Annotated in this window: 40 protein-coding genes and 1 pseudogene (1 of these 41 only partly in view); 23 read left to right on the top strand and 18 right to left on the bottom strand. The window is 59.4% G+C overall.

Annotated elements, in window-relative coordinates; genetic code table 11:
• Positions 1-333: 333 nt before the first annotated feature.
• The 4 genes from tauA to tauD all read left to right on the top strand — a co-directional run bounded on the left by tauA (position 334) and on the right by tauD (position 3,996).
• On the top strand, positions 334-1,311 hold the full coding sequence (gene tauA / locus FHW68_RS23645) for a taurine ABC transporter substrate-binding protein (protein WP_095633530.1): 978 nt from the start codon (positions 334-336) through the stop codon (positions 1,309-1,311).
• A 15-nt stretch (positions 1,312-1,326) separates the two neighbouring features.
• Positions 1,327-2,121, top strand: coding sequence for a taurine ABC transporter ATP-binding subunit (tauB, locus tag FHW68_RS23640; RefSeq protein WP_095633531.1), 795 nt, complete (start codon positions 1,327-1,329; stop codon positions 2,119-2,121).
• Complete coding sequence (tauC, locus tag FHW68_RS23635; RefSeq protein WP_095633532.1) at positions 2,118-2,951, top strand: taurine ABC transporter permease TauC; 834 nt, start codon at positions 2,118-2,120, stop codon at positions 2,949-2,951. Before tauB ends, tauC begins: the two co-directional genes overlap by 4 nt.
• A gap of 202 nt (positions 2,952-3,153) precedes the next feature.
• A complete protein-coding gene (gene tauD, locus FHW68_RS23630; protein ID WP_183683363.1) occupies positions 3,154-3,996 on the top strand; it encodes a taurine dioxygenase in 843 nt (280 codons plus the stop codon).
• Between the two features lie 134 nt (positions 3,997-4,130).
• On the opposite strand, the gene mgrA is transcribed toward tauD, so the two are convergent.
• Positions 4,131-5,168: an L-glyceraldehyde 3-phosphate reductase gene (mgrA, locus tag FHW68_RS23625; protein ID WP_183683361.1), complete on the bottom strand. Its 1,038-nt coding sequence runs from the start codon at positions 5,166-5,168 to the stop codon at positions 4,131-4,133.
• A gap of 402 nt (positions 5,169-5,570) precedes the next feature.
• Here mgrA and FHW68_RS23620 point away from each other — a divergent pair, with 402 nt between their 5' ends.
• Positions 5,571-5,831, top strand: coding sequence for a hypothetical protein (locus tag FHW68_RS23620; protein WP_095633535.1), 261 nt, complete (start codon positions 5,571-5,573; stop codon positions 5,829-5,831).
• A gap of 26 nt (positions 5,832-5,857) precedes the next feature.
• On the opposite strand, the gene betT is transcribed toward FHW68_RS23620, so the two are convergent.
• Positions 5,858-7,813 carry a choline transporter BetT gene (betT, locus tag FHW68_RS23615; protein ID WP_183683367.1) on the bottom strand — a complete coding sequence of 652 codons (1,956 nt, stop codon included), beginning with the start codon at positions 7,811-7,813 and terminating at the stop codon, positions 5,858-5,860.
• 370 nt (positions 7,814-8,183) lie between these two features.
• The gene (gene epsC / locus FHW68_RS23610) at positions 8,184-9,110 is read right to left on the bottom strand and encodes a serine O-acetyltransferase EpsC (protein ID WP_183683359.1); all 927 of its coding nucleotides are present in this window, start codon (positions 9,108-9,110) and stop codon (positions 8,184-8,186) included.
• Between the two features lie 190 nt (positions 9,111-9,300).
• Between epsC and FHW68_RS23605 the strand changes: the two genes are divergently transcribed.
• The 12 genes from FHW68_RS23605 (at position 9,301) to FHW68_RS23550 (ending at position 21,628) form a co-directional block, all read left to right on the top strand.
• A complete protein-coding gene (locus FHW68_RS23605) occupies positions 9,301-10,293 on the top strand; it encodes a D-cysteine desulfhydrase (protein WP_183683357.1) in 993 nt (330 codons plus the stop codon).
• A gap of 279 nt (positions 10,294-10,572) precedes the next feature.
• On the top strand, positions 10,573-11,367 hold the full coding sequence (gene tcyJ, locus FHW68_RS23600; RefSeq protein ID WP_095633539.1) for a cystine ABC transporter substrate-binding protein: 795 nt from the start codon (positions 10,573-10,575) through the stop codon (positions 11,365-11,367).
• Positions 11,367-12,032 (top strand): cystine ABC transporter permease, encoded by a 666-nt coding sequence (gene tcyL, locus FHW68_RS23595; RefSeq protein WP_168185107.1) that lies wholly within the window; start codon positions 11,367-11,369, stop codon positions 12,030-12,032. The genes tcyJ and tcyL overlap by 1 nt, the downstream gene beginning before the upstream one ends.
• A 4-nt stretch (positions 12,033-12,036) precedes the next feature.
• The gene (gene tcyN / locus FHW68_RS23590) at positions 12,037-12,786 is read left to right on the top strand and encodes an L-cystine ABC transporter ATP-binding protein TcyN (protein WP_095633541.1); all 750 of its coding nucleotides are present in this window, start codon (positions 12,037-12,039) and stop codon (positions 12,784-12,786) included.
• A gap of 487 nt (positions 12,787-13,273) precedes the next feature.
• Positions 13,274-14,032 (top strand): hypothetical protein, encoded by a 759-nt coding sequence (locus FHW68_RS27080; RefSeq protein ID WP_221217254.1) that lies wholly within the window; start codon positions 13,274-13,276, stop codon positions 14,030-14,032.
• Positions 14,033-14,411: 379 nt separating this feature from the next.
• Positions 14,412-15,653, top strand: a complete 1,242-nt coding sequence (locus tag FHW68_RS23580) for an SfnB family sulfur acquisition oxidoreductase (RefSeq protein WP_183683353.1) — start codon at positions 14,412-14,414, stop codon at positions 15,651-15,653.
• Positions 15,654-15,691: 38 nt separating this feature from the next.
• The gene (locus tag FHW68_RS23575; RefSeq protein WP_183683351.1) at positions 15,692-16,885 is read left to right on the top strand and encodes an SfnB family sulfur acquisition oxidoreductase; all 1,194 of its coding nucleotides are present in this window, start codon (positions 15,692-15,694) and stop codon (positions 16,883-16,885) included.
• Complete coding sequence (locus FHW68_RS23570) at positions 16,885-18,243, top strand: LLM class flavin-dependent oxidoreductase (protein WP_183683349.1); 1,359 nt, start codon at positions 16,885-16,887, stop codon at positions 18,241-18,243. The genes FHW68_RS23575 and FHW68_RS23570 overlap by 1 nt, the downstream gene beginning before the upstream one ends.
• Before the next feature lie 69 nt (positions 18,244-18,312).
• Positions 18,313-19,122 (top strand): MetQ/NlpA family ABC transporter substrate-binding protein, encoded by an 810-nt coding sequence (locus FHW68_RS23565; protein ID WP_183683346.1) that lies wholly within the window; start codon positions 18,313-18,315, stop codon positions 19,120-19,122.
• 2 nt (positions 19,123-19,124) lie between these two features.
• Positions 19,125-20,246: a methionine ABC transporter ATP-binding protein gene (locus FHW68_RS23560; RefSeq protein ID WP_183683344.1), complete on the top strand. Its 1,122-nt coding sequence runs from the start codon at positions 19,125-19,127 to the stop codon at positions 20,244-20,246.
• Positions 20,236-20,880: a methionine ABC transporter permease gene (locus FHW68_RS23555; protein ID WP_095633548.1), complete on the top strand. Its 645-nt coding sequence runs from the start codon at positions 20,236-20,238 to the stop codon at positions 20,878-20,880. Before FHW68_RS23560 ends, FHW68_RS23555 begins: the two co-directional genes overlap by 11 nt.
• 118 nt (positions 20,881-20,998) lie before the next feature.
• The gene (locus tag FHW68_RS23550; RefSeq protein ID WP_095633549.1) at positions 20,999-21,628 is read left to right on the top strand and encodes a bifunctional 2-polyprenyl-6-hydroxyphenol methylase/3-demethylubiquinol 3-O-methyltransferase UbiG; all 630 of its coding nucleotides are present in this window, start codon (positions 20,999-21,001) and stop codon (positions 21,626-21,628) included.
• A 121-nt stretch (positions 21,629-21,749) separates the two neighbouring features.
• On the opposite strand, the gene FHW68_RS23545 is transcribed toward FHW68_RS23550, so the two are convergent.
• The 3 genes from FHW68_RS23545 to FHW68_RS23535 are packed head-to-tail and all read right to left on the bottom strand — an operon-like array spanning position 21,750 to position 26,964.
• Positions 21,750-24,800 (bottom strand): efflux RND transporter permease subunit, encoded by a 3,051-nt coding sequence (locus FHW68_RS23545; RefSeq protein ID WP_095633550.1) that lies wholly within the window; start codon positions 24,798-24,800, stop codon positions 21,750-21,752.
• Entirely contained in the window at positions 24,797-25,864 is a 1,068-nt protein-coding gene (locus FHW68_RS23540; RefSeq protein WP_095633551.1) for an efflux RND transporter periplasmic adaptor subunit, read from the bottom strand. The genes FHW68_RS23545 and FHW68_RS23540 overlap by 4 nt, the downstream gene beginning before the upstream one ends.
• Complete coding sequence (locus FHW68_RS23535) at positions 25,861-26,964, bottom strand: efflux RND transporter periplasmic adaptor subunit (protein WP_095633552.1); 1,104 nt, start codon at positions 26,962-26,964, stop codon at positions 25,861-25,863. The genes FHW68_RS23540 and FHW68_RS23535 overlap by 4 nt, the downstream gene beginning before the upstream one ends.
• Before the next feature lie 213 nt (positions 26,965-27,177).
• Between FHW68_RS23535 and FHW68_RS23530 the strand changes: the two genes are divergently transcribed.
• Positions 27,178-27,330 carry an AAA family ATPase gene (locus FHW68_RS23530; protein ID WP_143517874.1) on the top strand — a complete coding sequence of 51 codons (153 nt, stop codon included), beginning with the start codon at positions 27,178-27,180 and terminating at the stop codon, positions 27,328-27,330.
• Positions 27,288-27,506, top strand: a pseudogene (locus tag FHW68_RS23525) (AAA family ATPase); the annotation flags it as partial. The gene FHW68_RS23530 and the pseudogene FHW68_RS23525, both read left to right, overlap by 43 nt.
• Positions 27,507-27,931: 425 nt before the next feature.
• Here the strand turns inward: FHW68_RS23525 and FHW68_RS23520 are convergent.
• The 4 genes from FHW68_RS23520 to FHW68_RS23505 all read right to left on the bottom strand — a co-directional run bounded on the left by FHW68_RS23520 (position 27,932) and on the right by FHW68_RS23505 (position 32,107).
• Positions 27,932-28,714, bottom strand: coding sequence for a MetQ/NlpA family ABC transporter substrate-binding protein (locus FHW68_RS23520; RefSeq protein ID WP_095633553.1), 783 nt, complete (start codon positions 28,712-28,714; stop codon positions 27,932-27,934).
• 268 nt (positions 28,715-28,982) lie between these two features.
• The gene (locus FHW68_RS23515; RefSeq protein ID WP_095633554.1) at positions 28,983-29,915 is read right to left on the bottom strand and encodes a sigma 54-interacting transcriptional regulator; all 933 of its coding nucleotides are present in this window, start codon (positions 29,913-29,915) and stop codon (positions 28,983-28,985) included.
• Between the two features lie 60 nt (positions 29,916-29,975).
• Positions 29,976-30,557, bottom strand: a complete 582-nt coding sequence (locus FHW68_RS23510; RefSeq protein WP_095633555.1) for an alpha/beta hydrolase — start codon at positions 30,555-30,557, stop codon at positions 29,976-29,978.
• A 476-nt stretch (positions 30,558-31,033) separates the two neighbouring features.
• Complete coding sequence (locus tag FHW68_RS23505) at positions 31,034-32,107, bottom strand: fatty acid desaturase (RefSeq protein WP_095633556.1); 1,074 nt, start codon at positions 32,105-32,107, stop codon at positions 31,034-31,036.
• Between the two features lie 100 nt (positions 32,108-32,207).
• On the opposite strand from FHW68_RS23505, the gene FHW68_RS23500 reads away from it, so the two are divergent.
• A complete protein-coding gene (locus tag FHW68_RS23500) occupies positions 32,208-33,212 on the top strand; it encodes an AraC family transcriptional regulator (protein ID WP_095633557.1) in 1,005 nt (334 codons plus the stop codon).
• A gap of 137 nt (positions 33,213-33,349) precedes the next feature.
• On the opposite strand, the gene FHW68_RS23495 is transcribed toward FHW68_RS23500, so the two are convergent.
• Both FHW68_RS23495 and FHW68_RS23490 read right to left on the bottom strand, forming a co-directional pair.
• The gene (locus FHW68_RS23495) at positions 33,350-33,709 is read right to left on the bottom strand and encodes a response regulator (protein ID WP_095633558.1); all 360 of its coding nucleotides are present in this window, start codon (positions 33,707-33,709) and stop codon (positions 33,350-33,352) included.
• Positions 33,710-33,784: 75 nt separating this feature from the next.
• On the bottom strand, positions 33,785-34,471 hold the full coding sequence (locus FHW68_RS23490) for a Crp/Fnr family transcriptional regulator (RefSeq protein WP_183683342.1): 687 nt from the start codon (positions 34,469-34,471) through the stop codon (positions 33,785-33,787).
• An 86-nt stretch (positions 34,472-34,557) separates the two neighbouring features.
• On the opposite strand from FHW68_RS23490, the gene FHW68_RS23485 reads away from it, so the two are divergent.
• Positions 34,558-35,076, top strand: a complete 519-nt coding sequence (locus FHW68_RS23485) for a DUF962 domain-containing protein (RefSeq protein ID WP_095633560.1) — start codon at positions 34,558-34,560, stop codon at positions 35,074-35,076.
• A 90-nt stretch (positions 35,077-35,166) separates the two neighbouring features.
• Here FHW68_RS23485 and FHW68_RS23480 read toward each other — a convergent pair whose 3' ends face one another.
• From FHW68_RS23480 to dibA, 6 genes are all read right to left on the bottom strand, one after another.
• Positions 35,167-36,156 carry a sulfate/molybdate ABC transporter ATP-binding protein gene (locus tag FHW68_RS23480; RefSeq protein ID WP_095633561.1) on the bottom strand — a complete coding sequence of 330 codons (990 nt, stop codon included), beginning with the start codon at positions 36,154-36,156 and terminating at the stop codon, positions 35,167-35,169.
• Positions 36,157-36,159: 3 nt separating this feature from the next.
• Positions 36,160-37,029, bottom strand: a complete 870-nt coding sequence (cysW, locus tag FHW68_RS23475) for a sulfate ABC transporter permease subunit CysW (RefSeq protein WP_095633562.1) — start codon at positions 37,027-37,029, stop codon at positions 36,160-36,162.
• 12 nt (positions 37,030-37,041) lie between these two features.
• Complete coding sequence (gene cysT, locus FHW68_RS23470; protein ID WP_095633563.1) at positions 37,042-37,860, bottom strand: sulfate ABC transporter permease subunit CysT; 819 nt, start codon at positions 37,858-37,860, stop codon at positions 37,042-37,044.
• A gap of 219 nt (positions 37,861-38,079) precedes the next feature.
• Positions 38,080-39,093: a sulfate ABC transporter substrate-binding protein gene (locus FHW68_RS23465; protein ID WP_095633564.1), complete on the bottom strand. Its 1,014-nt coding sequence runs from the start codon at positions 39,091-39,093 to the stop codon at positions 38,080-38,082.
• Between the two features lie 142 nt (positions 39,094-39,235).
• Positions 39,236-39,418, bottom strand: a complete 183-nt coding sequence (oscA, locus tag FHW68_RS23460; RefSeq protein WP_007941032.1) for a sulfur starvation response protein OscA — start codon at positions 39,416-39,418, stop codon at positions 39,236-39,238.
• 277 nt (positions 39,419-39,695) lie between these two features.
• On the bottom strand, positions 39,696-41,615 hold the full coding sequence (gene dibA / locus FHW68_RS23455) for a phosphodiesterase DibA (RefSeq protein ID WP_095633565.1): 1,920 nt from the start codon (positions 41,613-41,615) through the stop codon (positions 39,696-39,698).
• 147 nt (positions 41,616-41,762) lie between these two features.
• Here dibA and desA point away from each other — a divergent pair, with 147 nt between their 5' ends.
• Both desA and FHW68_RS23445 read left to right on the top strand, forming a co-directional pair.
• The gene (gene desA / locus FHW68_RS23450) at positions 41,763-42,947 is read left to right on the top strand and encodes a delta-9 fatty acid desaturase DesA (protein ID WP_095633566.1); all 1,185 of its coding nucleotides are present in this window, start codon (positions 41,763-41,765) and stop codon (positions 42,945-42,947) included.
• Between the two features lie 288 nt (positions 42,948-43,235).
• Positions 43,236-44,048, top strand: the 5' portion of a protein-coding gene (locus FHW68_RS23445) for a sensor domain-containing diguanylate cyclase (RefSeq protein WP_095633567.1). It continues 177 nt past the right edge of the window; only the first 813 of its 990 coding nucleotides appear in the window; it begins with the start codon at positions 43,236-43,238; its stop codon lies beyond the right edge, outside the window.

The raw sequence follows: 44,048 nt of genomic DNA, 5'->3' as shown, positions 1-44,048 counted from the left end.
TACGTTGTTCATGGCAATGATCTCCGATGAGCCCCCGGTGAAAGCTTAGTGGGCGATCACAGGGGGGGAGGCGGGGGTAGCCATTTCATTAGGTTTTATGATCGTTCCCACGCTCTGCGGGGTAATGCCTCAAGGGACGCTCCGCGTCCAGGTGACGCGGAGCGTCACCGGCTGCATTCCCACGCAGAGCGTGGGAACGATCGATAAACAACTAGGCTCTCTTAGAATTTTCCGCTCATAAGATAATTCTAAAAAGTTATTTATTTTCGGATTCTTATATCATTTAGTCTCCTTTTCACGCCGACTCTCAGTCGCCTGACAAGGAGCTTCCCGATGAAACTGACTTCCCCTCTTCGCCTTCTGGCCGCCGCGTTTCTGGCTTCGGCAAGTTTCCTGGCTCAGGCGGCAGATGTAACCGTCGCCTACCAGACCACCGTTGACCCCGCCAAAGTCGCCCAAGCCGACGGCGCCTACGAAAAAGCCACCAAAGCCACCATCGACTGGCGCAAATTCGACAGCGGCGCCGACATCATCGCCGCCATCGCTTCTGGTGATGTGCAAATCGGTTACCTCGGCTCCAGCCCCCTGACGGCGGCAATCACCCGTAAAGTCCCGGTGGAAACCTTCCTCATCGCCACTCAGATCGGCGCCGCCGAAGCGCTGGTTGCGCGTGACGGTTCCGGGATCAAGACCCCGCAAGACCTGGTCGGCAAGAAAATCGCCGTGCCCTTCGTTTCCACCGGCCACTACAGCCTGCTGGCTGCGCTGAAACACTGGAACATCGACCCATCGAAAGTCACCGTGCTCAACCTCGCGCCGCCAGCGATCATCGCTGCGTGGAAACGCGGAGATATCGACGCTACCTACGTCTGGGACCCGGCGCTCGGCGTGGCCAAGGAAAACGGCAACGTGCTGATCACCTCAGGCGAGTTGGCCAAGTTCGGTGCGCCAACTTTCGATGCCTGGATCGTGCGCAAGGATTTCGCCGAGAAGCACCCGGAAATCGTCACTGCGTTTGCCAAAGTGACCCTCGATGCCTACGCCGACTACCGCAAAGACCCAAAAGCCTGGCTCGCCAACCAAAGCAACGTCGACAAGCTGGTGAAGCTCTCCGGTGCCAAGGCCAGCGACATTCCGCTGCTGCTGCAAGGCAACGTCTTCCCCCTCGCGGCTGATCAGGTAATCACCCTCGGCGCGCCAACCACCAAGGCCATCACCGACACCGCCGTGTTTCTCAAGGAACAAGGCAAGGTCGAGGCCGTGCTGCCGGACTACGCGCCGTACGTCAGCGCCAAATACATCACCCACTGATCGGAGTTGACCGCGATGGCTTTGCTACAGCTGGAGCGCGTCTGCGCACAGTACCCGGGCGCAGCGGAGCCGGTGCTGGCGGATATTTCCCTTAGCCTTGGGCCTCGACAGTTGCTGGTTGCCCTTGGCCCGTCCGGCAGTGGCAAGACCTCGCTGTTGAACCTGATTGCCGGTTTCGTCGAGCCCAGCGCCGGGCGCATCACCCTTGATGGGGTGCCAGTCAAAGGCCCGAGCGCCGAGCGCGGTGTGGTGTTCCAGGACGACGCCCTGCTGCCTTGGCAGGACGTGCTGGCCAACGTCGGTTTCGGTCTGGAGCTGGCCGGCGTTGCCCGGGACACACGCGAAATTCGTGCCCGGGAAATGCTCGCCCTGGTAGACCTTTGCGATTTTGAACACCGCCGAATCTGGCAGCTCTCGGGCGGGCAGAAGCAACGTGTCGGCCTCGCTCGCGCTCTTGCAGCAGACCCTCGGATTTTGCTCATGGATGAGCCCTTCGGAGCCCTCGACGCTTTCACCCGCGAACAGATGCAGGAGCTGTTGCTGCAAGTCTGGCAGCGCACCGCCAAACCGGTGTTCCTGATTACCCATGACATCGAAGAAGCGGTGTTCCTGGCCACGGATCTGATTCTGCTGGCGCCCAACCCCGGGCAAATCGTCGAGCGCCTGAGCCTGGAGTTCGGTCAGCGTTACGCCGCCGGCGAATCGGCGCGTGCGATCAAATCCGACCCGCGCTTTATCGAAACCCGCGAACACGTGCTCGCCAAAGTGTTCTCCCAACGCAATGCCGTACAGCGACAGGAGCGCGCATGAGCACTTATGAAATTCCCGCCGCGACGGTGAAATCGAGCTCGGCGGTAATCCCGCTGCGTCGCAGCTTGAACACGCGCTGGATCAGCGTGTTGACCCTGATCGCGTTGTTGGCGAGCTGGTGGGCCGTCACCGCCACGGGATTGATCGAACCGCTGTTCTTGCCGCCGCCGTCCGCCGTGCTGCAAAAAGGCTGGCTGCTGGTGACCACCGGCTACATGGATTCGACCTTGTGGCAGCACTTGGGCGCGAGCCTCAGCCGTATTGGCCTGGGCCTGGGCTTTGCGGTGCTGACCGCCGTGCCGGTCGGCATTGCCATCGGCCACAACCGCATCGCTCGCGGCATTCTCGATCCACTGATCGAGTTCTATCGCCCGATTCCGCCGCTGGCTTATCTACCGCTGATCGTGATCTGGTGTGGCATCGGCGAGTTGTCGAAAGTCTTGCTGATCTATCTGGCGATATTCGCACCGATCGCGATTGCCACCGCCACTGGCGTACGCACCGTCGACCCGGCCAAGTTGCGCGCCGCACAGTCGTTGGGCGCGACTCGGACGCAGTTGATTCGGCATGTGATTCTGCCCAGTGCCTTGCCGGACATTTTGACCGGCGTGCGGATTGGCCTGGGTGTGGGTTGGTCGACATTGGTGGCCGCCGAGTTGATCGCCGCCACCAGTGGTTTGGGCTTCATGGTGCAATCGGCCGCGCAATTCCTGGTCACCGATGTGGTGGTGTTGGGGATTCTGGTGATCGCATTGATCGCTTTCGCCATGGAAATGGGCTTGCGTGCCCTGCAACGCAAACTCGTGCCATGGCATGGCCAGGCTCACTGAAGCATTTGAATGTGGGAGCACCTTGCCTCAATACCCCCGTTTTTTTGGATCAACCCCGTAGGAGCTGTCGAGTGAAACGAGGCGGCGATCTTTTGATCTTGCTCTCTAAAAACAACATCAAAAGATCGCAGCCTTCGGCAGCTCCTAGAGGTGCGGTGTCGTCCACAAAATTCATGTATGGCCCCGAATTGAAGAGAACACCATGAGCAGCCTGAACATCACCCCGTTAAGCTGCGCCCTCGGCGCTCAAATCAGCGGCATCGACATCAGCCAGCCGTTGAACCTGGAGCAACGCGATGCTATCGAGCAGGCGCTGCTCAAGCATCAGGTGCTGTTCTTCCGCAACCAGCCGATCGAGCCGCAGCAGCAAGCGCGATTCGCCGCCTATTTCGGCGACCTGCATATTCATCCGATCTACCCGAATGTGCCGGAGCAGCCAGAAGTGCTGATCCTCGACACTGCCGTCACGGATGTGCGGGACAACGCGATCTGGCACACCGACGTAACCTTCCTGCCGACCCCGGCCATGGGCGCGGTGCTGAGCGCCAAACTGCTGCCGGAATTTGGCGGTGACACACTGTGGGCCAGCGGTATTGCGGCGTATGAAGCACTGTCCGCGCCGATGAAAACCTTGCTCGAAGGGCTGACCGCTACTCACGATTTCACCCGTTCGTTCCCGCTGGAGCGTTATGGCAACACACCCGAAGCCCTGGCCCAGTGGGAAGAAGCCCGGCGCAAGAACCCGCCGCTATCGCACCCGGTGATTCGTACGCACCCGGTGAGCGGGCGCCGGTCGCTATTCGTCAATGAAGGGTTCACGTCGAAGATCAATGAGCTGTCGGAAACGGAAAGCGAGGTGATTCTGAAATTCTTGTTCGCCCACACCACACGGCCGGAATTCACCATCCGCTGGCGCTGGCAGAAAGATGACATCGCGTTCTGGGACAATCGTGTGACCCAGCATCACGCGGTGGATGATTACCGCCCCGCGCGGCGGGTGATGCAGCGGGCGACGGTGTTGGGGGATGTGCCGTTTTTCCGGTGAGCCGATCGTTTCCCCGTTCCGCGTGGGAATGCATCAACGGACGCTCTACGTTCGGTTCTGGATGGGACGCGGAGCGTCCCGGGCTGCATTCCCACGCAGAGCGTGGGAATGATCATTCTTGACCTCGAACGATTTTATTCCGCCGTCGAAGGCTTCTCCCACAAATTGATCCCACCCTCCTGGGCAAACCGATCAATCTCCGCCAGTTCTTCCACGCTGAAACTCAGGTTCTTCAACGCCCCGACGTTTTCGATAATCTGCTCCGGCCGGCTCGCGCCAATCAGCGCCGAGGTCACCCGTGGATCGCGCAGCGTCCAGGCCAGCGCTAACTGCGCCAGGCTCTGACCGCGACGCTTGGCGATTTCGTTGAGCGCCCGCACGTGAGCGATGTTGGCTTCGGACAGGTGAGACGCCTGCAACGAACCACCGCCCGGACGATTGACCCGCGCATCCGCTGGCACACCATTGAGGTATTTGTCGGTCAACAGCCCCTGAGCCAATGGCGTGAAGGCAATCACGCCGGTGCCGAGTTCATCGGTGGTGTCCAGCAGGTCCTTTTCCACCCAGCGGTTGAGCAGGTTGTAGGCCGGTTGATGGATCAGCAACGGTACTTTCCACTCCTTCAGCAACCCGGCGATTTCACGGGTTTTCATCCCGGAATAGGACGAGATGCCGATGTACAACGCCTTGCCCTGCTGCACGGCAGTGGCCAGTGCGCTGGCAGTTTCTTCCAGCGGCGTATCCGGGTCGAAGCGGTGGGAATAGAAAATATCCACGTAGTCCAAACCCAGGCGTTGCAGGCTCTGGTCGAGGCTGGCCAGGATGTATTTGCGCGAACCACCGCCCTGACCGTAAGGGCCGGCCCACATATCCCAACCAGCCTTGCTGGAAATGATCAGCTCGTCGCGGTACTGCTTGAAGTCTTCACGCAGCAAACGACCGAAGTTGATCTCGGCGCTGCCGTACGGTGGGCCGTAGTTGTTGGCCAGGTCGAAGTGGTTGATGCCCAGATCGAATGCCGTGCGCAACAACGAACGCTGGGTATCGATTGGCGTGCTGTCGCCGAAGTTGTGCCACAAGCCCAGGGACAACGCCGGCAGCACCAGCCCGCTGCGACCTACGCGGCGGTAAGGGATGCAATCGTAGCGGTTTTCGGCAGCGGTGTAGGTCATCGAGTCCTCTCTTGTCGGTCTTGAATGGGGTATCGACTGCTTTGCAAGTTGCCCAGCATACGCCTGGGCAAACGCCGATAAACCTCGGACTCGAGAAAATGCTGAAACGTTTCACAGATTTCATCTTCAGCCGGACCCATTCGCCAGAATCGCAGCCCGCGATCTTTTTATCTTGGTTTGCCTTCAAACGGCCAACGGGCAAATCCTGCGCGTCAACGGCGGGTTGGTTTAACTATGCTCGATGTATTGGGGTGAATCAGCAAGGCCGCCTTCGCGGGCAAGCCCGCTCCCACAAGGATCGGCAGTGAACACAACACCTGTGAACACCCGCGACCATTGTGGGAGCGGGCTTGCCCGCGAAGGCGGCCTCAAGGGCTGCACATCTGAAGGGAGAAACTCACCATGCACACAGCAATCATCATTACCTTCGGCCTGGCTCTCCTTGCGCTGATGCTGTTCATCGGCGAGAAAATCGGTTTCCCCCGCCAAACCCTGGCCTACAGCTTTGTCGTGCTGTGGCTGGCGTTGACCTTGATCAACGGCGCGGTCGGCATGGTCAATGCCGGCCAGCCGTTGAGCACGGAACTGGTGGTGGGCAGCGCGGTATTCGGCGTACCGGTAGCGGCGCTGGTGTTGTTCATGACGATGAGCACTGACGCCTGACAAGACGTCAGCGCCCCCCTTCTCAATCAACGCACCAGATGCAAAAACTGCATATGCCGCTCGTACTGGTCGAGGATGTCGTTGATGACCTGCTCCTTGGTGTAGCCCACCAGATCGTAATCCTGGCTTCCCTCGCGCAAATGCACTTCGGCGCGGTGGTAACGACGGTTGTTGAGTTGCTTGGACCCCATGCCGCCACGGGCGAACGACGGCGTGAAGTAGCCGCGCATTTGCACCTGATAGATGAATGGATGCAGTTCGCCGTGACCGATCTCCAGGCTGACGTTGTCATTGGCCGGATCAGGCTGAGCGACCACGTGCAAACCTTTCTCGACGAACACTGCCGTCACCTCTTCAATCGCCGGGCGCACCGTCGTATCGAGGAAACGATAGACCTCATCGCGCGACGGGAAATGCACGGCCTGACTCAAGCGCTGGCGCCAACCGCCGCGTCGCGAGCCGGACACCGGCGCGAGGGAATGCAGTTGCGCGATCTGCTTCTGCGACTCCAGATAAAACGCCTTGTGCAGCCCCCACATCATCAGCAGCAAAATCAATGAGAATGGCAACGAGGTCAGCACCACCGCTGACTTCAGCGCATCGATGCTGCCGGAGAACAACAGCGCGCTGGTCACCAGTGCCGTCATCGCGCCCCAGAACACTCGCAGCCATTTCGGCCCGTCTTCATCCGGGTTACCGCCCTTGGCGGACAAGGTCGACAACACCACGGTGCCGGAGTCGGCGGAGGTCACGAAGAATACGAAGCTGATGAACACCGTGACCGCGATCACGGTTTTGCTCCAGGGGTAAGTTTCCAGCAGCAGGTACAAGGTCATCGAGGGGTCATCGATGGCCGACATGCCGAGCGCACTCATGCCGTGGTTGAGGACCTGATCGATGGCGCTGTTGCCGAAGATCGACATCCACGCCAGGGTGAAACCGAGCGGGATCAGCAGCACACCGAAGACGAATTCACGGAGGGTACGGCCCCGGGAAATCCGTGCGATGAACAGGCCCACGAAAGGCGCCCACGCAATCCACCAGGCCCAGTAGAACACTGTCCAGCCACCCAGCCAGTCGTTAGGTTTTTCGTAGGCGTAGAGGTCGAAACTCTTCATCGGCAAAGCGCCGAGGTAATCACCCAGATTCTGGATCAGCGTATTGAGCAAGTGCTGAGTGGGGCCAGCGAACAACACGAACAGCAGCAGCGCACAGGCCAGCAGCATGTTGATGTCGGACATCACCCGCACGCCCTTGTCGACACCGGACACCGCCACGATGATCGCCGCGCCCATCATCAGCGTGATCAACCCGACCTGAATCCATTGGGTGTGGGCGATGCCGAACAGGTAGTCGAGCCCTGAGTTGAGGTGCAAGACGCCAAAGCCCATGTCCGCGCCGAGGCCGAACACCGTGGCGATGATGCCAAAGCCGTCCACCGCGTAGCCGATCGGGCCGTTGATGCGCTTGCCGATCAACGGATACAGCGCCGAACGCAGGGCCAGCGGCAGGTTATGTCGATAGGCGAAATAAGCCAGCGCCATGCCGACGAAGGCGAACACACCCCAACCGTGCAGGCCCCAGTGCAGAAACAGAATCTGCATTGCCTGACGCGCCGCATCCGCCGTGCCGGCTTCACCTTGCGGCGGTTGCGCCAGGTGCGTCAGCGGTTCGGACACGCAAAAGAAAAACAGCGTGATGCTGATACCGGCAGCGAACAGCATGCCGGCCCAGGACAAGTAGCTGAATTCGGGCTCGTCGTGGTCGGCACCGAGCTTGATCTTGCCGTAGCCAGACAAGGCGGTGACCACCACGAAGACCAGATACAGCGTCATCGCGAGCATGTAATACCAGCCGACCGTGTTGGCCGCCCAGTTTTGCGCTTGCAGAAGCCAGGCACCGGCCTGCTCGGGGATCGCCATGACCACAACGGCGAATAGCAAAATAAAGATCGCCGCGAAATAAAACACCGGCGGATTCATGCGGACCTGGCCGCTTGCGGGGGTGGACGATGCACTCATGAAAAGTGCACCTCAAGGGGGTGAAACAGGGCAATCAAAAACGGACTCGGCAAAGGCAAGCCTCCTGTTGTGAGCGGGCAGCAAACCGGCGGTTTAACTTGAATGAACGGTCAAGTTAAACATGGATAGGGGGCTAAGGACTAATCGCAGGGCTCGACGGTAGCTTTGTGGCGAGGGGGCTCGCCCCCGTTGGGGCGCGAAGCTCCCCTGAAACCTGCAACCGAATTCTTTCAGTAAAACCGCACTGGCATGCTTTGCGCCTGCGTCGCAGCCGAACGGGGCGATGCGGCGTTCCGACAAGCCCCCTCGCCACAGGTTCTACAAAACTGGCTTACTTCTGCGTCCCATCATCATGCTGCAAATTCGCCTGGCTGAGGTTGCACCCCGGCGGCACGCTACGGGTCAGCCAGACGTTGCCGCCGATGGTCGAGCCTTTGCCGATGGTGATCCGCCCCAGAATCGTCGCGCCGGCATAGATCACCACATCGTCCTCGACGATCGGATGCCGCGGATGGCCCTTTTGCAACTGGCCGTCTTCGTCCGCCGGGAAGCGCTTTGCGCCCAACGTCACGGCCTGATAAATCCGCACGCGCTCGCCAATGATCGCGGTCTCGCCGATCACCACGCCGGTCCCGTGATCGATAAAGAAACTGCGACCGATCTGCGCCCCCGGATGGATGTCGATGCCAGTGGCCGAGTGAGCGATTTCCGCGCTGATCCGCGCCAGCAGCGGCAAGCCGGCGCAATACAAATGATGGGCCAGGCGATGGTGAATCACCGCCAGAATCCCCGGATAGCAAAGCAACACTTCATCGACACTGCGCGCCGCCGGGTCGCCGTGATAGGCCGCCAACACGTCGGTGTCCAGCAGAGTGCGCAGCCCCGGCAAAGCGAGGGCGAAATCCTGAATGATCTGGAGGGTTTTGGCCTCCACTTCAGTGTCGGCCTGGGCACTGTGGCGCGCGGCGTAACGCAGTTCGAGCCGCGCCTGAGCCAGCAACGAGTTCAGAGCGACGTCAAGTGTGTGGCCGACATAAAAGTCTTCACTCTCCTCGCGCAAATCCACCGGGCCCAGACGCATCGGGAACAACGCACCGCACAAGGCTTCGAGGATGTCCGCCATGGCCGCTCGGGACGGCAACTCGCGACCGCCCTGCTCGCCGCTGGCACGGCCGTTTTGTGCGCGCCACTGCTCGCGCGCCGTACGCAGTTGGCCGACGATGGTCTGCAATTGCCAATGGCTGGAACGCTCGCTCACGGTAAAAACTCCTCATGGGCGGCCGGACTGTCTGGCCGCGTTAACCGCGATTACTTTACGGCAACGGCTTGCAGCCGAATTAAGAACCAATAGTGCTGTACTCAATACTTTTGGCTATAAGCGATTGGCAGTTGCCCCACCAAATACCCGTGCCTATAGTCCTGACATCTTCCTCCGCCAGTACGGACCCATGATCAAACAACAGCTTGCCCGCTTTAACCGCCTCGACCTGCTCGGTCATCCTACCCCCCTGGAAAAACTCGAACGCCTGTCGACCTGGCTGGGCCGCGATGTGTACGTCAAACGCGATGACCTGACGCCATTGGCCCTGGGCGGCAACAAGCTGCGCAAACTTGAATACCTGGCCGCCGATGCCTTGGCCCAAGGCGCTGATACCCTGATCACCGCTGGCGCGATCCAGTCCAACCACGTGCGCCAGACCGCTGCCATTGCGGCCAGGCTTGGCCTGGGCTGCGTGGCGCTGCTGGAAAATCCGCTCGGCACCGACGACAGCAACTATGTCGGCAACGGCAATCGGCTGTTGCTGGACCTGTTCGATGCCAAGGTCGAATTGGTGGAAAACCTCGACAACGCCGATGAGCAATTGGAAGCGCTGGCCGGGCGTCTGCGCAGCAACGGTAAAAAGCCGTATCTGGTGCCGATTGGTGGCTCGAATGCATTGGGCGCTTTGGGTTATGTGCGTGCGGGCCTGGAACTGGCTGAACAGATCAAGGACACCGGGCTGCAATTCGCCGCCGTGGTACTGGCGTCCGGCAGTGCCGGTACCCACAGCGGCCTGGCGCTGGCCTTGAGCGAAGCACTGCCGGAGTTGCCAGTGATCGGCGTGACTGTTTCCCGTAGCGATGAAGATCAACGACCGAAAGTCCAAGGCCTCGCCGAGCGCACGGCCGAGCTGTTGGGTGTAAGCCTGCCGGCGAATTTCAAAATCGATTTGTGGGATGAGTATTTCGGCCCGCGCTATGGCGAGCCGAATGCCGGGACATTGTCGGCGCTGAAGCTGCTGGCGAGCCAGGAAGGGTTATTGCTGGACCCGGTGTACACCGGCAAAGCCATGGCCGGTTTGCTCGACGGCATCGGGCGCCAGCGCTTCGATGATGGCCCGATCATCTTCCTGCACACCGGTGGGGCGCCGGCGTTGTTTGCCTATACCTCAGTGTTTTGATCGTTCCCATGCTCTGCGTGGGAATGCAGCCCGTGACGCTCCGCGTCCCTAGAGGCATTCCCACGCAGGAGCGTGGGAACGATCACTTAGCCAAGAAAAGAATAACAAACTCAATATTTAGTATTTTCCTATCTAAAGGCGACATCATATAGTCGCGCCGCAGGCGAATTTGCAGCAAGACGCATAAGCTGCTTTAGGGCAGGATATCGCAGTCGTTCAAATCCCGAATTTGCCAACTTTTCCTTAAGCGTCTTCCATAAGAAAACACAGGGGCTTGTCATGAATTTTTCCGCATTACGTCGAAATCTGCTGGTGGGTTCGCTGGGCCTGGCGCTGAGCGCCGGCCTGCTCGGGCAGGCAGTGGCCGGTGAGCAGCTGCAAAAAATCAAGGACGCAGGCGTAATCAACGTCGGTCTGGAAGGCACTTATCCACCGTTCAGCTACATCGATGAGGCCGGCAAACTGAGCGGCTTCGAAGTCGAGTTCTCCGAAGCCTTGGCCAAAGAGCTGGGCGTGAAGGTCAAACTGCAGCCGACCAAATGGGAAGGCATCCTCGCGGCCCTGGAATCCAAGCGTCTGGACGCGGTGATCAACCAGGTGACCATCACCGAAGAGCGCAAGAAGAAGTATGACTTCTCCACGCCTTACACCGTTTCCGGGATTCAGGCGCTGACCCTGACCAAAAACAAAGACACCATCAAGACCGCCGCCGATCTGGCCGGCAAAAAAGTCGGTGTAGGTCTGGGCACCAACTACGAGCAGTGGGTGAAAGAAAATGTGCCTAAAGCTGACGTCCGCACCTACGAAGATGACCCGACCAAGTTCCAGGACCTGCGTGTCGGTCGCATCGACGCCATTCTGATCGACCGCCTCGCCGCGCTGGAATACGCAAGGAAGGCCAAGGACACAGCTGCCGCCGGCGAAGCGTTCTCCCGTCAGGAAGCCGGTATTGCCCTGCGCAAAGGCGAGCCTGAGCTGCTGGCCGCGGTGAACAAAGCCATCGACAAGCTGCGTGCCGACGGTACGTTGAAAAAGCTGTCGGAAAAATACTTCAGCGCTGACGTCACTCAATAATGGGAGACGCTTTCCAACTTGCGCTGGACTCCGCGCCCTTTCTGCTCAAGGGCGCGTACTACACGGTCATCCTGAGCCTGGGCGGAATGTTCTTCGGCCTGCTGATGGGCTTCGGCCTGGCGTTGATGCGTCTGTCGCGCTTCAAACTGGTGAGCTGGATTGCCCGCATCTATGTGTCGTTCTTTCGCGGCACGCCGTTGCTGGTGCAACTGTTCGTGATCTATTACGGCTTGCCGCAATTGGGTATCGAACTTGATCCGCTGCCAGCGGCCCTGATCGGCTTCTCGCTGAACATGGCCGCCTACGCCTGCGAAATCCTGCGGGCCGCCATCAGCTCCATCGAGCGCGGCCAATGGGAAGCTGCCGCCAGTATCGGCATGACACGCGCGCAAACCCTGCGCCGGGCCATCCTGCCGCAAGCGGCGCGCACAGCCTTGCCTCCGCTGGGCAACAGCTTCATCTCGCTGGTCAAGGACACGGCGCTGGCGGCCACCATTCAGGTGCCGGAGCTGTTCCGCCAGGCACAGCTGATTACCGCTCGCACCTTCGAAATTTTCACCATGTATCTTGCCGCTGCGCTGATCTACTGGGTTCTGGCGACTGTACTGTCGCACCTGCAGAATCAGTTGGAAGCGCGGGTCAATCGGCACGACCAGGAGTCATGACCCAATGATTGTCGTGGAAAAACTGACAAAGCAGTTCAAGGGTCAGGTGGTGCTCAACGGCATCGATCTGCAGGTCAAGGAAGGCGAGGTGGTGGCGATCATCGGCCCCAGCGGCTCGGGCAAGACCACCTTCCTGCGTTGCCTGAATTTTCTCGAGGAACCTAGCAGCGGCCGGATCAAGGTCGGCGACATCGAGATCGATGGCAGCCGTCCCCTGAACCAGCAGCAAAGCCTGGTACGGCGCTTGCGCCAGCACGTGGGTTTTGTGTTCCAGAACTTCAACCTGTTCCCCCATCGCACCGCCCTGGAAAACGTGATCGAAGGGCCGTTGGTGGTGAAAAAGACCCCGCGTGCCGAAGCCGTTACCCTGGGGAAAAAACTGTTGGCCAAGGTCGGCCTGGCGGGCAAGGAAGACGCTTACCCGCGACGCCTCTCCGGCGGTCAGCAACAGCGCGTGGCGATTGCCCGGGCGTTGGCGATGGAACCGGAAGTGATCCTGTTCGATGAACCGACCTCGGCACTGGACCCGGAACTGGTGGGTGAAGTGCTGGCGACCATCCGCGGCCTGGCCGAGGAAAAACGCACCATGGTGATCGTTACCCACGAAATGGGCTTTGCCCGGGACGTGGCCAACCGTGTGGTGTTTTTCGACAAGGGTGTGATCGTCGAACAAGGCGAAGCCAAGGCACTGTTTGCCAACCCGAAAGAGGAACGGACCAAGCAGTTTCTCAGCAAGTTCCTTAATAACGCTTAGTGCTACCTGTTTGAAAACTTCAACTTCCAAGGATGGAAGTGACACTCACCCCGTAAAAACAATAGATACCTCAACGATTCACTCCCGTCCTAAATAACTTCCCGCCCCCATGCGGTACATATATATATGTCCTGCAACAGATTCATACCGCCTGAAACTTATAAAACACCCTCCTGCCCCACGCTCGAAGGGTTGCTGCCTCAGAGGCATAAAACCCACCGAATAGCGCACTTTATTCGACAGAGCCATGCGGTTTATTAACCACATTGCGTAGGAGCTTTCTGAATCACTCAAGAACTAACCTTTAACCAACCCACGCTATTGACACCTATTCAAACGCACTCTTATCTAGTTCCCAACAGGCAAAATCCCTCACCTTCATTATTATTTAATCGCGCCAACAGCGAATCGTTTTGTTGCTTGGTAATTCACGCCTTTCGATCTTTCAGAAATGGACTTCGCGGCAAAGCCTCAAGGAGAGAAACCCATGACCAGCACTTCCAACAAACCCGAACTTGCAGCCCCGACCCTGGCGCAAAGCCACAAGGCCGGTATCAATATCACCTCGGCCGCGCACCTTTTGATCGAAGTGGCTCCCTACCCCGGTATGGATGAAGGCGATCTGATCGAGCTGTTCTGGAGCAACTGCTACGTGGCCTCCACTGTCCTGGGACCCGATCATGGCGGCACAGCCGTGAGCCTGCGAGTGCCGGAAAGCTTCATTGCCAATGGATCGGCCCGCGTTCATTACAAAGTCATGCAGGTGGGGCAAGGGCCTGCGGTATCACCGGCGACGCGCGTCCAGATCAAACTTGATTGCCCGGGCGGCCTGCTTCTTTGCGATGAGGAAAACCAGAGCCTGGCGCCCGTCTCCATCCCCGAGACCATTCGCCGTCAGGGGGTCAACCCGAATCAGGTCAAGCGCGGTGTTCCGTTGACCATCGAACCGTACCTGAACATGGCCGTCGACGACGAAATCACCCTGCGCTGGGGCGACGTGCGCATGGACCTGCCCAAGCTCAAGGCTTGCGATGTGGGTCAGCCGATTCAGGTATGGGTGCCCCCGGCGATCATTATCGAAGCCGGCGAAGACCTTCGACTGGAAGTGACCTACTGCATCCTCGATCGCGTAGGTAACAACTCGCGCTGGGCGCCGGCCCGTACATTGAAAATCGGCTGTGCCAACCCCTATTTGAAGGCCCGGCCAAAGGAATTACTCATGGCCGCCGAACCCCGCAAACACTGAGATCTCATGTAGCAGCTGGCGAAGCCTGCGTTCGGCTGCGTAGCAGTCGTCAAACCTGAGCTCGCGGTTCAACTGAATGACCGCAGTGTCTGATTTCACGACTGCTACGCAGCCGAACGCAGGCTTCGCCAACTGCTACCAAGGGGTCGTGCGAACTATTATCGGGTGAGTAACGTAACTTCTATTCATATTCCTAAAAGTTAGTTCAAAAAATATTTATACACGTTTAGGGTATATACACCGGACCACCGGACATTCGTGTTTTCGTTCGCCGCAACCCTTGCGGCGCTTTCATGAGATGTGAGGTAGGTATGGTCCGGAACACAATCACCCCAGTGCAAATCGCCAGGGCATTGCGTGCAGCCAAGGAGCGGCACTGATGTCCAGTCTGGCAGATGCAATCGTCCAGAGTGATCTGGACATCGCCCCCCTGTTGTTGCCCGCGCAGGTCTTGCGCAACGACGCACAAGCCATCAAGGCGGCCCATGAGCTGGCGCAAGTCGCCCGCCTGCAAGCAGCCAAACGTGACCAGCAGCGCAAGCTGCCGTGGTCGGAGATCGAGCAGTTTACCCGCAGCGGTCTGGGCAGTATTTCCATCCCGCGTGAGTACGGCGGCCCGCAGGTTTCATTCGTCACCCTGGCCTCGGTGTTCGCGATCATTTCCGCGGCCGACCCGGCGTTAGGGCAGATCCCGCAGAACCAGTTTGGAATCCTCAACCTGATCCTCGGCAGCGCCACCGAATCGCAGAAAAAGCAGCTGTTCAAAAGCGTGCTCGAAGGCTGGCGAATCGGTAACGCGGGACCGGAGCGCGGGACCAAAAATACTCTGGAGCTCAAGGCGCGGATCAGCGCCGACGGCGATGGCTTTGTCATCAACGGTCAGAAGTTCTATTCCACCGGCGCATTGTTCGCCCACTGGGTCGCAGTCAAGGCACTGAATGACGACGGCAAGCAAATGCTGGCCTTCGTCCGTCGCGGTACACCTGGGCTGCGCATCGTTGATGACTGGTCGGGCTTCGGCCAGCGCACCACGGCCAGCGGCACCCTTTTGCTCAACAACGTGCGGGTCGACGCCGAGCTGGTGGTGGATAACTGGAAGATCAACGACAGCCCGAATACTCAAGGCGCCGTGTCGCAGTTGATTCAAGCAGCCATCGACGCCGGCATTGCCCGGGGCGCCATCGATGACGCCATCGAATTCGTGCAAAAGCGCGCACGCCCCTGGATCGATGCCAAGGTCGACCGGGCCAGCGACGACCTCTACGTGATCGCCGACATCGGCAAGCTGAAAATCGAACTGCATGCCGCCGAAGCGTTGTTGCGCAAGGCCGGGCAAGTACTCGACCAGGTCAACGCCGCGCCGCTCACCGCCGAATCCGCTGCGCGTGCCTCGATTGCCGTGGCTGAAGCCAAAGTGCTGACCACCGAGATCTCGCTGCTGGCCAGCGAAAAGCTCTTCGAACTGGCCGGCAGCCGCGCCACCCTCGCTGAATTCAATCTTGACCGTCACTGGCGCAATGCCCGGGTGCACACGCTGCACGACCCGGTGCGCTGGAAGTATCACGCGGTTGGCGCTTACCACCTCAATGGAACCTTGCCTGCGCGGCATTCGTGGATCTGACGACCAGAACCTTTTTGACCAGATCCCTGGAGAAACACATGACTCTTTCTCACCCCGTCGCGGTCATCACCAGCGACGAGCAAGCCCTGATTATTGCCAGTGACCTGGCCGACGACTTCCAACGCGACAGCGCCTTGCGCGACCGCGAGCGTCGTTTGCCGTACCCGGAACTGGAAGTGTTTTCCCGTTCGGGTCTTTGGGGCATCAGCGTGCCAAAGGAATACGGCGGTGCCGGGGTTTCCAACGTCACCCTGGCCAAGGTCATCGCGTTGATCGCCCAGGCCGACGGCTCCCTCGGACAAATCCCGCAGAACCATTTCTATGCCCTTGAAGTGCTGCGTGTGAACGGTACTGATGAGCAGAAAAAACGCCTGTACGCAGACGTGTTGGCCGGCCAGCGCTTCGGCAATGCACTCGCGGAACTGGGCACCAAAACCGCCCATGATCGCGTCACCCGCCTGACTCGCGATGGCAATGGCAACCGCATCAACGGCCGCAAGTTCTACGCCACCGGCGCGATTTATGCCCAGCGCATCCCGACGTCAGTGGTAGACGAAAATGGCGTGCAGCAACTGGCCTTCGTCCCGCGCAACAGCAAAGGCCTGACGGTGATCGACGACTGGAGCGGTTTCGGCCAGCGCACCACTGGCAGCGGTTCGGTAGTGTTCGAGGATGTCTACGTCGCCGCCGAGGATGTGCTCCCGTTTCAAAGCGCGTTCGAGCGCCCGACCACTGTCGGCCCGTTGGCGCAGATTCTCCACGCCGCCATCGACACCGGTATTGCCCGCGCCGCCTATGAAGATGCCCTGCATTTTGTGCGCACCAAAACCCGGCCGTGGATTGATTCCGGTAACGACACCGCTACCCAAGACCCATTGACCATCAAGAGTTTCGGCCACTTGAGCATTCGCCTGCACGCAGCCGAAGCCTTGTTGGAACGTTCCGGCGAATTCCTCGATCAGGCCCAGGCCGACACCAATGCCCAGACCGTCGCCGCCGCGTCGATTGCCGTCGCCGAAGCCCGGGCCATCAGCACCGAAATCTCCCTCGCCGCCGGCAGCACACTGTTCGAACTGGCCGGCAGCCAGGCGACCCTGGCCGAACACGGTCTGGATCGCCACTGGCGCAACGCTCGGGTACATACCCTGCACGACCCGGTGCGCTGGAAATATCACGCCATCGGCAATTACTACCTCAACGATGAAAACCCTCCATTGCGAGGGACCATCTGATGGCTGATGCGAAAAAGAAAATCCTGCTCAATGCGTTCAACATGAACTGCATCGGGCACATCAACCATGGCCTGTGGACGCATCCACGGGACACGTCGACCCAGTACAAAACCATCGATTACTGGACTGAACTGGCTCAGTTGCTGGAACGCGGACTGTTCGACGGGTTGTTCATTGCCGACATTGTCGGCGTGTACGACGTCTATCAAAACGCGGTGGACGTGCCGCTCAAAGAGTCGATTCAGTTGCCGGTCAACGACCCGCTGCTGCTGGTCTCGGCCATGGCCGCCGTCACCAGAAACCTCGGCTTCGGCCTGACCGCCAACCTGACCTACGAACCGCCGTACCTGTTCGCCCGGCGTCTGTCCACGCTTGATCATTTGAGCCGGGGGCGGGTCGGCTGGAACATCGTCACCGGCTACCTCGACAGCGCCGCCAAGGCCATGGGCCTGAGCGAACAGGTGGAACACGACCGCCGCTACGACCAGGCCGACGAATACCTGCAAGTGCTCTACAAACTCTGGGAGGGCAGTTGGGAAAACGACGCGGTGCTCAACGACCGCGAACAGCGGATCTACGCCCAGCCAGACAAAGTGCACAAGGTCGAACACAAGGGCGAGTTCTATCAGGTCGAGGGTTATCACCTCTGCGAACCGTCGCCGCAACGCACGCCGGTGCTGTTCCAGGCCGGCAGTTCCGATCGCGGTTTGCTGTTCGCCGGTCGGCATGCCGAGTGCGTGTTCATTAGCGGCCAGAACAAACCGGCGACCCGGCTTCAGGTAGACAAGGTACGCGCCAGCGCCGTCGAAGCCGGGCGCAATCCCTGGGACATCAAGGTGTTCATGGGCTTGAACGTGATCGTCGGTGAGACAGAGGAGCTGGCCTGGGCCAAACACGCCGAGTACCTGAGCTACGCCAGCGCCGAGGCCGGTGTGGCGCATTTTTCGGCGTCCACCGGGATCGATTTTTCCGGGTACGAACTCGACGAACCGATCCAGTACGTGAAGAGCAACGCCATCCAGTCCGCCACCAGGAACCTGCAAAACAACGATTGGACCCGCCGCAAATTGCTGGAACAACACGCCCTCGGTGGTCGCTACATCACCGTGGTCGGCTCGCCTGAGCAGGTAGCCGATGAACTGGAATCATGGATCGCAGAAACCGGTCTGGACGGCTTCAACCTGACACGGATCGTCACCCCGGAAAGCTATGTGGATTTCATTGAACTGGTGATCCCTGAGTTACAGCGCCGAGGGTCATACAAGACCGCTTATGACAACGGCAGCCTGCGAGAAAAGCTGTTTCACGAAGGGGCGCATTTGCCTGGGCAACACATCGGTTCCCATTACCGACACTAACCCCCCGACCCTGATCGTTCCCACGCGGAGCGTGGGAACGATCGCCTTAACTTGACTGGAAAACTCATCATGACCAAGAAGCTCCTCTCCCACCCAGTCAAAGCACTGGCCCTGGCCCTCGGGCTCTTCAGTTCCGTCACCTTCGCCGCCGACCCGCCGCTGAAAGTCGGCACTACCGCCGCCTTCGCCATTCCCCTGGAAGCTGCCGTAGTAGAAGCCAACAAACAAGGCCTGACAGTCGAACTGGTGGAGTTCAGCGACTGGATCGCCCCCAACGTCAGCCTCGCCTCGGGCGACATCGACGTGAATTATTTCCAGCACATCCCGTTCCTGGAAAACGCCAAGGCCGCCGCCGGTTTTGACCTGGTGCCGTTCGCCCCGGGGATCATCAACAACGTTGGCCTTTACTCGAAAAAATACAAAAGCTTCGACGCGTTGCCCGAAGGTGCCAGCGTGGCCATCGCCAACGACCCGATCAACAGCGGTCGCGGCCTGCAACTGCTGGCCAAGGCCGGGCTGATCACCCTCAAACCGGGCGTCGGCTACAAGGCCACCGAAGAAGACATCATTGCCAACCCGAAGCAAATCAAAATCCTTCAAGTCGAGGCCGTGCAACTGGTGCGCGCCTACGACGACGCCGATCTGGTCCAGGGCTACCCGGCTTACATCCGTTTGTCGAAGACCTTCGATGCCAGTTCCGCCCTGCTGTTCGATGGCCTTGATCACAAGGAATACGTGATCCAGTTCGTGATCCAGCCGAAAAGCAAAACCGACCCGCGGCTGATCAAATTTGTCGACATCTACCAGCATTCGCCCGCCGTTCGTGCAGCGCTGGATAAATCCCACGGCAAGCTCTATCAAGCCGGCTGGGAAAGTTGAGCATGACGGCCGCGATCCAACGGCGACTGGAACTTGCGGAGCCACATAACGCCACGCAAACCGAACTGCACCCCGACCTCAATCGCGCCCACGTGCGCTTCATCGGCCTGGGCAAAACCTACAACGGCCAGCACGGTCCGGTTACAGCCTTGCACGGCATCGACCTGGCGATCCTGCGCGGCGAAGTGTTCGGCATTATCGGTCGCAGCGGCGCCGGCAAGTCGTCGCTGATCCGCACCATCAACCGCCTCGAACAGCCGAGCACGGGGCGGGTACTGATCGATCAAGTGGACATCGCCGAGTTCGACGAAGATCGTCTGGTGGCGCTGCGGCGGCGCATCGGCATGATCTTCCAGCACTTCAACCTGATGTCGGCCAAGACGGTTTGGCAGAACGTCGAATTGCCGCTGAAAGTCGCCGGCGTGCCCAGGGAGACGCGCGAGCAGAAAGTTCGCGAGCTGCTGGAATTGGTGGGCCTGCAAGGCAAACACACAGCCTATCCGGCGCAGCTTTCCGGCGGGCAGAAACAACGCGTCGGCATCGCCCGCGCGCTGGTGCATGACCCGCAGATTCTGCTGTGTGACGAGGCGACGTCGGCACTGGATCCGGAAACTACGCAATCGATCCTCGGCCTGCTGCGCGAGATCAATCAGCGCCTGGGTTTGACCATCGTGCTGATCACCCACGAGATGGCGGTGATCCGCGATATCTGTGATCGGGTCGTGGTGCTGGAGCACGGGCGAGTCGTCGAGCAAGGGCCGGTCTGGGAAGTTTTTGGCAACCCGCAGCATGAAGTCAGCAAGACCTTGCTCGCGCCATTGCAACACGCCCTGCCAGAAGAACTGCAAAACCGTTTGCGGGCGCAGCCGCCGTCTTCGGATGCCAGCGTGGTGCTGCGTTTGCAATTCACCGGTAGCGCCAGCGAAGAGCCAGACCTGGCGGCGCTGTTCCGCGCCCTCGGTGGTCGCGTGCGCTTGCTGCAAGGAGGTGTGGAACGAATTCAGGGGCATGCGCTCGGGCAATTGCTGCTGGCGGTGACCGGTTCATCCCTCGGCACCGAGGATTTGCGTCAGCGCGCTGGCCGCTGGGCGCAACAAGTGGAGGTGCTGGGTTATGGGGTTTGATCGCCTGCTTCAAGGTTTTATCGACACGTTTTTGATGGTCGGCGTGTCGTCATTGATTGCGCTGCTGGCGGGCATTCCGTTGGCGGTGATTCTGGTCACCAGCACCAAAGGCGGGATCTACGAAGCACCGGCGCTGAACCGTGCATTGGGCGCGTTCGTGAATCTGTTTCGCTCGATTCCCTTTTTGATTTTGATGGTGGCGCTGATTCCGTTCACCCGGTTGATCGTCGGTACCACCTACGGCGTATGGGCTGCTGTAGTGCCACTGACAATCGCTGCCACGCCATTCTTTGCGCGTATTGCCGAAGTCAGCTTGCGGGAAGTCGACCATGGATTGATCGAAGCGGCGCAGGCGATGGGCTGCCGACGCTGGCATGTCGTCTGGCATGTGCTGCTGCCCGAAGCGCTACCGGGAATTGTCGGGGGTTTTACCATTACGTTGGTGACGATGATCAACTCCTCGGCCATGGCCGGGGCGATTGGGGCCGGCGGGTTGGGGGACATCGCTTATCGGTATGGGTATCAGCGGTTTGACAGCCAGATCATGCTGACGGTGATTGTATTGCTGGTGGTGTTGGTGGCGATGATTCAGTTGGGTGGGGATCGGTTGGCGCGGGGGTTGAACAAACGCTAGGCATGTTGCGAACACTCATTGTGGCGAGAGCCTTTTGTGGGAGCGAGCCTGCTCGCGATGGCTGCGCAGCAGCCTCCGGCGTATATTCGGCTAATCCCAATTACCTGCGCAGCCAACCATGAAACAGACTCCCGACGACCTGGAGCAGATCACCTCCACCACCCTGGACCATTACAACGCAGTGGCCGAGGACTTCCGTGAAGGTACTCGTGACCACGATGTCAGCCAGAACATCGATGCCCTGTTGCGGCATATTCGGGGTGAGGCGCCGTTCAGCATTCTCGACTTCGGCTGTGGCCCTGGCCGAGATCTGAAAACCTTCACGCGCCTGGGCCACACCGCTGTCGGCCTCGACGGTTCGGAAAAGTTTGCGCAGATGGCCCGGGAGGACAGTGGTTGTGAAGTCTGGCAGCAGGACTTCCTGAAGCTTGACCTGCCGGCCGAGCGGTTTGACGGGATTTTTGCCAATGCGGTGCTGTTTCACATTCCGAGTCAGGAGTTGCCTCGGGTGCTGAAGGAACTGCGTGGGGCGTTGAAACCAGGTGGCGTGTTGTTCAGCTCCAATCCCCGTGGCGAGAATCAGGAAGGCTGGAACGGGCCGCGTTATGGGGCGTATTACGACCTTCAGGTGTGGCAACGAATGCTGACCGAGGCGGGGTTTGTGGAGCTTGAGCATTACTACCGGCCGGCGGGGCTGCCGCGGGAACAGCAGCCCTGGTTGGCGAGTGTCTGGCGTCGAGTCAACTGATCGTTCCCACGCTCTGCGTTGGAATGCCTCTTGGGACGCTCTGCGTCCCTGCGGCTGTGACGCAGAGCGTCACTGGCTGCATTCCCACGCGGAGCGTGGGAACGATCATTAGCGCTCGCCTCTACGCCTCTTTCTTCGGCTCGCGAACCTTGTACCAGGCCACGTACAGCGCCGGCAAAAACAGCAGCGTCAGCAACGTGGCGATGATGATCCCGCCAATCATCGCGTAGGCCATCGGGCCCCAGAACACTTCCCGGGCAATCGGGATCATCCCCAAACTCGCCGCCGCCGCCGTTAACAGAATCGGCCGGCGACGGTGTTCCGTGGCTTGCACTACTGCGTCCCACGGCGTGTAGCCGCTCTTCTCGAAAGAGTCGATCTGGGTCACCAGAATCACCGAGTTGCGGATGATGATGCCGATCAGCGCCAGAATCCCCAGAATCGCCACGAAGCCCATCGGCGTACCGGTCGGGATCAGCGCCAGCACCACGCCAATCAACCCGAGCGGTGCGACGCTGGCCACCAGGAACAGCTTCTGCACACTGTGCAGCTGGATCATCAGGAAGGTCGCCATCAAAAACAGCATCAACGGCACCACCTTGGCAATCGGTCCCTGGGCCTTGCCGCTTTCCTCCACGGTACCGCCGGTGGCGACTTTGTAGCCCACCGGCAAACTGGCGGCGAACTTGTCGATCTCCGGCTTTAGCTGTTGCACCAGGTCGGTCGGCTGAATCTCGTCGCGCACTGCAGCCTTGATAGTAATGGTCGGTTTGCGATCACGACGCCACACCAGCGGCTGCTCGAGTTCATACCGCACCGTGGCAAAGGCCAGCAGCGGAATCGACGTGCCGCTCGGGGTGACGATCTGCAAGTTCTCCAGGGTTTTCGGACTGCCGCGTTCGGCATCCTCGGCACGGCCCACCACGTTGATCAGGTAGATATCATCATCGACCTGCGTAACCGGCAAGCCGACGACGATGCTGTTCATCAGGTTCGCCACATCCTCCGACGACAGCCCCAGTTGCCGCGCCCGGTCTTGGGCGATGTCGATGCGCAAGACTTTGCCCGGCTCGTTCCAGTCGTAAATGATTTCGCCGATGTGCGAGTTCTTGTCCAGCTCGGTGGCCAGGGCAATCGCATGTTTGCGCACCTGATCGATGTCTTTACCGCTGACCCGGTACTGAATCGGGCGCCCCACCGGCGGGCCCATTTCCAGCGCCTGGACGTAACTGCCGATACCGACGAATTCTTCGCGCAGGCGCTTTTGCAAACGCTCGGTCAGGGCCGTGCGCGATTCCAGGCCTTTGCTGACGATCACCAGTTGTGCGTAGTACGGGTTTTGCAACTGCTGGTCGAGGGGCAGGTAGAAGCGGATTGCCCCTTCGCCGATGTAAGTGCTCCAGCGCACGATGTCCGGGTCGTCCTTGAACGTCGCTTCAAGCTTGTCCACCACCTTGCGGGTTTCGGCGATCGAAGCGTTTTGCGGCAGGTTCAGGTCGACGAGAATTTCCGGGCGGTCGGAGGACGGGAAGAACTGGTTCTGCACGTACTGCATGGAAAACACCGAGAGCACAAACAGCGCCACGGTGATGCCGATGGCCCACCAGCGATTGCGCATGGCCCAGAGCAGGCCGCCATTGAATGCCCGACCGATGCGCCCTGGCTCCTCGTCGTGAGGTTTCACCTTGGCGCTCAGAATATGCACACCCAGCACCGGGGCGAACAGCACGGCGACGATCCACGACACCAGCATCGCCACGGCGATCACCGCGAACAGCGTGAAGGTGTACTCACCGGCCGAGCTTGCGTTCAAGCCGATCGGCACGAAACCGGCGACGGTGACCAAGGTGCCGGTGAGCATCGGGAATGCGGTCGAGGTGTAGGCGAAGGTCGCCGCCTGCTCTTTGGTTTCACCCATTTCCAGGCGCGTGACCATCATCTCCACGGTGATCATCGCATCGTCCACCAGCAAGCCGAGGGCGATGATCAGTGCCCCCAGGGAAATCCGCTGCATGGTGATGCCGCTGTATTCCATGAAGAGGAACACCATCGCCAGCACCAATGGAATCGAACACGCCACCACCAGCCCGGCGCGCACGCCAAGGCTGACGAAACTGACGATCAGCACGATCACCACGGCTTCGAACAGCGCACTGGTGAAACCGCCGACGGCTTCTTCCACTACGTCGGCCTGGTCGGACACATTGTGCACACCGACGCCCACCGGCAGGTCCGCCGTCAGCTCATCCATGCGCTGGTGCAGCGCCTTGCCGAAGTCCTGAATGTTGCCGCCCTTCTTCATGGCGATCGCCAGGCCAATGGCCGGCTGGCCATTGAAGCGAAACTCCGGGGTGGCCGGGTCGACGTAGCCACGGCTGATGTTGGCGATGTCGGCCAGTCGATAGAAGCGATCGTTGAGCTTGAGGTTGACGTTGGCCAGGTCTTTTTCAGAAGCAAACTGGCCTGAAGTCCGCACCGAAATCCGCTCAGGACCGGCCTCGATCACCCCCGCCGGGGTCACGGCGTTTTGTGATTGCAGGCTCTGCACCACCTGGCGCTGATCGATGCCGAGGGCGGCGAGTTTGCGGGTGGAAAAATTCAGATAAAGGACTTCATCCTGCTCGCCGACCATCTCGACCTTGCCCAGCCCCGGGACTTCACGGATTTCGGCACGCACCTGTTCCACGTAATCGCGCAACTGGCGCATCGACAGGCCATCGGCGGTAAAGGCATACACCGAACCGAACACGTCGCCGAACTCATCGTTGAAACCCGGCCCTTGCAGGCCCTTGGGGAAGTCACCGCGAATGTCGTTGATCTTCTTGCGCACCTGGTACCAGATCTGCGGAATGTCCTTGGCACTGGTGGTGTCGAGCAGGTTAACGAAGACCGTTGATTCGCCTGGGCGTGTGTAGCTTTTCACGTAGTCGAGGGAGTCGAGTTCTTCGAGCTTTTTCTCGATCCGGTCGGTGACCTGCTTGAGTGTCTGTTCCTGGGTCGCGCCGGGCCAGCGAGTCTGGATCACCATGGTTTTGATGGTGAACGAGGGGTCTTCTTCGCGCCCCAGGTTCAGGTACGAGAACACGCCCATCAGCAGCGCAACGAACATCAAATACCAGACAAACGACTGATGCTTGAGGGCCCACTCGGATAAGTTGAAACTCCCTTTCATTGCGGGCTGTCCTCGTCGATTTTCACTTTCTGCCCCGGTTTGAGGCTGTTCACACCTGCGCTGACCACTCGCTCGCCGGTTTTCACGCCATTGGCCAGGATCACCGTCGCATCGGTCTGGCTGATCAGGCTGACTTCCCTGGGCGAGACGGTTTGCGTCTGCGGATCAACGACCCAGATCCGCAGTTTTCCATCGACCTTCTGCAGCGCGCTCACCGGCAGTTCGAGGCGCGGCTTGATTGCGGAGCTGAGGGTCACGCTGATTGCCGTGCCGAGGCGAAAGCCCGGTGGCGTATCGGCCAGGCTCAGACGGGCGCGACGGGTGCGGGTCGCGCTTTGCGCCTGGGGTTCGATTTCGCGAACGATGGCGGTGCTGGTGATGCTCGGGTCCAGTTGTGAAGCCACCTGGAACACCACGTCGGCTGGCAACTGATCGACCAGGGTATCGGGCAGGTCGATCACCGCTTCCTTGATGTCCGGCTGCGCCAGGGTCACCACTTGCTGGCCGGCCGTGACCACTTGCCCGGCTTCGGCATTCCACGCAGTGACGATGGCTTTGTGATCGGCGCGCAGCTCGACGTAGTTGAGTTGGTCCTGTGCCTGATCGACAGCAGCCCTGGCTTGATCGAGGGACGCCTGGGTGGTTTTCAGGTCGGTCTGGGCGATGTCCAGTTGCGCCTGCGCGCCAACCCCGCGATTGAACAGTTCCTGCTGACGCCGGGCGTTGGCCTGAGCATTGATGAGCTGCGCCTGAATCCGCGCCAGATCACCCTGGGCGGAGCGCAACTGGTTCTGCTGATCGGTAGGATCGAGGGTGGCGAGCAACGCGCCCTTCTGCACTTCGGCGCCCACATCGACGTTACGGCTGGCGATACGCCCCGGCACCCGGAAACCGACGTTGCTTTCGTAACGGGCCTGAATGCTGCCGGCAAACCGGCCGAGGTTTTCTTGGTTGAGGGCCTTCACTTCCACAGACAACACCGGCCTGACCGGTTCTGGCGGCGCTTCCTCCTTGGAGCAGGCGACCAGTAGCGCAGCGGCGGACAACAGCAACAGGCGCTTCATGGCTGGACTCCTGTCGCCAGGGGCTGGTCGGTATCTTCGACAATCTCCACGCGCACGCCCGGATGCAGTAACTGGCCGCCCGCGGTGATGACTTTTTCGCCCCCATCAAGGCCAGCGCTGACAATGACTTTGCCGGTCAGGTAACGGCCAACGGTGACGGTGTGCAATTGCGCCTTGCCCTCGGCGTCCACCAGCCACACGGCCGGATCGCTGACATTTTTGGTCAGGGCCGACCAAGGCAGTTCTACCGCGGTTTTACCGACGGGTTTGGCAGTGGCGCTCACCACCGAGCCCAGTTGCATGCCCTCGGGAAGACTGTCGAGGCTGACTTTGACTTGCACCGTGCCGGTTTGCGCGGACACGGTTGGCGTGACTTCCCGCACGGTGCCCGTGGTCTTGATTTTCGGGTTGTCGAGCAGGCTGACCACAATCGATCTATCCGACGGCGGCTCACTCAGCAGTGACTCATAAACGTTGAAAACCGCGTCACGCTCGCCGTCCCGAGCCAGGCTGAAAATCGGCACCGTGGCTTGTACCACTTGGCCGACTTCAGCCTGGCGCGCGGTAATCACCCCCGGCGCATCGGCAATCAACGCGGTATAGCTCAGTTGATCACGGGCGTTGGCCAATTGCGCTTGAGCCGCGCTCAGCGCGCTTTGACTGCTGCGCAAGGCGGCTTGAGCAGCGTCATATTCGCTCTGGCTGGTATAACCCTTTGGCAGGAGTTTCTGTTGGCGGACGAAGGCGGCGGCGGTTTGTTTGACCCGGGCCTGTTCGGCAACGACCTGGGCCTGGGCCGAGTCGACACTGATCTGCAGATCTTTCGGGTCAAGTCTGGCCAGCACTTGTCTGGCCGAAACCCGGTCACCGACATCGACCATACGCTGGATGATCTTGCCGCCAACACGGAACGACAACTCGGTTTGCACGCGCGCCTGGACATCGCCGGTGAGTGTCACTGCGGCGGCGTAATCGGTTGGCTTGACCTCTTGCACGAAGACGCGTGGACGGTCTTTCTCGACGGGCTGTTTATCGCCACAGGCGGTCAGCAAGGCGATGAGGCTCAGGCCGACCATTGATTTCAATCCGGGACACGCCATGCAAACTCCTTTGCGTTGTACGAACGTGCAAGTGACGATACGACTGTGAGCTTAGAACAGTGTTCCACGTCTGCACGAGCGATCCTTATACTCCACTGATCGTTCCCATGCTCTGCGTGGGAACGCCGCCATGGACGCTCTGCGTCCACTGTGACGCGGAGCGTCACGGGATGCATTCCCACGCGGAGCGTGGGAACGATCAATGAGCAGCTCATGCTCAAAACCCTCGCGGTGGCCAATTACCGCTCGATCAATAAATTGGTGATTCCACTTGGCCGTTTGAACTTGATCACCGGCCCCAACGGCAGCGGCAAATCCAATCTACCAGTCTGCATCCGGACCTGTTGCCGACGCTGGCGCGCTTGATCATTCGAGCGTCCGGGCAGTGTCAGGTGTGGGTGGTGTCTCATGCGCGACGGTTGATCTTGGCGTTGCAGCAAGACCCGGAATGCAATTGCATTGTGCTGGAAAAGGATTTCGGCCAGACCGGGATGCTCGGGCAGCGGATGCTGGATGAGCCGGCGTGGTGTTGGCCGGATTGAGCAGCGTCTTCTCTGGCTGTTTGTTGCGGCAATGTAAGACGGCTATTTTCCTTTGCGCTGTAGGAAGGATCTTTTTTTCAAGACAGCCCTCCAAGGATGCACAGCTTTTGGCCAGACTCAGGGCCGAACCATCACAAGGAAGAGAAAAATGGCTGACATACACGTGCCACAGCAGCTGGATCCGCAAGATATTGTGAAATGGCTGGTGGCGTTGCGCAAAGCGCTGAAGGCGCGGGCGGCCTGAAACTTTAAAGCAAAAGATCGCAGCCTCGTTTCACTCGACAGCTCCTACATTGAAATGCAGATCCCTGTAGGAGCTGTCGAGTGAAACGAGGCTGCGATCTTTTGATCTTGGCCTAACAAAAAACGCCAACGCTGTAGTAGCCGCCGGCGTTGAAACTTTGAAGAGGTTTGACGGCGGTCGATCAGAACGCCGGCAGTACCGCGCCGCTGTATTTCTTGTCGATGAATGCCTTCACTTCCGGGCTGGTCAGGGCTTTGGCCAGTTTCTGGATGGCGACGTTGTCCTTGTTGTCCGGGCGCGCCACCAGGTAATTCACGTAAGGCGAATCGGCACCTTCGATCACCAGTGCATCTTTAGCCGGGTTCAGGCCTGCGTCCAGCGCATAGTTGGTGTTGATCATGGCCAGGTCGACCTGATCCAGAACACGCGGCAGCATGGCCGATTCCAGCTCCTTGAACTTGAACTTGTGCGGGTTCTTGGCGATGTCTTTCGGGGTGGCCACGGCGTTTTTCGGATCTTTCAACTCGATCAGGCCGGCCTTCTGCAACAGGATCAGGGCACGGCCGCTATTGCTGCCTTCGTTGGGAATGGCGATGGTTGCGCCGTCTTTCAGCTCAGCCAGGCTTTTGACTTTCTTCGAGTAGCCGCCAAACGGTTCGACGTGTACACCGATCACGGTCACCAGATTAGTGCCTTTGCCTTCGTTGAAGTTTTTCAGGTACGGCAGGGTCTGGAAGTAGTTGGCGTCCAGACGCTTCTGGTCGACCTGCACGTTTGGTTGAACGTAATCGGTGAAGACTTTGATCTCCAGGTCCACGCCTTCTTTGGCGAGGGTCGGCTTGATCAGTTCAAGAATTTCGGCATGTGGAATCGGGGTCGCCGCCACCACCAGTTTCTCGCCAGCCTGGGCCAGGCCCGCAGTCAGGGCAGCCGCCAATGCGGTAAACAACAGAACCTTTTTCATGCAGTGTCCTTATCGAAATTCGCGGCCATCATCGACGACGGCTGATTAGTACGAGTGCCAGTGAAGTGCTATCGCTGGCGTGACGCGGACAATACCGGGATTTTTTATTCCCGAACAATATCTTTTATTCACTTTGATATTCCATTTTGTTCATACAGATCTAACTCCCGCAAATCCCTGTAGGAGCGGGCGGTGCGGCGATCCGACTTGCCCACGAAGGCGCCCTCCAGACAGACCGAGTCGCCTGCTTCGCGAGCAAGCTTCGCTCCTACAGAAGCCCGGTGGTTTTGAGTAGTTGTTTCAAGGCGTCTTTCTCGGCGGCGGAGCCGTTGCCGAGTATCTGTTTGAGTTGCTGCTCGATCTGTAGCAGCGAAACGGGTGCCTCGGGCAAATTCAAATGCTGCGGCAAAATCTCCTCACCGGTACTCACCAACAACGCAAAGTGAATGACGTTCTCCAGCTCCCGGGTATTGCCCGGCCAGCTGTGCTGTTCGAGCAGACGCTGCGCAGTGTCGCTGATCAATGGCACCGGCAGAGCGAGGCGTTGGCTGTAGATGCCGAGGAAGTATTCGGCCAGCGACAAAATATCACCCACCCGTTCGCGCAAGGCCGGCAGTTCGAGCAGGCCTTCACTGAGGTAGTGATAAAGGCGCTCATGGAACTTTCCGGCAGCCACCGCTTGAGCCAGATCGATACTGGTGGCAGCCACCAGACGTACGTCCACCGGGCTTGGCTGCTGAGCACCAACGCGGGTGACTTCGTGGTTTTCCAGGGCTGCCAGTAATTTGATCTGAATGGGTAACGGCAAGTCGCCGATCTCGTCCAGATAGAGCGTGCCGCCATTGGCCGAACCGAACCAGCCAGCGCGACTGCTGGCCGAACCGCTGTAACTGCCGGCGGCATAGCCGAACAGTTCAGCGTCGGCGTAAGTCGGGCTGATCGCCCCGCAATTGACTGAAACGAACAATCCACCCCGGTCACTGGCGCGATGGATGTGCCGCGCCAGCAGTTCTTTACCGCTGCCGCTTTCACCGCGAATCAACACCGAGATCGAGCGTGGCGCCAATTGTTCCAGCTCCTGGCGCAACTGTCGGGAACGCGGATCGACAAATACCAACGCTTTGGCGCGAATGCTCAGCGGGCTTTTTTCCGCGTCAGGAAAGGTCAGCAGTGGCTGACCGAAGGTTTCATGCAGGCTCATGGCAGACTCCCGCCCCAAAACCGCTGGGAGGCGGGGGCGTTTTTTAGAAGAATAAAGGGTTCAAGCGCGACGCAGGGCGTGCTGTTCCATGCGGTTTTGCAGACGATAGAGGTACGCAAAACCTTGCTCCCAGCGCTGGTGACCGGACTTCACGTTGATGTGCCCAGCCCCCGATAAAATCCCCACCTCGGCCCCCCAATTGCAGGCCAGCTCCATCGCCCGGGGCGCACTCACGGCGCTGTCGTTATCGGAGCTGACAACCTGACTGGGGAACGGCAACAACGTTGTCGGAATCGGCGCAAAATTACGCAAGGCCGGCGCGCAGGCCGGGCGCTCGACGTCCGCTGGCGCAACCAGCAAAGCACCACGCACCTGGCGCAGAGAATTCAGTGGCGCCGTGGCCGCCCAATGGGCGACGGTGATGCAGCCCAGGCTGTGGGCAATCAGAATCACTGGCGTGCTGTCGGCGGCAATCGTCTCGGCCAGTGCCGCGACCCAGTCTTCGCGACGAGGCGTCAGCCAGTCGGCCTGCTCCACCCGTGCACTGTTGGGCAGGCTGTTCTGCCAATGGGTTTGCCAATGATCTTCTGGCGATCCTTGCCAGCCCGGCACAATCAGGTAGCGAATTGATTCGTTGCGCATGGGGAAACTCTCCTGCCGCGTGTCTGTTCGTGACCGAGTATAGGGAGGAGAGTTATATTCGTTAAGGAATAAGAAGCTATTTATTAAGACCAATATAGAATATTGAGGAATGTAGGAGCGAGCCTCTGTGGCGAGGGGGCTTGCCCCCGTTAGACTCCGTAGCAGTCGTAAACTGATCTAAGGGGCGCTTCGCACCCCAACGGGGGCAAGCCCCCTCGCCACAGAGCTTCCACAGGGTTGGCCTTGGAATAAAAAAGGGACCGCACCCTGCCAAGGAGACGGCCCCGGAAACTCGAATGCGGTTAGCGCTGATCAACAGGCTGCGACTCAATAATTGGCTGAATCGGCTATCCGATAAAGGAATATTTAATTCACTTTATAGGCCGAAAATGCATATGCGAATCGCTGCTTGGGTCACACCGTATCGTTCCTTTGGGTCAAATTGATGACCAGCATTTGAGTTTCCGGTTACATCATCAAACCTGAGCGACAGGCACCTTCTGCGTCTCGGGGGTTTCCTTGCGCACAAAGCGGTTCGCCCGCCCGAATGTGCCGAAATCATTGAACCGCACGCCCATCTCGCGCATCACCTTATGCGCCACGGGCACGGTCATCTGCCGAATGTAAAACGGCTCCTTCACCACAAAATGATGGATCCCGTGGCTGCTGCCGAAGTTGAAGCAAAATGCTTGTAACGGCCACATCCACCAAGGGTTCAATACTTGTGTCTGCTGGATCACATTGCCGGGTTCCACGTCACCGTAGTAATGCATGTTCGAGCTGACAAAATGCAGGCAGAACGTGCGCAATACGTTCGGACCGATAATCACCACGACCGCGATGTCGATCACCTGCATCACCGCCAAAATAGTCGCTGACCATTCGACGGGCGCCCCCAGCAGATGGGCAATGCCGTTGGCGGCGTGAAAACCGAGAAACACGTACCACGCCCCCCAATGCACCAGCGCCAGCGGTGCGTAAACCTTCAGAAAACGTTTGAGGATGCTGAACTTGTGCGCTCGGGTCTTGGCCCGCAGCAGGCGGATGAACGCCGACATCACGTTGTCGCCGACCATCAACAGCCGCGCGATTCCCCACGGCTCACCGTTGGTGATCGCCCGCTCTTCCATGTCGGCTTCGGTGCCGGACACTTTGTGATGGTTGAGGTGCAAATGACGGCGAATCCAGGGATTGATGGTGCTCGGTCGCGCCAGCCATACCAGGCCCATCATCAGATTGTGCGGCACCCGCTGTTTGCGGAAATACATGCTGTGGATCAGGTCATGCTCCAGCTCGTGGGTCAGCGAGGCGAAAAATGCATTGAGCAACAGGCACACCCACCAGGCCATGTACCCGGTGATGTAAAGCGCTGCGCAACCGATCATGCCGGCCAACGCGAAGGCCAGAATGCCCGCGCCCAAGGCGTCCTGATGGTTAAGAATCGGGTAGCGCTGACGCAGTTCGACGCCTTTGGCCAATACTACCTGGCGAATATGCGCTGATCGCTGTGCTGCATTCAGTCGCTGGTGACTTGCACAACTACCGTCCATGCTTTCATCCTCTGGTTATTGATGTTCGCATCCTGCCTTGCGATGCTGTACAGAGCGGTAGCCGTGAACGCCAACCTGTTGACCGGACGCGCCATTCAACATGACTGAACCGACTTCCCTCGCCAGCTGGACCCGTGCCCTGCGCAAGCAGCTCGAAGCGCTGGGGCTCGACAGCACAACCCTGTGCCAGCAGGCGGGGCTTGACCCGCACTTGATGGACGACCCGAACGCCCGTTACCCGTTGTCCGCCACCACGCGCCTGTGGCAAATCGCGGTGCAGGTCAGCGGCGATCCGGCGATTGGCTTGCGCGTCTCGCGTTTCGTCAGCCCCACCACCTTTCATGCGCTGGGTTATGCGCTGGTGGCCAGTGGCAGCCTGCGGGAGGTCTTCGAACGCATCGTGCGTTATCACCAAGTGGTCAGCAACGCACTGGATCTGGAACTGATCCGCGCCGAAGATCGTTACTACTTCCGCCTGAAAATCCCCCCAGGCAACCCCGCGCCAGCCTTCGAGGCCATCGACGCCTTCGCGGCGATTTACGTGCGTACCTGCCGCAATCGCCTGGGCCGTGACTACGCCCCGCTGGCGGTTTACCTGCGCCGTCCGGAACCGGCCGACCCGCATCAATGGCACAAAGTGTTCCGCTCGCCGGTGTATTTCAACGCTGATGAAGACCGACTGGAGTTCGCCCTGGTGGATTTCGACAGTCACCTGGACGACGCCAACGCGGAGCTGGCCGAGCACAACGAAACCGTGCTCAAACGCACCCTGGCGCAACTCAAACCCCTGACCTGGGAACGCAAGGTTCGCGACGCCATTGAAGAGCAATTACCCGAAGGCGAACCATCGGCCGATCGCATCGCCCAGGCGCTGCACTTGAGTCTGCGCAGCCTGCAACGGCACCTGGCGGATGAAGGTTGTCGGTTCGATACGCTGCTCAATGAAAGCCGGGAGAACCTGGCGCTGCTGCACCTGCGCGATCCACTGTGTTCGTTAGGCGAAATCAGTTATCTGCTGGGGTTCGCCGATACCAGCAGCTTCAGCCGCGCATTCAAACGCTGGACCGGGATGACGCCGGGGCAGTTTCGGGATGGGTTGCAGTGACAGATTCGAAAGGTGCTTCGAGTTTCTCTTGGCGGGCAAGCCTCGCTCCTACGGGATTTATGTCGTTCTGACGGTCACAGATCCCCTGTAGGAGCGAGGCTTGCCCGCGAAAGCGTCATTCAATTCAGCGCATGCCATCAACGTTTACGCCGCAATACCTTGCGCACCCGCTTCACCAGCTCACTGACGGCAAACGGCTTGAGCAGGTAATCATCTTCATGCAATTCCAACCCGCGCAGCCGGTCTTCGATGCCGTCCTTGGTGGTGAGGAGCAGCACCGGCGTGTCGCCGAGCTTGCGGATCTGCTGCAGCAATTGCCAGCCGTTGAGCCCCGGCAGCATCACGTCGAGGATGATCAGTTCGTATTCACCGGACTCGATAAAGCGCCGGCCGTCCATGCCATTGAGCGCCACATCCACCGCGTAACTCGCTTCGCTCATGCCTTTGGCCAGGAGGCTGGCGGTCTCGGGTTCGTCTTCCACTAGCAACACACGCATGGCACACCTCGATTGTCGTCGTCACAGGCTAGGCGCGTTCGCGGATAAAGCCCATCAATAACATGGCGATCTTTTTTAGATCACCACCAACGCTCGCAACCGCTCGGCGTCAAGAATCTCGATCTCGCCATACTTGAGATTCAGGATTCCTTGCCCCTGCAAATCCTTGAGGAGCTGGTTGGTGGTCTGGCGCGACAACGACAACATCGACGCCAGTTGCTCCTGAGGCAATTGCAGAACACGGCGCGGCGGATCCAGTTCGCCGTAACCCTCGGCGATCATCAGCAAGCGATGCGCCAGGCGCGCCGGGGCTGGCATCAGGCTGAGCTGTTCGAGGTTGATGAAGGTCAGGCGCAGTTTGTGGCTCATCAGCAACGCCAGTTGCCGCCAGTAAACCGGTTGTTGGTCGAGTAGCTTCAGCAGCGTCGCTTGCGGGATGTGCAACAGGCTGCACTGGCCAACGGCATAAGCATCGTGGGTTCGCGGCTGGCCATCGAACAGGCAGATTTCGCCAAACCAGTGCGGCGGCTCCACCAGGCTCAGCAGCGCCTCCTTGCCCTGCTCGCTCACCGCGCCAATGCGCACCGCCCCTTCAAGGACTGCATACAACCCGCACGGCGGATCTCCGCGTTTGAAGAGCAATTGCCCCGACGCCAGATGCCGAACCCGGGCCGCAGCCAGCAGACTATCCTTTAAGAGAACAGGTAAATGACTGAACCACTGCCCCGTCTCCAGGCGCGAACGCCAAACCTGCATACCCATGAAAACTCCTGGAAATTGTCGCCTGGCTGACAGAGCGAGAGATGAAACCCGGGGCATCATCCATCAACCCTACAGGAGGAATAACAATGAAAAGCCTCGTTGATCATCTCAGTCAATACGCCGCCTACCATCGTGACCCGCGCAATATTGCCAGCCACTTTATCGGTATCCCGCTGATTGTAGTGGCGGTTGCGGTCTTGCTGTCTCGGCCACAATGGGGCGCAGGCTGGGTATCGCCGGCAATGCTGGTGGCGATGGCATCGGCGTGGTTTTACCTGCGCCTGGAGGTCCGTCTTGGGGTATTGATGACCGTGCTGCTCGGTCTGTGCATTTGGGCGGGTCAGGTTCTTGCGCAGCAAAGTACGCTGGTCTGGCTCGCCAGCGGCATCGGGATGTTTGTGTTGGGGTGGGCCATTCAGTTTGTCGGTCATTATTACGAGGGACGCAAACCGGCGTTTGTCGATGACGTGACGGGGCTGATTGTCGGGCCGTTGTTTGTGGTGGTTGAGTTGGCGTTTTTGCTCGGGATGCGGCGTGAACTGAAAGAGCAGATCGAGGCGCGAGTGGGTGGTGTGCGTTTGCGTCAGAAAGATGCGGCGGCGTAGGACGCCATCGCGGGCAAGCCCGCTCCCACAGTGAGCTGTGTCGTTCACAAATCCCCTGTGGGAGCGGGCTTGCCCGCGATGCTTTTGCCCTTAAATGTTGGCGACTTTCTGCCAGACCTTCGGCTTGAAGAACAGCGTCTCGCCCTTGGCCAATCCGACCAGGCTGTCGTGGTCTTTCACCACTTCAGCTTCGATCAGCTCGCTCTGGCCTTCGACCTTCAACGTCACCCGCGTGGTTGCGCCCAGCGGACGTATATCCCGCACTTGCGCCGCGTGGTGATCTTCCAGTTCATGCCGCGACAGCGACACTTCATGAGGGCGGAACAGCACGTGCCGGTCTTCGCCCAAATGCAGACGGTTCGAGTCGCCAAGGAAGTGATAAACGAAATCGCTGGCCGGGTTTTCGTAAACATCGCCCGGTGAGCCGATCTGCTCGATCACGCCCTTGTTCATCACCACGATCCGGTCGGCGACTTCCATCGCTTCTTCCTGGTCGTGGGTCACGAACACCGAGGTCAGGTTGATGTCTTCGTGCAGCCGTGCAAGCCAGCGACGCAGCTCTTTACGGACCTTGGCGTCGAGGGCGCCGAAGGGTTCGTCGAGCAGCAAGACTTTCGGCTCGACCGCCAAGGCGCGGGCCAATGCAATGCGCTGGCGCTGGCCACCGGAGAGTTGTTCCGGGTAGCGATCGGCCAACCAATCCAGTTGCACCATGTTCAGCAGCTCGTGGACTTTAGCCGCGATCTGGCTCTCATTCGGACGCTGGTTTTTCGGCTTCATGCGCAGGCCGAACGCAACGTTATCGAACACCGTCATGTGGCGGAACAAGGCGTAATGCTGGAACACAAAACCGACGTTGCGATCGCGCACATCGTGACCGGAGACGTCTTCACCGTGGAACACGATGTTGCCCTGATCCGGGGTTTCCAGGCCGGCAATGATTCGCAGCAACGTGGTCTTGCCGCAGCCGGACGGGCCGAGCAGCGCCACCAGCTCGCCGCTTTGAATGTCCAGGCTGATGTTGTCCAGCGCCTTGAACGCGTGGAAGTTTTTGCTGACGTTACGCACTTCGATCGACATGACTTATTCCTCCGCGGCGCTGGCGCGCAGGCGGTTGATACGGTTTTCGCTCCACTGCTTGAGCAGCAGGATCAAGAGCGCCAGGATCAGCAACAGGCTCGCCACGGCGAACGCCGCCACGTGGTTGTATTCGTTGTAGAGGATCTCGACGTGCAGCGGCAGGGTGTTGGTCACCCCGCGAATGTGCCCGGAAACCACCGACACCGCACCGAACTCACCCATGGCCCGGGCTGTGCACAGCACCACGCCATAGATCAGGCCCCATTTGATATTGGGCACGGTGACGTGCCAGAACATCTGCCAGCCATTGGCGCCAAGCAGGCGCGCAGCCTCTTCTTCCTGGGTGCCTTGTTCCTGCATCAGCGGGATCAGCTCACGGGCCACGAACGGCACGGTGACGAAAATCGTCGCCAGCACGATGCCCGGCAAGGCGAACACGATCTGGATGTCGTGGTCTTGCAACCACGGGCCGAACAGGCCCTGGGCGCCGAACATCAATACATAGACCAGACCGGCAATCACCGGCGACACCGAGAACGGCAAATCGATCAGCGTCACCAGCATGCTCTTGCCGCGGAACGAATATTTACTCACGCACCATGCCGCGCTGACACCGAACACCAGGTTCAGCGGCACCGAGATCAGCACCGCAATCACGGTAAGTTTCAACGCCGACAAGGCGTCCGGCTCGAAGATCGCGGTGAAGAACGCACCCAGGCCCAGCTTCAGGCCTTGGGACACCACGATGAACAACGGCAATAACAGAAACAGCGCGAAGATCAGCCAGCCGAGGCCGATCAAGACTCGCCGCGAGGTGGCACTGCCACGGCGGGCGGCGTTCGAGGAGGCTGCTGCGATAGACGATTGGGACATTTTTGCGCCTCCTTATGGGGTTTCGATGCGCCGCTGCAGCAAATTGATCAGCAGCAACAGGACAAAGGAAACCACCAGCATCAGTACACCAATGGAGGTGGCGCCGGTGTAATCGTACTGGTCGAGCTTGACCATGATCAGCAGTGGCAGAATTTCGGTTTTCATCGGCATGTTGCCGGCGATGAAAATCACTGAACCATACTCGCCGACCCCGCGGGCAAAGGCCAAGGCAAAACCGGTCAGCCAGGCTGGCAGCAGCGCGGGCATCAGAATATGCCGGAAAACCTGCAACGGTTTCGCCCCCAGGCAAGCCGCCGCTTCCTCCACTTCACGGGGAATATCGGCCAGTACGGGCTGTACCGTACGTACCACGAATGGAAGCGTCACAAACGTCAGCGCCAAGGTGATGCCGAGGGGGGTATAGGCGATCTTGAAACCCAAGTCCGCCGCGAACTGACCCACCAGGCCGGTGGGGGTGTACAGCGCGGTCAGCGCGATACCGGCCACCGCCGTGGGCAAAGCAAAGGGCAAGTCGATCATCGCGTCGATGACTTTGCGTCCGGGGAAGGTGTAGCGCACCAGCACCCAGGCCAGCAGCGTGCCAATGATGCCGTTGATGATCGCGGCACAGAGCGCGGTGCCGAAGCTCAGCTTCAGCGCCGCCAGCACCCGTGGCGCCGAGATGATCGCCCAGAACTGGTCCCAGGTCAGTTGAGCGGCATGCACGAACATCGCCGCCAGTGGAATGAGCACAATCAGGCTGAGGTACACCAAGGTGTAGCCCAGCGTCAGCCCGAAGCCGGGTATGACGGGGGAGATACGACGTGACATAAAAGTCCTTGGTTGAAAACGCGCTAAGCCCCGACGGTGAAATCGGGGCCCGTTAGCCAATGCCAGCCAGTTAAGGATTTGGACACCGCAGCCCTTGTGGGAGCGAGCCCGCTCGCGATAGCGGCGGGTCAGCCAACATTTATGCTGAATGTACCGCCGTCATCGTGAGCAAGCACCTTAACTGCCTGGAATCAGGTCCATTGACTACTCCATCTCAAGTTACTGCGCCTGATAAATCTGGTCGAACACGCCACCGTCATTGAAGAATTTCGGTTGTGCGGTTTTCCAGCCGCCGAAATCCTTGTCGATGGTCACCAGCTCCAGTGTCGGGAACTGTTTGGCGTACTTGGCGGCCACCTCCTTGTCACGTGGACGATAGAAGTTTTTCGCTGCGATTTCCTGGCCGGCCGGGCTGTACAGGTGTTTGAGGTACGCTTCGGCGATCTCGGTGTTGCCTTTTTTCTCGGCGTTCTTGTCGACCACGGCCACCGGTGGTTCGGCCAGGATCGACAGCGAAGGCACGACGATGTCGAATTTGTCAGCGCCGCCATCTTCTTTCAAGGCCAGGAAGGCTTCGTTTTCCCACGCCAGCAACACGTCGCCCTGACCGTTGTTGACGAAGGTGATGGTCGAGCCGCGAGCGCCGGTGTCCAGCACAGGCACGTGTTTGAACAGCGTCTGCACGTACTCTTTGGCCTTGGCTTCGTTACCGCCGTTGGCTTTCAAACCGTAGGCCCAGGCTGCAAGGAAGTTCCAGCGTGCGCCGCCGGAGGTTTTCGGGTTCGGGGTGATGACTTCCACACCGTTTTTGGTCAGGTCGCCCCAGTCCTTGATGCCTTTCGGGTTGCCTTTGCGCACCAGGAACACGATGGTCGAGGTGTAAGGCGTGCTCGCCTCCGGATGGCGCTTCTGCCAGTCGGCCGGCAGGCTTTTGCCGAGCTTGGCGATTTCGTCGATGTCACCGGCCAGGGCCAGGGTCACTACGTCGGCCCGCAGACCGTCGATCACCGCCCGGGCCTGCTTGCCCGAACCACCGTGGGACTGCTGAATTTTCACGTTGTCGCCCGCGTGGTCTTTTTTCCAGAAGTTGATGAACTCGGCGTTGTACTCCTGGTACAGCTCACGGGTCGGGTCGTACGACACGTTGAGCAACTCGTAATCCTTGGCAACCGCGGAACCGGCAAAAAGGGCACTGGCCAGAGCGGCCAAAGCAAAATGACGAATCGACGACATGGTGAAAGCTCCTGGAATTCTTGGTGTGTTGGCTTTTCTTATGGATTTCTGGAATCGGGTTGCCTGTTCAAAGATCGCAGCTTTCGGCGGCGCCCACAGGCGCGCAGGAGCTGCCGCAGGCTGCGATCTTTTGATCTTCGCTTCAGCTCGGCTTGTTGCCCGGATTCTGCAAACGAAATTTCTCCTTGCGCTCAATCTGAACCACCTGGGCGTTGTGCACGGTGATCTCCACCGCACCAAAGCGCAGATCGCGCAAAGCGCTCTGGATCTCTCGCAAAATGGTGGCTTCGTCCTGCCCGTCAACACTACGTAGGGATGCGCTCATGGTGTTGCTCCTTGATGAGATGTGCCTGGCAGTAGCGGCACTGCTTACGGCGTGAGAGCAATAGTAGATAGGCGCAGATATTCTTAAAAAGACTATTTAAGAATTTTTATATAACCAAAGTTAATTATTGGTGATGCAGGATTGCGGGGGACGACGCACAAAACCCTGTGGCGAGGGGGCTTGCCCCCGTTCGGCTGCGCAGCAGACGCAAAAATTTGGGGCCGCTACGCGACCCAACGGGGGCAAGCCCCCTCGCCACAAAAAGCAGATCCGGCGCTCATCCCATCTCTGGCGCCCGGGCCCAATCCAATGATGCCGCCGGCACTGGCCGCCCGAACCAGTACCCTTGCCCCAGATCGCAGTTGTGTTCGAGCAGAAAACTCGCCTGCTCGACCTGCTCGATCCCTTCGGCATGCACTTGCAGCCCCATGCTCTGCGCCAGCGCAATAATCACCCGCACAATTGCCACGTCATCCTCATCACCTGGCAACCCGGCGACAAATCCCTGATCGATCTTGAGCTTTTGCACCGGTAATCGCTTGAGCCGCAGCAACGAGGAATAGCCCGTACCGAAATCATCAATGGCCAGTCGCACGCCCAGTTCGCGCAAGCGATGCATTTGTTCCAGCGCCACTTCCGGGTCTTCCATTACTGCGCTTTCGGTGACTTCCAGCTCCAGATACGCTGGATCCAGACCCGTGTCGTGAAGCACCTGAGCCACCTGCTGATACAACTCACGGCGGGCGAACAGGCGAGAAGAAACATTCACCGCGACAAACGACAGCACGATGCCCGCCGCTTGCCACTGGCACATCTGCTGACAGGCCTGGCGCATGATCCAGGCATCGATCTCGGCAATCAGCCCGGTGCGCTCGGCGATGGGGATGAATTCAGCCGGCGACACCAGGCCACGTTGCGGATGCTCCCAGCGCACCAGCGCCTCGACCCCGATCAGGCGACGGGTTTTGAGGTCATGCACAGGCTGGTAATACACCCGCAATTGCTGCAGTTCCAGCGCTCGGCGCAATTGGAACGCGATCTCGACGCGCTGCTGGGCATGCGCCGTCAACTCTTCGGTGTAGAGGGCATAGCCGTCGCGGCCAGCGCTTTTGGTTTTGAACAGCGCCGAATCGGCGTTGCGCAATAGCTGCTCGGCGCTCAAGGCATCACTGGGGAACAGACTGATGCCAATGCTGGCGTTGATGAACAATGAATGCCCGTCGATCTGGAACGGCTCTTTAAGGCCATCGATGACCCGCTGGGCCAATGCCGCAGCGTGCCCCGGTTGCGGGCAGTCTTCAGCCAATACGGCAAATTCGTCACCACTGAGCCGTGCCAGCGTGATGCCCGGGTCGAATAAGCTGTTCAGGCGCTCGGATATGGCCTTGAGCAACTGATCACCCACATTGTGACCGAGACTGTCATTGATCAACTTGAAATGATCGAGGTCGATCATCAGCAATGCACAACCACGCTTATGGACCTGCGCCGAAGCCACGGCCTGCCCGGCACGGTCGGTGAGCAGCAGGCGATTGGGCAGATCGGTCAGCGGATCGTGATGGGCCAGGTGCATCAGCTCATGTTCGGAGTTTTTGATTGCGCTGATGTCGGAAAACACTGCGACGTACTGGCTGAGCTGCCCCTGTTCGTCGCGAATAAGGCGGATTGTCTGCCATTGTGGGTAGATCTCGCCGCTTTTACGTCGATTCCAGATTTCCCCGCTCCATTCGCCGACGCCGTTGAGCGTCGCGAACATCGTCTGGTAAAAATCTTCCGGGTGATGGCCCGACTTGAACATGTTCGGTCGCTGCCCCAGCACTTCTTCACGCTGATAGCCAGTGATTTCCATGAATGCCCGGTTCACATGGACGATCAATCCTTTGCTATCTGTGACCAGCACCCCTTCACGGGTGCAATCGAACACCGCTGCCGCCTGACGCAAACGTTCCCGGTCGGCATTACGCTCGCGTAATTTGGCGCCGATGCCCAGGCAGCGAAACAATCGTGCCCGCGCAATAAAGATCAGACCGGCACTGAACACGACCCAGGCATAGCCGTTGATCAGCTGCCAGCGCAGCAGATCGGCGGGATCATCGAAGAACCTGTTCAATAAATGACCACTCAACTGGAGCCAGGCGGCGGAAAGCACCAGATAGAGCAGCGCTGCACGCAAAGCATCGCGATAAGTGGCTGACATTAGAGCGTCCATGTCCCTGTAAAAAGGCTGGAATTATAGATTAAAGACACATCCAGCCACTCTTATCTGAAAGGGCGACTGGTTTTATCTGTGGGCTAAGTGATAATGCAACGGCTGTTTTTTTCTTTATCGAGGGTCCTATAGGCTATGTGGTACGAAGGTTTTCTTGGCTTATCGCCCTGGTCACTGGTGGCAGTCACCCTACTGATGACCCACGTGACGATCGTCGGTGTCACGGTTTATCTGCATCGCTATTCAGCCCATCGCTCGCTTGAGCTCAATGCCGGCCTGAAACATTTCTTCCGCTTCTGGCTGTGGTTGACCACGGCGCAGAACACTCGCGAGTGGACAGCTATCCACCGTAAACACCATGCCAAATGCGAAACCGTCGATGACCCGCACAGCCCAGTCATCAAGGGGCTGTCCACCGTTCTGCGCAAAGGCGCCGAGCTGTACCGCGCCGAAGCGGAAAACCCCGAGACCCTGCGCATCTACGGCAAGAACTGCCCCGAAGACTGGATTGAACGCAACCTCTACAGCCGTTTTCCGCTGCTGGGCGTGGCGATCATGGGCGTCATCGACCTGCTGCTGTTCGGCACCATCGGCATCACCATCTGGGCCATCCAGATGATGTGGATCCCGGTGTGGGCCGCCGGCGTGGTCAATGGCCTGGGCCATGCCATCGGCTACCGCAACTTCGAATGCCGCGATGCCGCGACCAACCTGGTGCCGTGGGGCATCCTGATCGGCGGCGAAGAACTGCATAACAACCATCACACTTACCCCAACTCCGCCAAACTGTCGGTTAAAAAATGGGAATTCGATCTCGGCTGGGCCTGGATCCAGGTCTTCAGCTTTCTGCGTCTGGCCAAGGTCCAGCGGGTTGCGCCGATCGCCCACCGTGTTGAAGGCAAAGGCAACCTGGACATGGACACCGCCATGGCGATCCTCAACAACCGCTTCCAGATCATGGCCCAGTATCGCAAGCTGGTGATCGCGCCGCTGGTCAAGCAAGAGCTGGAAAAGGTCGATCACTCGGTCCGTCACCAGTTCCACCGGGCCAAGCGTTTGCTCTCGCGGGAAACCAGTCTGCTGGACGACAAGCACCATATGCGCATCCAGACCATGCTCGAGCACAGCCAGGCACTGAAGGTAATTTACGAGAAACGCCTGGCCTTGCAGCAGATCTGGGTCAAGACCAGCTCAAATGGTCACGACATGCTGGCCGCCATCAAGGATTGGGTACACGAGGCCGAGGCCAGCGGGATTCAATCCCTGCGTGACTTCGCCGACCAGTTGAAAACCTACTCCCTGCGCCCTGCCAACGCCTGACCCTCTGATGACGGCTTGCCCCTGTATAAGGGGCTCGCCTGTGGGTAAGGCGTGCCTGTGGCGAGGGGGCTTGCCCCCGTTCGACTGCGTAGCAGTCGCAAAACCTCACAACCCGTTTTAATTAAGAAAACGCGTTACCAGTACCGCCCAGCGGCCCCCAGCCCCCCTACCCGCAAAAAGCGGGAACTTCGCTCCAAATCCCCTATCTCAAAGACACTTCGCCGTCCAGGCGGGCTCTGTTTTTTGGCCGCTGTCGACATAGCGGCATGCCCTTTGAGATTTGTGCCGATGGTCCATAAAAACCTACAAGACACATCCCTTCCACAGTGGCCAGAAGCCGCGCAAACCCTGATGGCGCTGATGCATGCCCAAGGCGAAGTGGCGCGCCTGAGCGAACGCGAACAGCTGTTCAGCTCGCTGCTGGTCAGCGTCAATGCCGTGCTTTGGGCATACAACTGGGAAACCCGCCAGGTACTCTACGTCAGCCCGGCCTATGAACGGATTTTCGGCCGCCCCGCCGGTCTGTTGCTGTCCGACTGCAACCAGTGGCGCGACAGCATCTATCCCGACGATCTGGACTATGCCGAACGCAGCCTGGCACAAGTGCTGGTCAAAGGCGCCGTTGAAGATCGCGAGTACCGCATCGTCGCTGCCGATGGCCAGGTCCGCTGGCTCAGCGACAAGTGTTTCATCAACCGTCAGGCCGAGCCGGGTCAACCGCTGATCATCGTTGGCATTGCCGAAGACATCACCGAAAAAAAGCAGATGCAAGCCGAGCTGCAACACCTGGCCAGCACCGATGTGTTGACCCAAAGCAGCAATCGCCGACACTTTTTCGAATGCGCCCATCGCGAATTCGAGCAGGCGCGACTGAACGGCGCGCCGTTGGCGTTCCTGCTGCTGGACATCGATGACTTCAAAGTAATCAATGACACCCACGGTCATCAGGAGGGCGATAAAGTGCTGCAACGCATCGCCGAGAGCGGTCGCGCGGCCCTGCGGCGTGGTGATCTGTTCGGACGGATCGGCGGCGAAGAATTCGCAGCCGTGTTTCCCGGCTGTGCACCGGACATGGCGATGCAAGTAGCGGAACGCCTGCAA

Origin of the sequence: Pseudomonas sp. Tn43 (genome assembly GCF_014192635.1) — a bacterium.
GTDB lineage: Bacteria > Pseudomonadota > Gammaproteobacteria > Pseudomonadales > Pseudomonadaceae > Aquipseudomonas.
Note: the sequence above shows the minus strand (reverse complement) of the source record. Positions and strands in the feature narration are given on the sequence as shown.

What these genes read in the sequence shown, in the direction of transcription:
- tauA (WP_095633530.1), top strand. Translation starts at nt 334, where the DNA reads ATGAAACTGACTTCCCCTCTTCGCCTTCTGGCCGCCGCGTTTCTGGCT.
- tauB (WP_095633531.1), top strand. Translation starts at nt 1,327, where the DNA reads ATGGCTTTGCTACAGCTGGAGCGCGTCTGCGCACAGTACCCGGGCGCA.
- tauC (WP_095633532.1), top strand. Translation starts at nt 2,118, where the DNA reads ATGAGCACTTATGAAATTCCCGCCGCGACGGTGAAATCGAGCTCGGCG.
- tauD (WP_183683363.1), top strand. Translation starts at nt 3,154, where the DNA reads ATGAGCAGCCTGAACATCACCCCGTTAAGCTGCGCCCTCGGCGCTCAA.
- mgrA (WP_183683361.1), bottom strand. Translation starts at nt 5,168, where the DNA reads ATGACCTACACCGCTGCCGAAAACCGCTACGATTGCATCCCTTACCGC.
- FHW68_RS23620 (WP_095633535.1), top strand. Translation starts at nt 5,571, where the DNA reads ATGCACACAGCAATCATCATTACCTTCGGCCTGGCTCTCCTTGCGCTG.
- betT (WP_183683367.1), bottom strand. Translation starts at nt 7,813, where the DNA reads ATGAATCCGCCGGTGTTTTATTTCGCGGCGATCTTTATTTTGCTATTC.
- FHW68_RS23605 (WP_183683357.1), top strand. Translation starts at nt 9,301, where the DNA reads ATGATCAAACAACAGCTTGCCCGCTTTAACCGCCTCGACCTGCTCGGT.
- tcyJ (WP_095633539.1), top strand. Translation starts at nt 10,573, where the DNA reads ATGAATTTTTCCGCATTACGTCGAAATCTGCTGGTGGGTTCGCTGGGC.
- tcyL (WP_168185107.1), top strand. Translation starts at nt 11,367, where the DNA reads ATGGGAGACGCTTTCCAACTTGCGCTGGACTCCGCGCCCTTTCTGCTC.
- tcyN (WP_095633541.1), top strand. Translation starts at nt 12,037, where the DNA reads ATGATTGTCGTGGAAAAACTGACAAAGCAGTTCAAGGGTCAGGTGGTG.
- FHW68_RS27080 (WP_221217254.1), top strand. Translation starts at nt 13,274, where the DNA reads ATGACCAGCACTTCCAACAAACCCGAACTTGCAGCCCCGACCCTGGCG.
- FHW68_RS23580 (WP_183683353.1), top strand. Translation starts at nt 14,412, where the DNA reads ATGTCCAGTCTGGCAGATGCAATCGTCCAGAGTGATCTGGACATCGCC.
- FHW68_RS23575 (WP_183683351.1), top strand. Translation starts at nt 15,692, where the DNA reads ATGACTCTTTCTCACCCCGTCGCGGTCATCACCAGCGACGAGCAAGCC.
- FHW68_RS23570 (WP_183683349.1), top strand. Translation starts at nt 16,885, where the DNA reads ATGGCTGATGCGAAAAAGAAAATCCTGCTCAATGCGTTCAACATGAAC.
- FHW68_RS23565 (WP_183683346.1), top strand. Translation starts at nt 18,313, where the DNA reads ATGACCAAGAAGCTCCTCTCCCACCCAGTCAAAGCACTGGCCCTGGCC.
- FHW68_RS23560 (WP_183683344.1), top strand. Translation starts at nt 19,125, where the DNA reads ATGACGGCCGCGATCCAACGGCGACTGGAACTTGCGGAGCCACATAAC.
- FHW68_RS23555 (WP_095633548.1), top strand. Translation starts at nt 20,236, where the DNA reads ATGGGGTTTGATCGCCTGCTTCAAGGTTTTATCGACACGTTTTTGATG.
- FHW68_RS23550 (WP_095633549.1), top strand. Translation starts at nt 20,999, where the DNA reads ATGAAACAGACTCCCGACGACCTGGAGCAGATCACCTCCACCACCCTG.
- FHW68_RS23545 (WP_095633550.1), bottom strand. Translation starts at nt 24,800, where the DNA reads ATGAAAGGGAGTTTCAACTTATCCGAGTGGGCCCTCAAGCATCAGTCG.
- FHW68_RS23540 (WP_095633551.1), bottom strand. Translation starts at nt 25,864, where the DNA reads ATGAAGCGCCTGTTGCTGTTGTCCGCCGCTGCGCTACTGGTCGCCTGC.
- FHW68_RS23535 (WP_095633552.1), bottom strand. Translation starts at nt 26,964, where the DNA reads ATGGCGTGTCCCGGATTGAAATCAATGGTCGGCCTGAGCCTCATCGCC.
- FHW68_RS23530 (WP_143517874.1), top strand. Translation starts at nt 27,178, where the DNA reads ATGCTCAAAACCCTCGCGGTGGCCAATTACCGCTCGATCAATAAATTG.
- FHW68_RS23520 (WP_095633553.1), bottom strand. Translation starts at nt 28,714, where the DNA reads ATGAAAAAGGTTCTGTTGTTTACCGCATTGGCGGCTGCCCTGACTGCG.
- FHW68_RS23515 (WP_095633554.1), bottom strand. Translation starts at nt 29,915, where the DNA reads ATGAGCCTGCATGAAACCTTCGGTCAGCCACTGCTGACCTTTCCTGAC.
- FHW68_RS23510 (WP_095633555.1), bottom strand. Translation starts at nt 30,557, where the DNA reads ATGCGCAACGAATCAATTCGCTACCTGATTGTGCCGGGCTGGCAAGGA.
- FHW68_RS23505 (WP_095633556.1), bottom strand. Translation starts at nt 32,107, where the DNA reads ATGGACGGTAGTTGTGCAAGTCACCAGCGACTGAATGCAGCACAGCGA.
- FHW68_RS23500 (WP_095633557.1), top strand. Translation starts at nt 32,208, where the DNA reads ATGACTGAACCGACTTCCCTCGCCAGCTGGACCCGTGCCCTGCGCAAG.
- FHW68_RS23495 (WP_095633558.1), bottom strand. Translation starts at nt 33,709, where the DNA reads ATGCGTGTGTTGCTAGTGGAAGACGAACCCGAGACCGCCAGCCTCCTG.
- FHW68_RS23490 (WP_183683342.1), bottom strand. Translation starts at nt 34,471, where the DNA reads ATGGGTATGCAGGTTTGGCGTTCGCGCCTGGAGACGGGGCAGTGGTTC.
- FHW68_RS23485 (WP_095633560.1), top strand. Translation starts at nt 34,558, where the DNA reads ATGAAAAGCCTCGTTGATCATCTCAGTCAATACGCCGCCTACCATCGT.
- FHW68_RS23480 (WP_095633561.1), bottom strand. Translation starts at nt 36,156, where the DNA reads ATGTCGATCGAAGTGCGTAACGTCAGCAAAAACTTCCACGCGTTCAAG.
- cysW (WP_095633562.1), bottom strand. Translation starts at nt 37,029, where the DNA reads ATGTCCCAATCGTCTATCGCAGCAGCCTCCTCGAACGCCGCCCGCCGT.
- cysT (WP_095633563.1), bottom strand. Translation starts at nt 37,860, where the DNA reads ATGTCACGTCGTATCTCCCCCGTCATACCCGGCTTCGGGCTGACGCTG.
- FHW68_RS23465 (WP_095633564.1), bottom strand. Translation starts at nt 39,093, where the DNA reads ATGTCGTCGATTCGTCATTTTGCTTTGGCCGCTCTGGCCAGTGCCCTT.
- oscA (WP_007941032.1), bottom strand. Translation starts at nt 39,418, where the DNA reads ATGAGCGCATCCCTACGTAGTGTTGACGGGCAGGACGAAGCCACCATT.
- dibA (WP_095633565.1), bottom strand. Translation starts at nt 41,615, where the DNA reads ATGTCAGCCACTTATCGCGATGCTTTGCGTGCAGCGCTGCTCTATCTG.
- desA (WP_095633566.1), top strand. Translation starts at nt 41,763, where the DNA reads ATGTGGTACGAAGGTTTTCTTGGCTTATCGCCCTGGTCACTGGTGGCA.